General features: G+C 58.5%; 58 protein-coding genes and 4 tRNA genes (1 of these 62 running past the window's edge). 16 read left to right on the forward strand and 46 right to left on the reverse strand.

Annotated features, from left to right (window positions below):
• Nucleotide 1: 1 nt before the first annotated feature.
• The 4 genes from AC3WRD_RS18700 to AC3WRD_RS18715 form a co-directional block, all read right to left on the reverse strand.
• Nucleotides 2-74: transfer RNA gene (locus AC3WRD_RS18700), tRNA-His, on the reverse strand.
• 76 nt (nt 75-150) lie between these two features.
• Nucleotides 151-235: transfer RNA gene (locus tag AC3WRD_RS18705), tRNA-Leu, on the reverse strand.
• 58 nt (nt 236-293) lie between these two features.
• A tRNA-His gene (locus AC3WRD_RS18710) sits at nt 294-369 on the reverse strand.
• 32 nt (nt 370-401) lie between these two features.
• Nucleotides 402-478, reverse strand: a tRNA-Arg gene (locus AC3WRD_RS18715).
• Between the two features lie 274 nt (nt 479-752).
• Between AC3WRD_RS18715 and folD the strand changes: the two genes are divergently transcribed.
• Together folD and pbpG are read left to right on the forward strand one after the other, a co-directional pair.
• Nucleotides 753-1,607, forward strand: coding sequence for a bifunctional methylenetetrahydrofolate dehydrogenase/methenyltetrahydrofolate cyclohydrolase FolD (gene folD, locus AC3WRD_RS18720; RefSeq protein ID WP_085712473.1), 855 nt, complete (start codon nt 753-755; stop codon nt 1,605-1,607).
• Nucleotides 1,608-1,835: 228 nt separating this feature from the next.
• Nucleotides 1,836-2,774: a D-alanyl-D-alanine endopeptidase gene (pbpG, locus tag AC3WRD_RS18725; protein ID WP_096822336.1), complete on the forward strand. Its 939-nt coding sequence runs from the start codon at nt 1,836-1,838 to the stop codon at nt 2,772-2,774.
• Between the two features lie 54 nt (nt 2,775-2,828).
• Here the strand turns inward: pbpG and AC3WRD_RS18730 are convergent, their stop codons facing one another.
• Together AC3WRD_RS18730 and AC3WRD_RS18735 are read right to left on the reverse strand one after the other, a co-directional pair.
• A complete protein-coding gene (locus AC3WRD_RS18730; protein WP_102621718.1) occupies nt 2,829-3,035 on the reverse strand; it encodes a hypothetical protein in 207 nt (68 codons plus the stop codon).
• 96 nt (nt 3,036-3,131) lie between these two features.
• Nucleotides 3,132-3,803 carry a peptidase C39 family protein gene (locus tag AC3WRD_RS18735; RefSeq protein ID WP_102621717.1) on the reverse strand — a complete coding sequence of 224 codons (672 nt, stop codon included), beginning with the start codon at nt 3,801-3,803 and terminating at the stop codon, nt 3,132-3,134.
• A 231-nt stretch (nt 3,804-4,034) separates the two neighbouring features.
• On the opposite strand from AC3WRD_RS18735, the gene AC3WRD_RS18740 reads away from it, so the two are divergent.
• A complete protein-coding gene (locus AC3WRD_RS18740) occupies nt 4,035-4,205 on the forward strand; it encodes a hypothetical protein (protein WP_173861387.1) in 171 nt (56 codons plus the stop codon).
• Between the two features lie 74 nt (nt 4,206-4,279).
• Here AC3WRD_RS18740 and AC3WRD_RS18745 read toward each other — a convergent pair whose 3' ends face one another.
• Both AC3WRD_RS18745 and AC3WRD_RS18750 read right to left on the reverse strand, forming a co-directional pair.
• Nucleotides 4,280-5,029 (reverse strand): TerC family protein, encoded by a 750-nt coding sequence (locus AC3WRD_RS18745; RefSeq protein WP_096822339.1) that lies wholly within the window; start codon nt 5,027-5,029, stop codon nt 4,280-4,282.
• Nucleotides 5,030-5,057: 28 nt separating this feature from the next.
• Nucleotides 5,058-5,300, reverse strand: a complete 243-nt coding sequence (locus AC3WRD_RS18750) for a hypothetical protein (RefSeq protein ID WP_096822340.1) — start codon at nt 5,298-5,300, stop codon at nt 5,058-5,060.
• A gap of 144 nt (nt 5,301-5,444) precedes the next feature.
• On the opposite strand from AC3WRD_RS18750, the gene nhaR reads away from it, so the two are divergent.
• Entirely contained in the window at nt 5,445-6,344 is a 900-nt protein-coding gene (nhaR, locus tag AC3WRD_RS18755) for a transcriptional activator NhaR (RefSeq protein ID WP_096822341.1), read from the forward strand.
• On the opposite strand, the gene AC3WRD_RS18760 is transcribed toward nhaR, so the two are convergent.
• Nucleotides 6,341-7,501 carry an MFS transporter gene (locus tag AC3WRD_RS18760; protein WP_102621716.1) on the reverse strand — a complete coding sequence of 387 codons (1,161 nt, stop codon included), beginning with the start codon at nt 7,499-7,501 and terminating at the stop codon, nt 6,341-6,343. The genes nhaR and AC3WRD_RS18760 overlap by 4 nt on opposite strands.
• Nucleotides 7,502-7,838: 337 nt before the next feature.
• Between AC3WRD_RS18760 and sstT the strand changes: the two genes are divergently transcribed.
• Nucleotides 7,839-9,071, forward strand: coding sequence for a serine/threonine transporter SstT (gene sstT, locus AC3WRD_RS18765; RefSeq protein WP_102621715.1), 1,233 nt, complete (start codon nt 7,839-7,841; stop codon nt 9,069-9,071).
• Between the two features lie 66 nt (nt 9,072-9,137).
• Here the strand turns inward: sstT and AC3WRD_RS18770 are convergent, their stop codons facing one another.
• A complete protein-coding gene (locus AC3WRD_RS18770; RefSeq protein WP_102621714.1) occupies nt 9,138-9,647 on the reverse strand; it encodes a DUF1993 domain-containing protein in 510 nt (169 codons plus the stop codon).
• Nucleotides 9,648-9,771: 124 nt separating this feature from the next.
• Between AC3WRD_RS18770 and AC3WRD_RS18775 the strand changes: the two genes are divergently transcribed.
• Entirely contained in the window at nt 9,772-10,419 is a 648-nt protein-coding gene (locus AC3WRD_RS18775; protein WP_102621713.1) for a YceH family protein, read from the forward strand.
• Between the two features lie 17 nt (nt 10,420-10,436).
• Here the strand turns inward: AC3WRD_RS18775 and AC3WRD_RS18780 are convergent, their stop codons facing one another.
• The gene (locus AC3WRD_RS18780) at nt 10,437-10,955 is read right to left on the reverse strand and encodes a cupin domain-containing protein (protein ID WP_102621712.1); all 519 of its coding nucleotides are present in this window, start codon (nt 10,953-10,955) and stop codon (nt 10,437-10,439) included.
• 97 nt (nt 10,956-11,052) lie between these two features.
• A complete protein-coding gene (locus AC3WRD_RS18785; RefSeq protein ID WP_102621711.1) occupies nt 11,053-11,871 on the reverse strand; it encodes a shikimate 5-dehydrogenase in 819 nt (272 codons plus the stop codon).
• A gap of 254 nt (nt 11,872-12,125) precedes the next feature.
• On the opposite strand from AC3WRD_RS18785, the gene AC3WRD_RS18790 reads away from it, so the two are divergent.
• The 3 genes from AC3WRD_RS18790 to AC3WRD_RS18800 all read left to right on the forward strand — a co-directional run bounded on the left by AC3WRD_RS18790 (nt 12,126) and on the right by AC3WRD_RS18800 (nt 13,201).
• Nucleotides 12,126-12,476, forward strand: a complete 351-nt coding sequence (locus AC3WRD_RS18790) for a hypothetical protein (RefSeq protein ID WP_096822348.1) — start codon at nt 12,126-12,128, stop codon at nt 12,474-12,476.
• Nucleotides 12,477-12,721: 245 nt separating this feature from the next.
• Entirely contained in the window at nt 12,722-12,916 is a 195-nt protein-coding gene (locus AC3WRD_RS18795; RefSeq protein WP_085712486.1) for a hypothetical protein, read from the forward strand.
• A 102-nt stretch (nt 12,917-13,018) separates the two neighbouring features.
• Entirely contained in the window at nt 13,019-13,201 is a 183-nt protein-coding gene (locus AC3WRD_RS18800) for a hypothetical protein (RefSeq protein WP_096822349.1), read from the forward strand.
• Here the strand turns inward: AC3WRD_RS18800 and AC3WRD_RS18805 are convergent.
• Nucleotides 13,198-14,259 carry an AI-2E family transporter gene (locus tag AC3WRD_RS18805; RefSeq protein WP_102621710.1) on the reverse strand — a complete coding sequence of 354 codons (1,062 nt, stop codon included), beginning with the start codon at nt 14,257-14,259 and terminating at the stop codon, nt 13,198-13,200. The two genes, AC3WRD_RS18800 and AC3WRD_RS18805, sit on opposite strands and share 4 nt — an antisense overlap.
• 156 nt (nt 14,260-14,415) lie before the next feature.
• Here AC3WRD_RS18805 and trhP point away from each other — a divergent pair, with 156 nt between their 5' ends.
• Nucleotides 14,416-15,744 carry a prephenate-dependent tRNA uridine(34) hydroxylase TrhP gene (trhP, locus tag AC3WRD_RS18810; protein WP_102621709.1) on the forward strand — a complete coding sequence of 443 codons (1,329 nt, stop codon included), beginning with the start codon at nt 14,416-14,418 and terminating at the stop codon, nt 15,742-15,744.
• Between the two features lie 6 nt (nt 15,745-15,750).
• Here the strand turns inward: trhP and AC3WRD_RS18815 are convergent, their stop codons facing one another.
• A complete protein-coding gene (locus AC3WRD_RS18815) occupies nt 15,751-16,614 on the reverse strand; it encodes a LysR family transcriptional regulator (RefSeq protein ID WP_096822355.1) in 864 nt (287 codons plus the stop codon).
• A gap of 102 nt (nt 16,615-16,716) precedes the next feature.
• Here AC3WRD_RS18815 and AC3WRD_RS18820 point away from each other — a divergent pair, with 102 nt between their 5' ends.
• Nucleotides 16,717-17,610, forward strand: a complete 894-nt coding sequence (locus tag AC3WRD_RS18820; RefSeq protein WP_173861388.1) for a DMT family transporter — start codon at nt 16,717-16,719, stop codon at nt 17,608-17,610.
• Nucleotides 17,611-17,619: 9 nt separating this feature from the next.
• On the opposite strand, the gene AC3WRD_RS18825 is transcribed toward AC3WRD_RS18820, so the two are convergent.
• The gene (locus AC3WRD_RS18825) at nt 17,620-18,336 is read right to left on the reverse strand and encodes a FadR/GntR family transcriptional regulator (RefSeq protein WP_102621708.1); all 717 of its coding nucleotides are present in this window, start codon (nt 18,334-18,336) and stop codon (nt 17,620-17,622) included.
• Nucleotides 18,337-18,701: 365 nt separating this feature from the next.
• Here AC3WRD_RS18825 and AC3WRD_RS18830 point away from each other — a divergent pair, with 365 nt between their 5' ends.
• Nucleotides 18,702-20,048, forward strand: coding sequence for an MFS transporter (locus tag AC3WRD_RS18830; RefSeq protein ID WP_102621707.1), 1,347 nt, complete (start codon nt 18,702-18,704; stop codon nt 20,046-20,048).
• 14 nt (nt 20,049-20,062) lie between these two features.
• Nucleotides 20,063-21,406: a glucarate dehydratase gene (gene gudD, locus AC3WRD_RS18835; RefSeq protein ID WP_102621706.1), complete on the forward strand. Its 1,344-nt coding sequence runs from the start codon at nt 20,063-20,065 to the stop codon at nt 21,404-21,406.
• On the opposite strand, the gene AC3WRD_RS18840 is transcribed toward gudD, so the two are convergent.
• Nucleotides 21,403-22,278, reverse strand: a complete 876-nt coding sequence (locus AC3WRD_RS18840) for a LysR family transcriptional regulator (protein ID WP_102621705.1) — start codon at nt 22,276-22,278, stop codon at nt 21,403-21,405. The two genes, gudD and AC3WRD_RS18840, sit on opposite strands and share 4 nt — an antisense overlap.
• Nucleotides 22,279-22,438: 160 nt before the next feature.
• Between AC3WRD_RS18840 and ampC the strand changes: the two genes are divergently transcribed.
• Nucleotides 22,439-23,605 carry a class C beta-lactamase gene (ampC, locus tag AC3WRD_RS18845; protein ID WP_096822361.1) on the forward strand — a complete coding sequence of 389 codons (1,167 nt, stop codon included), beginning with the start codon at nt 22,439-22,441 and terminating at the stop codon, nt 23,603-23,605.
• A 71-nt stretch (nt 23,606-23,676) separates the two neighbouring features.
• On the opposite strand, the gene AC3WRD_RS18850 is transcribed toward ampC, so the two are convergent.
• Nucleotides 23,677-24,240, reverse strand: a complete 564-nt coding sequence (locus AC3WRD_RS18850; RefSeq protein WP_096822362.1) for a DUF4174 domain-containing protein — start codon at nt 24,238-24,240, stop codon at nt 23,677-23,679.
• A gap of 209 nt (nt 24,241-24,449) precedes the next feature.
• Here AC3WRD_RS18850 and AC3WRD_RS18855 point away from each other — a divergent pair, with 209 nt between their 5' ends.
• Nucleotides 24,450-24,914 carry a GNAT family N-acetyltransferase gene (locus AC3WRD_RS18855; RefSeq protein ID WP_102621704.1) on the forward strand — a complete coding sequence of 155 codons (465 nt, stop codon included), beginning with the start codon at nt 24,450-24,452 and terminating at the stop codon, nt 24,912-24,914.
• Here AC3WRD_RS18855 and AC3WRD_RS18860 read toward each other — a convergent pair.
• The 4 genes from AC3WRD_RS18860 to AC3WRD_RS18875 all read right to left on the reverse strand — a co-directional run bounded on the left by AC3WRD_RS18860 (nt 24,904) and on the right by AC3WRD_RS18875 (nt 28,183).
• Nucleotides 24,904-25,233 carry a hypothetical protein gene (locus tag AC3WRD_RS18860; RefSeq protein ID WP_102621703.1) on the reverse strand — a complete coding sequence of 110 codons (330 nt, stop codon included), beginning with the start codon at nt 25,231-25,233 and terminating at the stop codon, nt 24,904-24,906. The two genes, AC3WRD_RS18855 and AC3WRD_RS18860, sit on opposite strands and share 11 nt — an antisense overlap.
• Nucleotides 25,234-25,247: 14 nt before the next feature.
• Nucleotides 25,248-26,033, reverse strand: a complete 786-nt coding sequence (locus AC3WRD_RS18865) for a sulfite exporter TauE/SafE family protein (protein WP_011335062.1) — start codon at nt 26,031-26,033, stop codon at nt 25,248-25,250.
• A gap of 104 nt (nt 26,034-26,137) precedes the next feature.
• Nucleotides 26,138-27,352 carry an MFS transporter gene (locus tag AC3WRD_RS18870; RefSeq protein WP_102621702.1) on the reverse strand — a complete coding sequence of 405 codons (1,215 nt, stop codon included), beginning with the start codon at nt 27,350-27,352 and terminating at the stop codon, nt 26,138-26,140.
• An 81-nt stretch (nt 27,353-27,433) separates the two neighbouring features.
• Entirely contained in the window at nt 27,434-28,183 is a 750-nt protein-coding gene (locus AC3WRD_RS18875) for a hypothetical protein (RefSeq protein ID WP_102621755.1), read from the reverse strand.
• A 246-nt stretch (nt 28,184-28,429) separates the two neighbouring features.
• Between AC3WRD_RS18875 and AC3WRD_RS18880 the strand changes: the two genes are divergently transcribed.
• A complete protein-coding gene (locus tag AC3WRD_RS18880) occupies nt 28,430-29,578 on the forward strand; it encodes an aldose epimerase family protein (RefSeq protein WP_102621701.1) in 1,149 nt (382 codons plus the stop codon).
• Between the two features lie 184 nt (nt 29,579-29,762).
• On the opposite strand, the gene AC3WRD_RS18885 is transcribed toward AC3WRD_RS18880, so the two are convergent.
• From AC3WRD_RS18885 to AC3WRD_RS19005, 25 genes are all read right to left on the reverse strand, one after another.
• Nucleotides 29,763-30,200 (reverse strand): SUKH-3 domain-containing protein, encoded by a 438-nt coding sequence (locus AC3WRD_RS18885; protein WP_102621754.1) that lies wholly within the window; start codon nt 30,198-30,200, stop codon nt 29,763-29,765.
• 71 nt (nt 30,201-30,271) lie between these two features.
• A complete protein-coding gene (locus AC3WRD_RS18890; protein ID WP_146013099.1) occupies nt 30,272-30,742 on the reverse strand; it encodes a hypothetical protein in 471 nt (156 codons plus the stop codon).
• A 73-nt stretch (nt 30,743-30,815) separates the two neighbouring features.
• Nucleotides 30,816-31,280, reverse strand: a complete 465-nt coding sequence (locus AC3WRD_RS18895) for a hypothetical protein (protein ID WP_102621699.1) — start codon at nt 31,278-31,280, stop codon at nt 30,816-30,818.
• A gap of 226 nt (nt 31,281-31,506) precedes the next feature.
• Nucleotides 31,507-32,040: an Imm15 family immunity protein gene (locus AC3WRD_RS18900; protein WP_102621698.1), complete on the reverse strand. Its 534-nt coding sequence runs from the start codon at nt 32,038-32,040 to the stop codon at nt 31,507-31,509.
• Nucleotides 32,041-32,169: 129 nt separating this feature from the next.
• A complete protein-coding gene (locus AC3WRD_RS18905) occupies nt 32,170-32,562 on the reverse strand; it encodes a hypothetical protein (protein WP_102621697.1) in 393 nt (130 codons plus the stop codon).
• 182 nt (nt 32,563-32,744) lie between these two features.
• Nucleotides 32,745-33,008 carry a PAAR domain-containing protein gene (locus tag AC3WRD_RS18910; RefSeq protein ID WP_007951599.1) on the reverse strand — a complete coding sequence of 88 codons (264 nt, stop codon included), beginning with the start codon at nt 33,006-33,008 and terminating at the stop codon, nt 32,745-32,747.
• A 27-nt stretch (nt 33,009-33,035) separates the two neighbouring features.
• Nucleotides 33,036-33,371, reverse strand: coding sequence for a hypothetical protein (locus AC3WRD_RS18915; protein WP_102621696.1), 336 nt, complete (start codon nt 33,369-33,371; stop codon nt 33,036-33,038).
• 37 nt (nt 33,372-33,408) lie between these two features.
• The gene (locus AC3WRD_RS18920) at nt 33,409-34,146 is read right to left on the reverse strand and encodes a hypothetical protein (protein ID WP_102621695.1); all 738 of its coding nucleotides are present in this window, start codon (nt 34,144-34,146) and stop codon (nt 33,409-33,411) included.
• A gap of 230 nt (nt 34,147-34,376) precedes the next feature.
• Nucleotides 34,377-35,372, reverse strand: a complete 996-nt coding sequence (locus AC3WRD_RS18925; protein ID WP_102621694.1) for an ankyrin repeat domain-containing protein — start codon at nt 35,370-35,372, stop codon at nt 34,377-34,379.
• Nucleotides 35,373-35,511: 139 nt separating this feature from the next.
• The gene (locus tag AC3WRD_RS18930; protein ID WP_102621693.1) at nt 35,512-35,775 is read right to left on the reverse strand and encodes a PAAR domain-containing protein; all 264 of its coding nucleotides are present in this window, start codon (nt 35,773-35,775) and stop codon (nt 35,512-35,514) included.
• A gap of 21 nt (nt 35,776-35,796) precedes the next feature.
• Nucleotides 35,797-36,138 (reverse strand): immunity protein Imm33 domain-containing protein, encoded by a 342-nt coding sequence (locus tag AC3WRD_RS18935; protein ID WP_371858324.1) that lies wholly within the window; start codon nt 36,136-36,138, stop codon nt 35,797-35,799.
• 224 nt (nt 36,139-36,362) lie between these two features.
• Nucleotides 36,363-36,836 (reverse strand): hypothetical protein, encoded by a 474-nt coding sequence (locus tag AC3WRD_RS18940; RefSeq protein WP_102621692.1) that lies wholly within the window; start codon nt 36,834-36,836, stop codon nt 36,363-36,365.
• Nucleotides 36,836-41,524 carry an RHS repeat-associated core domain-containing protein gene (locus AC3WRD_RS18945; RefSeq protein ID WP_102621691.1) on the reverse strand — a complete coding sequence of 1,563 codons (4,689 nt, stop codon included), beginning with the start codon at nt 41,522-41,524 and terminating at the stop codon, nt 36,836-36,838. The genes AC3WRD_RS18940 and AC3WRD_RS18945 overlap by 1 nt, the downstream gene beginning before the upstream one ends.
• Complete coding sequence (locus AC3WRD_RS18950) at nt 41,521-44,406, reverse strand: type VI secretion system Vgr family protein (RefSeq protein WP_492574050.1); 2,886 nt, start codon at nt 44,404-44,406, stop codon at nt 41,521-41,523. Before AC3WRD_RS18950 ends, AC3WRD_RS18945 begins: the two co-directional genes overlap by 4 nt.
• Before the next feature lie 128 nt (nt 44,407-44,534).
• Complete coding sequence (locus AC3WRD_RS18955) at nt 44,535-45,050, reverse strand: Hcp family type VI secretion system effector (RefSeq protein WP_007949952.1); 516 nt, start codon at nt 45,048-45,050, stop codon at nt 44,535-44,537.
• A 321-nt stretch (nt 45,051-45,371) separates the two neighbouring features.
• Nucleotides 45,372-46,286, reverse strand: a complete 915-nt coding sequence (catA, locus tag AC3WRD_RS18960; protein ID WP_102622471.1) for a catechol 1,2-dioxygenase — start codon at nt 46,284-46,286, stop codon at nt 45,372-45,374.
• A gap of 41 nt (nt 46,287-46,327) precedes the next feature.
• Nucleotides 46,328-46,618: a muconolactone Delta-isomerase gene (catC, locus tag AC3WRD_RS18965; protein ID WP_102622470.1), complete on the reverse strand. Its 291-nt coding sequence runs from the start codon at nt 46,616-46,618 to the stop codon at nt 46,328-46,330.
• A gap of 18 nt (nt 46,619-46,636) precedes the next feature.
• Complete coding sequence (locus AC3WRD_RS18970; RefSeq protein WP_102622469.1) at nt 46,637-47,758, reverse strand: muconate cycloisomerase family protein; 1,122 nt, start codon at nt 47,756-47,758, stop codon at nt 46,637-46,639.
• Between the two features lie 22 nt (nt 47,759-47,780).
• The gene (locus AC3WRD_RS18975) at nt 47,781-48,542 is read right to left on the reverse strand and encodes a 1,6-dihydroxycyclohexa-2,4-diene-1-carboxylate dehydrogenase (RefSeq protein WP_102622468.1); all 762 of its coding nucleotides are present in this window, start codon (nt 48,540-48,542) and stop codon (nt 47,781-47,783) included.
• A 27-nt stretch (nt 48,543-48,569) separates the two neighbouring features.
• Nucleotides 48,570-49,577, reverse strand: coding sequence for a benzoate 1,2-dioxygenase electron transfer component BenC (benC, locus tag AC3WRD_RS18980; RefSeq protein ID WP_102622467.1), 1,008 nt, complete (start codon nt 49,575-49,577; stop codon nt 48,570-48,572).
• A 46-nt stretch (nt 49,578-49,623) separates the two neighbouring features.
• Nucleotides 49,624-50,112 carry a benzoate 1,2-dioxygenase small subunit gene (gene benB / locus AC3WRD_RS18985; protein ID WP_102622466.1) on the reverse strand — a complete coding sequence of 163 codons (489 nt, stop codon included), beginning with the start codon at nt 50,110-50,112 and terminating at the stop codon, nt 49,624-49,626.
• Nucleotides 50,109-51,467, reverse strand: a complete 1,359-nt coding sequence (benA, locus tag AC3WRD_RS18990; protein WP_102622465.1) for a benzoate 1,2-dioxygenase large subunit — start codon at nt 51,465-51,467, stop codon at nt 50,109-50,111. The genes benB and benA overlap by 4 nt, the downstream gene beginning before the upstream one ends.
• 142 nt (nt 51,468-51,609) lie before the next feature.
• Entirely contained in the window at nt 51,610-52,566 is a 957-nt protein-coding gene (locus tag AC3WRD_RS18995; RefSeq protein ID WP_102622464.1) for an AraC family transcriptional regulator, read from the reverse strand.
• A gap of 202 nt (nt 52,567-52,768) precedes the next feature.
• The gene (locus AC3WRD_RS19000) at nt 52,769-53,146 is read right to left on the reverse strand and encodes a fe2+ zn2+ uptake regulation protein (RefSeq protein ID WP_255261920.1); all 378 of its coding nucleotides are present in this window, start codon (nt 53,144-53,146) and stop codon (nt 52,769-52,771) included.
• A gap of 77 nt (nt 53,147-53,223) precedes the next feature.
• Nucleotides 53,224-55,181: the 3' portion of a TonB-dependent receptor gene (locus tag AC3WRD_RS19005; RefSeq protein WP_102622463.1), read on the reverse strand. 247 nt of this gene lie beyond the right edge of the window; 1,958 of the gene's 2,205 nt are visible here — the last part of the coding sequence; the start codon falls outside the window, past its right edge; its stop codon occupies nt 53,224-53,226.

Genomic DNA, 55,181 nt, shown 5'->3' on the forward strand with positions numbered 1-55,181 from the left:
GGGTGGACGATGGGGATCGAACCCACGACAACGGGAGTCACAATCCCGTGCTCTACCAACTGAGCTACGCCCACCATATTGCGTGCCAAAGAAGCCAAACAACTTCTTTGTAGAACTTCACCCTACCAACGGCATGAATGAAGCTTTGATTGGTGCGGATGAAGAGACTCGAACTCTTACGCCTCGCGGCGCTGGAACCTAAATCCAGTGTGTCTACCAATTCCACCACATCCGCGGATGAAGCTTTTTAAAGCAAAGGCGCCAGACTGTTACATCTGGCGCCTTTCGAAATATGGGGTGGACGATGGGGATCGAACCCACGACAACGGGAGTCACAATCCCGTGCTCTACCAACTGAGCTACGCCCACCATATCGCGTTACTTGTGCCAAAGCTGCCTAATGGCGCACCCGGCAGGACTCGAACCTGCGACCATCCGCTTAGAAGGCGGATGCTCTATCCAGCTGAGCTACGGGCGCCTTGTTAGCTGTACCCTTGGAGGACTACAAACTAAGTGCTTTCCAGTCTCGCAGAACCTTGATTCCGCTCAACCTTCTTAACCAGTGCTAGGCTGTGCCCGACAAGTGCGACGAATAGTATAGAGCGACCTGCAGGTCGTCAAATCCTTTTTAAAAAAAATTCATTTAATTAAAGGGCTTAGGGGAATTTGCTGACCAAGCGCCTTTGCCCTCACCGTCTGACATGCGAGAATGCGTTCTCTTTTTTTCCCCTCTCGATGGTTAATCACGCGCAATGACTGCACAACTAATCGACGGCAAATCAATCGCCGCCAGCCTGCGCCAGCAGATCGCCCAACGGGTAGCCGAACGTCGCGAGCAAGGCTTGCGCACTCCCGGCCTCGCGGTGATCCTGGTCGGCAGCGATCCTGCCTCTCAGGTTTATGTCTCGCACAAGCGTAAAGACTGTGAAGAGGTCGGCTTCCTCTCTCAAGCCTACGACCTGCCTTCTGAAACCACTCAAGAAGCGCTGACCGATCTGATCGATCGACTGAACGACGACCCGGCAATCGACGGCGTTCTGCTTCAACTTCCGCTGCCTGAGCACCTGGACGCCTCCAAACTGCTGGAACGCATCCGCCCGGACAAGGACGTCGATGGTTTCCATCCTTATAACGTCGGCCGCCTGGCCCAGCGCATTCCGCTGCTGCGCCCCTGCACCCCGAAAGGCATCATGACCTTGCTGGAAAGCACCGGTGTCGATCTGTACGGGATGGACGCCGTGGTTGTCGGCGCTTCCAACATCGTCGGTCGCCCGATGGCCATGGAGCTGCTGCTGGCCGGCTGCACCGTGACCGTGACCCACCGCTTCACCAAGGACCTGGCCGGTCACGTCGGCCGCGCCGATCTGGTGGTGGTGGCTGCCGGCAAGCCGGGCCTGGTCAAGGGCGAGTGGATCAAGGAAGGCGCGATCGTGATCGACGTCGGCATCAACCGTCAGGACGACGGCAAACTGGTCGGTGACGTCGTGTACGAAACCGCCCTGCCCCGCGCTGGCTGGATCACTCCAGTACCAGGCGGCGTCGGCCCGATGACCCGTGCCTGCCTGCTGGAAAACACGCTGTACGCGGCAGAAACCCTGCACGCCTGAGGCGCTTTTCCCGCACTCCCGAAACCCCGCCTCGTGCGGGGTTTTTCATATCCTCGAAAAAACCTTTACCGTTCGCCGGAAACCCCTATTTTCACAGGGCTTTTCACGACTTTTTCATGCCCCACAAACAACCATCGACAGATCTTCAGCCATACTCCTAGAATGCGTCGTTTTACGACACAGTCCGTTACAAATAACGGCATTTCCAACCTTCATGAGTTCGCCCGCGTGAATATTCGTCTGTCCATCCTGAGCCTGGTTTTTGCATTTTCAGGCACGCTCCTCACGCCAACGGTCAACGCCGCCGAAACCACCGCTGCCCCCCGAGACGCTTCGCAACTGAAAATCGCCTCTGGCAGCGCCCTGCTGATGGATCTGCAGACCAATAAAGTCATCTACTCCAGCAATCCGGACGTGATCGTACCGATCGCCTCCGTCAGCAAGTTGATGACCGGTCTGGTCGTGGTTGAAGCTCACCAGAACATGGACGAATGGATTGACGTCGACATCAGCCATACCCCGGAAATGAAGGGCGTGTTTTCCCGGGTCAAACTGCGCAGCGAATTGCCGCGCCGAGAGATGCTGCTGATTGCCCTGATGTCCTCGGAAAACCGCGCGGCAGCCAGCCTGGCCCACCACTACCCAGGCGGCTATGTGGCATTCATCGCGGCGATGAACGCCAAGGCCAAGGCGCTGGGCATGACCAGCACCCACTTCGTCGAGCCGACCGGCCTGTCGGAACGCAACGTTTCCACCGCCCGCGATCTGAGCAAGTTGCTGATGGCCGCGCAAAAACATCCGATCCTCAGCGAGCTCACCACCACCAAGGAAAAAACCGTGTCGTTCCGCAAACCCAACTACACCTTGGGTTTCCGCAACACCGACCACTTGGTCAACAAAGCCGACTGGGACATCAAGATCACCAAAACCGGCTTCACCAATCCGGCCGGCCACTGCCTGGTGCTTGTGACCAGGATGAGCAACCGTCCGGTCGCCCTGGTGATTCTCGACGCCTTCGGCAAGTACACCCACTTTGCCGATGCGAGCCGCATCCGCAGCTGGATGGAAACCGGCAGAAGCACCAACGTTCCGGCGGTGGCTCAGCAATACAAGGCCGAGAAGAACCTCAAGGGTCGCCACAGCGGCGTCGTCGAAGCCTCCAAGTAATCCGCGACACAAGAAAAAGCCCCGAACATTCGGGGCTTTTTTTCGTCTGCTGGATCAGTCGTTGGGCAGCGGCATCTGGTCATCATCGGGAATGCCGTCACCGGCACTTGGATCGCGCCGATGCTCCGGCGTCACGACGGCGGGACGAGCCAGCGGATCACGCAGCGGGCTGTCCGGGTCCAGCACCGGATCAACGTCCGGTTCCGGCGTCGTCGGCACACTGTCCGGTTTATGGTCGTCGAAGCTCGAATCGGTACTCATACGCACCTCTCATTCGGGTCATCACCCGAAAAATCGGGCGTTACCTTTAAGAGCTTAGCCCCGCGCCATCGTGCCCGTCAGAAGACGGACGGAACCTCATTTCGCTTCCAGCGCCTTGCGAGCTTGTGCCGCTTCGCGCTCCTGACCGGCCTGCGCCAGCTCGTCGGCGGCTTTCAGCCAACGCTGGCGATCGACCGCTGCGGGGATCTGCGAAGGCTTCTGAATCAATACCGCCCAGCCACCCGACTTCTCGAGCGCCGACTCAAAAGAGCTGAAACTCATCAGTTCGCGGCGGTTCATCCCGGCGCGCAGCAGCACCTTCTGCTTTTTGCGGTCGTAGCCAGAGAGGATCGCGTAACGCGGCTCGGCCCAGAACGCCGATCCTTCGCTGAAACGCACCATCACCGGGTAACCGGCCGCCACCTGGGTCAGCAGCGCGGGCAACTGGCTGTCCAACGGATAGACCACCATGCCGTACTCGCGGGCCAGGTTCTGCATGTTCTGCTGCAACTTGTCTTCGGCGCCCGGCAAATGCAGCGGTTTTTCCAACAGGCCCGGCGTGATCATGACGCCCTGTTGCGACAGCAGACTGGCCAGCACCTGCGGCCCGCTCTGATTGGCTTCGCCACGATAGAAGGTGCCGCTGAGCTCGACGCGCTCCGGCAGGCGCTGGACCTCGGGTGCCACACTGCCCGCACAACCCACCAATGCTGTCACGCAACCGGCTACCAGCAACGCCATGCGAATCCGGGAAAATAGCTGCACCATCGTCACTCTCTTGATCAGTTACCGGTCATCGTGTTCCGGCTTGGTCGAGGATCATAGGACGGCGTAACGCTGCGGTATAGCCCAAAGGGGCAGATGCATCGTCTGCATAGAGCGAAGTGATTGGTCACCACCGACCTTTGGTCAATAGCCTGAAACACGCCAGCGACTAGACTGTCATCCAGACAAGCGCAAAAGAGCGAGCGCCCGACGCAGGGCAAAGAGGAGGCACAGATGAGCCTGACCATGACCATCGTAATGCTGATTGCCGGCTGGCTGGCCGTCGCCGCCGCCATGCTGTGGGGCGTGCTGCGGATTTCCCGGCGCCACCATCACCACCCCGTACAACCTGCACCGATCAAGAAAATCGAGAAACACAGCGCCCGTCACGCCACTGCGCACTGACTTCTTTCAATCGACCCAAACAAAAAGGCCGCCTGGACTCTCGCGAGTTCAGGCGGCCTTTGGTTTTTCAGCGATTACGCTTCGGCAGTCAGTTTCTTCTGTTTGGCGCGGCGCGACATCATGTTCAGCACTTCAATCGAAGCCGAGAACGCCATGGCGGCATACACATAACCTTTCGGTACGTGGGCGCCGAAGCCTTCGGCGATCAGCGTCATGCCGATCATGATCAGGAAGCCCAGGGCCAACATCACCACCGTCGGGTTGTCGTTGATGAACTTGGCCAGCGGATCAGCCGCAAACAGCATCACCAGCACCGAAACCACCACCGCGATCACCATGATCGGCAAGTGTTCGGTCATGCCGACCGCGGTAATGATGCTGTCGATCGAGAACACCATGTCCAGCATCAGGATCTGTCCGATGGCGGCGGCAAAGCCCAGGGTCACTGTCGACGTCGCGGACTTCGGATCTTCCGGTGCCGGGTCCATGCTGTGATGGATCTCGGTCGTCGCTTTCCACACCAGGAACAAGCCACCGGCGATCAGGATCATGTCCTTCCAGGAGAACGCCTGGCCGAGGATCTCGATGACCGGCGCGGTCAACTGAACGATGAACGCGATGGTGCTCAGCAAGGCCAGACGCATGATCAGCGCCATGCCGATGCCCAGGCGACGGGCCTTCTGCCGGTACTGCTCGGGCAGTTTGTTGGTCAGGATCGAGATGAAGATCAGGTTATCGATGCCCAGCACGATTTCCATCACCACCAGTGTGGCCAAGGCAATCCAGGCGGTCGGGCTGGAAGCGAGTTCTAACAGATATTCCATGGGTCAGTCCTGACTCTTGTAAGACGATTTAGATGGTCTTGGAGGAAGATTCGGATTTTTCCGCGTCTTTTTCCGGGTCTTCTTTTTTCTCGACCAGGCCGCCAGTGGCCTCGCTGAGCGCTTGTTCAGCGGCTTTGTGCGTGTCGTCGATCGCCTGCTTGGCGCTCTCGGCCGCCTTGCCCATCAATTGCTGGGCGCTTTTTTCAGCCTGGTCGCAACCCGCCATAAGCAGTAAAGACGTAAACATCAGTGCCGGGATCGTGTATTTCATGAGGTTTCCTTCCAATGAACAGACAGGGTCACAGACCACTCGTCGATGGCTGGGCATTCTAGGGAGACAAACACTTCAGGAAAATTCGTATTTTTAGCGGCTATACTTCGATTTATACGAACTGTATTTCATGGACGGATCGCCATGCTCAACTACCGACAACTGCACTACTTCTGGGTGGTCGCCAAGACCGGCAGCATCGTGCGCGCGTGCGAGCAACTGAACCTGACGCCACAAACCATCAGCGGACAGATTTCCCTGCTCGAACAGACCTACGGCATCGAATTGTTTCAACGAGTCGGCCGGCAATTGGAGCTCACCGAAGCCGGGCGCCAGGCCCTGCCCTATGCCGAACAGATGTTTCAGCTCGGCGGCGAGCTGGAGTTGATGCTGCGGGCCCAGCCCAATGAACAGCAGATCCTGTTTCGGGTTGGCGTGGCGGACGTCGTGCCCAAATCCATCGTCTATCGCCTGATCGCGCCGACCATGGAGCTGAGCGAGCCACTGCGCATCACCTGCCGCGAGGACAAACTCGAGCGATTACTGGCGGATCTGGCGATCCAGCGCCTGGACCTGGTGATCTCCGACAGCCCGATGCCCTCGCACCTGGACATCAAGGGCTATAGCCAGAAACTCGGGGAATGCGGGATCAGTTTCTTCGCCACCGCCGAACTGGCGGCGCAGTACGGTCAGGATTTCCCACGCAGCCTGCACGGTGCGCCGCTGTTGATCCCCGGCGCAGAAACCGTAGTGCGCAGCCGTTTACAGCGCTGGTTCGCCGAGCAACAGATTCAGCCAAGAATTGTCGGGGAGTTCGATGACAGCGCCTTGATGCAGGCGTTCGGCCAGTCCGGCAGCGGGATCTTCATCGGCCCGAGCGTGATTGCCGAGGAAGTGAAGCGCCAGTACGGCGTCGAATTGATCGGCCAGACCGATGCGGTGAGCGAATCGTTCTACGCGATTTCGGTGGAGCGCAAGGTCAAGCACCCCGGCATCAAAGCGATTACCGAAGGTGCCCGACGCGAGCTGTTTACAGAGTTTTAAGCCGGCGCGCAGACGTCGCGCGGCTTGAGCACCATCAGCACCATGGCGAGGAAAATCGACAGCAGAATGAACCCGGCTGCGGCGAAACCCACGAAGCCGAGGCCAGCGCTGTCGATTACCCGACCGCCAATGATCGCGCCCAGACCAATCCCGAGGTTGGCCCCGGCAATGTTCAGCGACGCGGCGAAGGCCGGCGCCTCAGGTGCGGCTTTCATCAAGCGCACGTGACTGACCAGGAACAGCGCGGCCTGCGTCACGCCCCAGATGCCCATCGCCGCCGCCAGACCCAGCGACGAATTGATGTTCGGCACCAGCGCCACCATCCCGGGGATCATGAACGCACAGAACATCACCGACGCCATCAACGGATGACGATCCACCGCGCGTCCACCCAGCGAGTTGCCGATCAGGCCGACCGCGCCAAAGCCCATCAGGCACCAGCCGACCACGGTGCCATTGAAGCCGGCCAGACGTTCGAGGATATCCGCCAGATAGGTGTAGGCGGTGAACATGCCGCTGAACACCAGGATCGACAGCAGCACATGGCCAAGCATCAGCGGGCTGCGCAGGATCTTGAACTGCGAAGCGAAGCTGACCTGATGCTGGTGCAGGCTGGTTTTCGGCAGATAGACAAACAGCAGCAACGCCTTGGCAAACGCGATCACCGCCAGAATGCCGAACGCACTGCGCCAGCCGAACGCATCGGAAATCAGCGTGCCGACCGGAATGCCGAATACCGTGGCGCAGACGATGCCAAAGCCGATCTTGGCGATGGCACGACCGGCGAAGTCCGGGCCGACGATATCCACGGCGGTTTCACTGGCCAGTGCCCAGAACACCGGCAGCCCCAGCGCCGGAATCAGTCGGGCAATTGCCATGACCCAGATGTTCGGTGCGAATGCCGCCACGGTATTGGCCAGGCCGAACATGATCAGGATGGTGATGAACAGTTTGCGTCGTTCGAAACGGGCGAAATATGCCGTCAAGAATGGGCCGAACATGGCCACGGTGAAAGCGAATAGAGTCACCAGCAACCCGGCTTGCGGGATGGTGACGGCCAGGTCGCGGGCAATCGCCGGCAACAAGCCGACGATGACGAACTCCGTAGTCAGCACCGTGAACCCGGCGGCAGACAACAGAAGGATGGGCAACAGCATGAGGAACTCCAGCAAAACGACGACACCAGCGCTGACCCGAAGGCCCGCCGGCAGAACTTGAAAATAAGGATGCGCAATCTTAACAGAGTGTTTCCAGAGTGACTTGCCCAAACCTGTCTAAGTTGCCGAACAATCCGGTGGCAGATCGTCACAGGTCTGAAGGATCCGGACGACCCTGTGATAAAGTCCGCGCCCTGCAAAACGTACACCCTGTTCAGCCGCCCGTTTAACGGCGTGGCTGTCGCGTCATTCCTTTCGGTTCGTGTCTGTGGCCTGCCCCCGATTCATCGCCCGGATCACGCAACCTTGCACCCTATAAAAAAGCAGAGATGCCGTTATGACCGCTTCATCCCCTTCTCTATTGCAACGCCTTAAAAGCCTCAGCCTGGTCACGCAGATCCTGATCGGCCTGATTGCCGGCATCGCCCTGGCGCTGCTCGCGCCGGAAGCGGCCAAAGGCACCGCATTCATCGGCAAGGTGTTCGTATCCGCGCTGAAAGCCGTGGCGCCGATCCTGGTGTTCGTGCTGGTCATGGCCTCGATCGCCAACCACAAGCACGGCCAGGAAACCCACATCCGGCCGATTCTGTTCCTTTATCTGCTGGGCACTTTCGCCGCTGCCGTGGTCGCGGTAATCGCCAGCACAATGTTCCCGTCGCATCTGGTGCTGTCCACCGACAACATCGCCGTGAGCGCGCCGGGCGGCATCGGTGAAGTGCAGCAAAGCCTGCTGCTGAGCGTGGTGGAAAACCCGATCACCGCGCTGATGAACGCCAACTTCATCGGCATTCTGGCCTGGGCCATCGGCATGGGCGTAGCCATCCGCCATGCGGGCGACACCACCCGGGAAGTGGTCAGCGACCTGTCCAACGGCGTGACCCTGATCGTGCGCGTGGTGATCCGCTTCGCGCCACTGGGGATTTTCGGCCTGGTGGCGTCGACCCTGGCCACTTCGGGTTTTGGTGCACTGGTCGGTTACGCACACCTGCTGGCGGTGCTGCTCGGCTGCATGCTGTTCGTCGCACTGGTGATGAACCCACTGATCGTGTTCTGGAAACTGCGTCGCAACCCGTACCCGCTGACGCTGAAATGCCTGCGTGAAAGCGGCATCACCGCGTTCTTCACCCGCAGCTCGGCAGCGAACATTCCGGTCAACCTGGAACTGAGCAAGCGTCTGGGCCTGCACGAAGACACCTACTCGGTGTCGATTCCGCTCGGCGCCACCATCAACATGGCCGGCGCGTCGATCACCATCACCGTGTTGACCCTCGCGGCCGTGCACACGCTAGGCATCGCCGTGGACATCCCGACTGCGATCCTGCTCAGCGTCGTCGCGGCGATCTGCGCGTGCGGTGCATCGGGTGTGGCCGGTGGTTCGCTGCTGCTGATTCCGCTGGCGTGCAGCCTGTTCGGCATCCCGAGCGAGATTGCCATGCAAGTGGTCGCAGTCGGTTTCATCATCGGCGTGTTGCAGGATTCGGCCGAGACGGCGCTCAACTCCTCCACCGACGTGCTGTTCACCGCCGCCGCTTGCCTGGGCGAAGAGCAGAAAACCCAGCGTCCGGCGTAAAAACCGAGCGCAATAAAAAGCCCGCCAAGGTTTGCACCTTGGCGGGCTTTTTCGTTGCTGGGCGGTTTAGAACGCGCCCATGTAATCGCGCTTGCCCACTTCCACACCGTTGTGACGCAGCAGTGCGTAGGTGGTGGTGACGTGGAAGAAGAACTGCGGCAGACCGTAGCTCAGCAGGTAAGCCTGGCCGGAGAAGCGCTTCTCTTTCGGCGTGCCCGGACGGGTAACGATTTCGATGCCTTCCTTGCCATTGATCTGCTCAGGCTTGATCTCGCCGATGAAGGCCAGAACCTTGGCGATCAGCGCTTGCAGCTCGGCGAAGGTGGTTTCTGTGTCGTCGTATTTCGGAATCTCGACTTCAGCCAGACGCGAAGAAACGCCTTTGGCGAAGTCCACGGCGATCTGTACCTGACGCACCAGCGGGAACATGTCCGGGTACAGACGCGCCTGCAGGAAGGCGTTCGGGTCGATGTTTTTCTCGGTGGCGTGGGCTTCAGCCTTTTTCAGCACATCGCTCAGGGCGTTGAGCATTTGTTGGAAAACCGGGACGGATGCAGCGTACAGGGAAATGGTCATGGCAGTCTCACGTGGTGGCTGGGTGAATCGTGGGGCGATTATAGCCATGCTCGCGCGCCGCGCGGCTTGTCTTTTATCCAGCAAGGATTAGGCTAGGCGCCTTCGACTGCAGAGGGAACGCGCGATGACCACAGAACTTGATACCAACGCCAACGAACCACGGCTCAACGCCACGGAAATCCGCATTCTGGGTTCGCTGATCGAGAAACAGGCCACCAGCCCGGAAACCTATCCGCTGACCCTCAACGCCCTCGTACTGGCCTGCAATCAGAAAACCAGCCGGGAACCGGTGATGAACCTGACCCAGGGCCAGGTCGGCCAGAGCCTGCGCGCCCTCGAAGGTCGCGGTTTCGCCAAACTGGTCATGGGCAGTCGCGCCGACCGCTGGGAGCACAAGGTCGACAAGGCGCTGGAGCTGGTGCCTGCACAGATGATTCTGACCGGGCTGATGTTCCTGCGCGGCCCGCAGACCGTCAACGAACTGCTGACCCGCAGCGGTCGCATGCATGAATTCGAAGACGCCGAACAGGTGGTGCATCAGCTGGAACGCCTGATCGCTCGGGATCTGGCGGTGCTGATTCCACGTCAGGCCGGCCAGCGCGAAGATCGTTACACCCACGCACTGGGTGATCCGGCGGACATCGAGGCGATTATCGCCGCGCGGCAGAACCCGAGTGATCGCGGCGCGGCCAGCGGTGTTTCAGTCGAACGCATCGAAGAACTGGAAGCGCGGATTGCAGCGCTGGAAGAGCGTCTGGCCCGACTCGAATAAGTGCAATCGGGGCGGCGTCACTCGCCGTCCCAGTAATCCACCCCGTCCGCCTGCCGCGCCACCGCCACGAAGCCCGAGGCCTTGCCTTCGGCATCGACGCTGAAATTATCCATCACCGCGTATTTGTTCGAATCCGGGTACTCGCAGATTTCCGGTTGCTGCTGAGTGCTGACCGCCAGATAGCGCAGTTCTTCGCAGCTAGTGTTGATGATCTGATGAGCGGCTTCCGGGCCACCCGGCGGGCAGGCGATCACGTCGCCGGCGCGGATCGGGAAACGCTCGGCACCGAGGCGCACCTCCCCTTCCCCGGCCACCACGTAAAACATTTCCTCATTGACCCGATGGCTGTGAAACGGGCTGCCACGCATGCCCGGTGGCAGCGCGTACAGGCGATAACCAAGTTTCTGGGAGCCCAATTGCTGGCCGACCCGGGCGAACCGTTGTTGATAACGCCCGGCGGTTTCACCTTCGGGGGCCAAGCCTTCGGGGAGTGGTTCGAGTTCGACGTCATTCAGGTTGAGAATGGGCGGGTGCATGCAGACCTCGGTTTTTGTGATGGGCAAGTCTGTGCTTGCTGGTCCGACAGTATAGGCAACGGCAAGTCCGGACGGATTTGCCGATGCTCAGGATCCATCAACTACGGGCAAACGCCACCGCCGCGTCAAACTGCTCGACCGTCGGCCGCACGCCGGTATACAGCACGAACTGCTCCAGCGCCTGAATCGCGATCACTTCCAGCCCGGTGATCACTTTTTTACCTTCGGCGCGGCCACGCACGATCAGCGGAGTTTCCGACGGGATCGCCACCACATCGAACACAGTCTCGGCAGATTTGATCACATCCACATCAAAAGAAAGCTGACCCGCTTCCGGGCCGCCGTCCATCCCCACCGGGGTGACGTTGATCAACATCTGCGGGCGTTCGTCGCCCAGTTCCGCCTGCCAGCGATAGCCCAGGGAATCGGCTAATGCACGGCCGGCGCGCTCGTTACGGGCCACGATCAAACCATTCTTGTAACCGCCATCGCGCAAGGCGCTGGCCACCGCTTTGGCCATGCCGCCGCTGCCGCGCAGGGCGAAGGTCGAGTCCTTCGGCACCGCATGGGTTTCCAGCAATTGGGCGATGGCAATGTAATCGGTGTTGTAGGCCTTGAGATGGCCGTTGGTGTTGACGATGGTGTTGATCGACTGGATCGCTGCCGCCGACGCATCCAGCTCATCGACCAGCGCAATGCTGGCCTCCTTGAACGGCATCGACACCCCGCAACCACGAATCCCCAGCGCACGAATCCCACCGACGGCCCCCGGCAGATCCTGGCTGCTGAAGGCTTTGTAGTAGAAATTCAGACCCAGTTGCTCGTACAAATGGTTATGAAAACGCAGACCGAAATTCCCGGGACGCCCAGACAGGGACATACACAGTTGGGTGTCTTTGTTGGGGTTCATCTGCATGGGAGTCTCCTTCTAATGCACTTTCGGATGGACGGGATTAGCCAGACCATCGGCTTCTGAACGATCATAAGGCGGTCTGTTCCGGGCATCACAGCCGTTGCATGAAACCCGGTAAGCAAACCGGTACAGACCTTACACAAAATTTACCCAGCCGCCGTGCTGTTTTTCCAAATGTTGCTGTCTTAGAAGTATCCCCGCGCCATCCCGAGCCTGTTGCAGGCCTCGACGCCGGGTCGAAGAACCGAGGATTTATCATGATTCGTAAACTCCCCATCGTGGCCTTGTTGATCGGTGCATGCGCTATCACAGGTCAGGCAGAAGCCCATGGCGGTGGCTGGCAGGGCCCGGCGGTATTTGGTGCGATCGTCGGCTCGGCCATCATCGGCTCGGCGCTCATCAACCAGGATCGTCCGGTGTATGTTCAACAGCCTGTTTACGCTCAACCGGCACCGGTGTACGTGCAACAACCGCCACCACCGGTCTACTATCAGCCGGCCCCGGTTTACGTACAGCAACCGGTCTACGTGCAACCGGCCCCGGTGTATTACGGCCCTCCGCACGGCTATTACGGTCGTCCGCACTACTACGGCGGCCCGCGCTGGTAACCAAAACACAAAGCCCCGCTGTTTAGCGGGGCTTTTTATTGCCCTCGATAAAGGGCGCCGTCTGTCGGACAAAGTCTGAAAAAATCTCGCCAAGGTCGCTGTGGGGACAGTTTGAACCGTTAAAGTCGGCATGATGGACTCGACCGTCGGGGGCAAAACACAAAACGGTCATCTATTTGTCATGACGGAACCGCAATCTGAATCCGTCCGCATACAACAGGTTGATAACAACAAGGACGACTTGAATGCCTACACAGAATCCGCACCGCATCGTCGGTTTATGCACCTCGAGCAAGGTGTACAACGCACTGACCGAGCTCAAGCACCTGGAAGGCCATCGCACGGCGAAGTTTGTGTCGCTGCTGGCGGAAAACCTGGTGCGCAAGGGATTGCTCAATGAGCACGAGATCGTGCACATGCTCGATCAAGTGGTGGATTGAGCCAGCCCTCACTGGCATCAATGTCCACTATCGAAAGCGTTGATTGTCCCTGAAACGGACGAGTCCTTAAGGTAGCTCCATAGATTGATGGAGGTACTTCTCATGGCTCAGGTTCAAATCATGTCCGTTATCGGCAGCGCGGTTCCCGCATCGCTCAGAGAAATGGGACTGCTCGCCTGCTGGTATCTGGTGCGCGACGGCGAGCCGGTCAGCGGCCCGCTCACTTCACTGCCAGCCGCCCAGGCATTGTCGCAACGGCTGATCAACGGCCCGTTCAAGGCTTAAGGCAGCTGCACCTTCGGCCTGGTTTCGATGAACAGCGCCCAGCTCGACATGAACAATGCAGCGATCAGCGGCCCGATCACGAAACCATTGAGGCCGAACACGGCCATCCCGCCCAGCGTCGAAATCAAAATCATATAGTCGGGCATGCGGGTGTCCTTGCCGACCAGCACCGGACGCAGCACGTTGTCCACCAGGCCGATCACGAATATCCCGAACAACCCCAGCACCACGCCCTGCCAGATCATCCCGCTGAGCAGGAAATAAACCGCCACCGGCGCCCAGACAATCCCCGCCCCCACCGCCGGCAACAGCGACAGAAACGCCATCAACACCGCCCAGAGCAACGCGCTGGGAATGTCGAGAAACCAGAAAATCGCCCCGCCCAATGCGCCCTGAGTAATGGCCACCAGCAGGTTGCCTTTGACCGTGGCGCGCACCACCCGGTTGAACTTCAGTTGCAGCCGACGCTTGTGATGCTCCTCCAGCGGCACCGCCGTGCGCACCTTGCGCGCCAGTTCGGCGCCATCGCGCAGAAAGAAAAACAGCAAGTACAACATGATGAAAAAACTCACCACGAAATCGAACGTGCCCTGGCCGAAACTGAAGGCCTGGGTCGCCAGCACCTGACTGCCCTGCATCGCAGCCTTGACGATTTTCTCGCGCAAGGCATTGAGTTCACCCACGCCAAAACGGTCTAGCAAATGCTGAAAGTACGGCGGCAGGCTGTGCTTGAACTGCGCCAGATACGCGCCGATGTCGAGCTTGCCGCTTTCGATGTTGTCGTAGAGCACCGCCCCTTCCTGCACCAGCAAGACGCTGATGACGATCACCGGCAGGATCGCGATCACCACGCAGACACTCAGGGTGCACAGTGACGTCAGGTTGCGTTGCCAGCCGAATTTCTGCTGCATCCGGCGCTGCATCGGCGCAAACAGAATGCCGAGGATCACCGCCCAGAACACCGCGCCGTAGAACGGCAGCAGGATCCAGATGAAGGCGATGGTCACCAGAAACAGCAGCACGGTGAGGGATTTGAATTGCAGACTCTTTTGGTTCATGTCCGGTCCATGTCAGTCAGGCGCCACGCGCACCCGCCCAACTTAGTCAGCCCACGCCCGCGCGAGTGCCATCTTTGTTCATGGAGCATAGATCCAGATCAACAAACCCTCGCCGCACCTCGTTTACCCTCCCGCGCTTTTGCGACCGACACCACCATGACGCCCTCCTTCACCCCGGAATTGCTCGCCCCCGCCGGCACCCTGAAAAACATGCGCTACGCCTTCGCTTACGGCGCCGATGCGGTCTACGCCGGCCAGCCGCGCTACAGCCTGCGGGTGCGCAACAACGAGTTCGACCACGCCAACCTCGCCCTCGGGATTCGCGAAGCCCAGGCCCAGGGCAAGCGCTTTTACGTAGTGGTCAACATCGCGCCGCACAACGCCAAACTCAAGACCTTCCTCAAGGATCTGGCGCCAGTGATCGAGATGGCGCCGGACGCTCTGATCATGTCCGACCCCGGCCTGATCATGCTGGTGCGCCGGCACTTTCCGCAGATGCCGATTCACTTGTCGGTGCAGGCCAACACGGTGAACTGGGCGAGTGTCGAGTTCTGGCAGCAACAGGGTCTGAGCCGGATCATCCTGTCCCGTGAATTATCGCTGGAAGAAATCGGCGAAATCCGCGAACAGGTACCGGGCATGGAACTGGAAGTGTTCGTTCACGGCGCGCTGTGCATGGCCTATTCCGGCCGCTGCCTGCTCTCGGGTTACATGAACAAGCGTGACGCCAATCAGGGCACCTGCACCAACGCCTGCCGCTGGAAATATTCGGCGCAGGAAGCCACCGAAAACCAGCTCGGCGAGATCGTGCAGACCTTCGAACCGCAACCGACTCTCGGCCTCGGTGCCCCCACCGATCAGGTGTTTCTGTTGCAGGAAGCCAATCGTCCCGGCGAACTGATGCCGGCATTCGAAGACGAGCACGGCACCTACATCATGAACGCCAAGGATCTGCGCGCCGTGCAGCACGTCGAGCGCCTGACCCGCATGGGCGTGCACTCACTGAAGATCGAAGGCCGGACCAAATCGCACTTCTATTGCGCACGCACCACCCAGGTCTATCGCCGCGCCATCGACGATGCAGTCGCCGGCCGCGAATTCGACCGCAGCCTGATGACCGACCTGGAATCCCTCGCCCAGCGCGGGTACACCGAAGGTTTCCTGCGCCGTCACGTGCATGACGAATATCAGAACTACCAGAACGGCAGCTCGGTGTCGGAACGTCAGCAGTTTGTAGGTGAACTGACCGGCGAACGCCGGGATCGGTTGGCCGAGGTGAAAGTGAAGAACCGCTTTGCACTGGGCGATCATCTGGAACTGATGACACCCAAGGGCAACTTCCATTTTGATCTGCATGAATTGCAGAGCCTCAAGGGCGACGCCATCGACGTGGCGCCGGGGGATGGGCACACGGTGTACCTGCCGATTCCGGATGCCGTGGATTTGCGCTTCGGCTTGTTGATGCGCGACTTGACCGGAGCCTGATCCAGCTCAGACAAACTCCTCGCGCAACATCGCCACAAACGCCTCACGCGCCGGGTGCACCCCGGCGTTTTCATGCCAGTAGAACAAGTTGTCGATGGCCGTCAGTTCCGGGAATTCGTAACCCGCACACCCCGCGCCTTTGGCGTATTGCTCGAACACACCCTTGGGCACCAGCGCCACACCCGCCCCGGCACTCACACAACCAACAATCGCCCCGTAACTGGCCAGGCTGACAATCGGCAACGCCAGGCCCTGACGCAACAGCCAGTGCTCCAGCGCGGCGCGATACGGACAGCCCTGCGGCCACATGAACACGGTCTTGTCCTGCAAATCATCGAGGTCGCGCACCGGCCCGAATGAGGTCGATGCGATCAGCAGCAATTCTTCGCGATACATCGGGGTGCGTTTGAGCTGGGAGCGCTCGACATCCACCGCGACGATGGCGCCGTCCAGACGATGGCTGGCGGTATCGTCGAGCAGCTGCCCCCAGGTGCCGGTGGTCAACTCCAGCGCCACGTTCGGATAGCGCTTGTGAAATTTCGCCAGCAAGCGCGGCAAACGCCCGGTTGCCGAGGATTCGATGGCGCCGATGCGCAGCGGCCCGGACGGCTCGGCGGCAGGATCGACCGCGCGCTTGGCCTCGGCTGTCAGCGCCAGAATCTTCTCTGCATAAGCGAGAAAGGTCTGCCCGGCAGGACTGATCCGCAGCCCGCGCCCTTCGCGCAGAAACAACGCCACCCCCAGTTCCGCTTCCAGGGATTTGATCCGCGCCGTGATATTCGACGGCACGCAAAACAGCTTTTCAGCCGCTTTGGCGATGCTGCCGACCTCGGCCACGGTCTTGAACATGCGGATCTGCGCCAGCTCCATAACTCGTCACTCATAGTGAATGGTTGACGCAGTATAAGTCAGTTGTGGCGAATAATTGGCCGCCCGGATACTCGGCGCATCAACCCTCTTGGTGCCTCTCTCATGCCTTCCACTTCGCCTTTGAATATCCTGTTGGCCATGGCCTTCGTCGTCGGCTGCTGGGCCTATTCGCCGACCGGCATTCACATCGGCCTGCAAGCCTACGAGCCCGGTCATCTGGCGTTGCTGCGGTTTCTGCTGGCGTCGTTGTTCATGGCGGTGATTGCGGGTTTCAAGGGTATTCACCTGCCGCGTCTGCAGGATTTGCCGCTGTTGTTTGCGTTGGGCTTCTTTGCCGTCAGCCTGCATCACGTCGTGCTGAACATCGGCCAGCAAAGCGTCAGCGCCGGCGCGTCGAGCGTGCTGGCGCAATCGACGCCGCTGTTCAGCACGCTGCTTGCGCGGTTTCTGTTCAAGGATCGGGTCAGCGTCTGGCGTTGGGGTTGTGTGTTGCTGGGATTCGTCGGCGTGGTGATTGTGGTCAGCGGCGATCGCGGCCTCGGCAGCATCGACGCCCACGGTTTGCTGATCCTGCTGGCGGCGGTGTCGTGGAGCGTTTACTTCGCCCTGCAAAAACACCACGCCCGGCGCTACGACGGACTCACGCTGGTTTGCTACACGGTGTGGTCCGGCACGCTGTTGCTGTTGATCTACTTGCCGGGGCTGGCCGACAGCGTGGCCAGTGCGCCGCTGCGGGTGCAATGGGCGGTGCTCGGTCTGGGCGTGTTTCCCAGCGCCCTCGCCTATCTGGCGTGGGCATTCGTGCTCAAGCATGTAGACCTGAGCCGGGCGACGATGACGCTCTATCTGATTCCGCCGACCGCGATGGGGATTGCTTCCGTTGGATTGGGCGAACGACCGACGCTGTTGGTGCTGGTGGGTTCGGCGGTGGTGTTGATCAGCGTGCTGGCGTTGAATCTGGAACGGCCGGCGGTGGTCCGGGCCATCGAGACTTGAGTCGCAGCGTCAGGCGCCGCCCGCCGAAAACCGGTCGCGGCTGTTACTCAGGTGCAGCCACATCGCTGCCCGCGCCGCTTCCGGATCCTGACGCTTGATCGCGTTGAAAATCGCCTCATGCTCCAGGTTCGCCAGTTGCCCGAGTTTGCTCAAATCCACCGCCCCGCGCTCGGCCGCATTGACCCGGGTACGCGGGATCATCGCACTGCCCAGGTGCTGCATGATCTCGGTGAAGCAGACATTGCCGGTGGCTTCGGCAATCAGCAGGTGAAAGCGCCGGTCGGCCTCGACGCAACTGTCGTTGTTGGCCAGTAGACGCTGATAGTCGTCCAGCGACTGACGCATCTGCACCAGTTGCTGTTCGGTGCGGCGCTGCGCGGCCAGTGCCGCCGCTTGCGTCTCCAGTCCCATGCGCAATTCGAGAATGCTGCGCACCCCCAGCGCGGTGTCGACATTCAGCCGCAGCCCCTGCTCCGGTGCGCGCTCGATCACGAACGTGCCGATACCGTGCCGCGTCTCCACCAGCCCCGACGCCTGCAACTTGGAAATCGCCTCGCGCACCACGGTGCGGCTGACGCCGTGCTCCTGAACGATCGAATTCTCCGAGGGCAGCTTGTCACCGGGCAACATCTGGCCGAGCAGGATGCTCTGGGTGAGTTTTTCCACCAGGTCATGGGCCAGGTTGTGCGCGCGTTTACGGGCGGGAGCGTCGAGGTCTTCTTGCATGGTCGGTTCCGGTGATCGGGGCACACCGATCGTAGCACTGCGGGGGATGACTTGTATGAGCTCCTATGATTTCAGGCCCTTAACTTGTATGACAACAATCGATTTTAGCTAAAAAATCTTCCATTTCGCCGGGCAATTAGCCAACGATCACTGGCACAGAACGCTGTATCACGCTTGATGAAATCTCTCAAAACCCCAACAAATACGGCACCTAAAATCCGAAAAAGCATAAAAACCACTCCCCGTAGACAAATTTGATTGAGCATTCTCGCTTGTAGGACAAAAAAATCTAGTTGTATGATGTCTATCAACAACGCAGCACCCAGCCACACCCCGCATAAAAATAACGAGTGGGAGAAAACCAAGTGAAATCATCCATTGCCGGGATGAACGAGGGCGCCGATTCGGTGCTGTCCTCCGCCATTGCCAAAGTCAAACGCCACGTCCTGCCGCTGTTCGTGATCATGTTCATCGTCAATTACATTGACCGGGTGAACATCGGCTTCGTCCGCACTCACATGGAACATGACCTCGGTATCGGCGCCGCTGCCTATGGCTTCGGTGCGGGCCTGTTCTTCATCGGTTACGCGCTGTTCGAGGTCCCTTCCAACATGCTGCTGCAAAAGGTCGGCGCGCGAATCTGGCTGACCCGCATCATGTTCACCTGGGGTCTGGTGGCCGCCGGCATGGCGTTCATCCAGAACGAAACCCACTTTTACATCCTGCGTTTCCTGCTCGGCGTGGCCGAGGCCGGGTTCTTTCCCGGAGTGATCTACTACTTCACTCGTTGGCTGCCAGGGGCCGAGCGCGGCAAGGCGATTGCGATTTTCCTCAGCGGTTCGGCCGTCGCCTCGCTGATTTCCGGCCCGTTGTCCGGCCTGCTGTTGCAGATCGAAGGATTCGGCCTGCACGGCTGGCAATGGATGTATTTCATCGAAGGGATGTTCTCGGTCGGCCTGTGCGTATTCGTCTGGTTCTGGCTCGACGCCAAACCCCACGATGCCAAGTGGCTGACCCGCGCCGAGCAGGATGCACTGGTCAAGGCCATCGACGATGAACAGAAGGCCCGCGAAGCCGCGACCCCGATCAAGCCTTCGCTGGGCAAACTGCTCAAGGATCGCCAGATCATCCTGTTCTGCCTGATCTACTTCTTCATTCAACTGACGATCTACGCTGCAACGTTCTGGCTGCCGAGCATCATCAAGAAGATGGGCGAGATGAGCGACTTCCAGGTCGGCCTGTTCAACTCGATTCCGTGGTTGCTGTCGATCATCGGCATGTATGCGTTCGCCTCGTTCTCGGCGAAGTGGAAACACCAGCAGGCGTGGGTAGCCACGGCGCTGTTGATCGCCGCAGCGGGGATGTTCATGTCCACCACCGGCGGACCGATCTTCGCCTTCGTCGCGATCTGCTTTGCCGCACTGGGTTTCAAATCCGCGTCGTCGCTGTTCTGGCCGATCCCGCAGGCCTATCTCGATGCGCGGATCGCCGCTGCCGTGATCGCGCTGATCAACTCGGTGGGCAACCTCGGCGGCTTCGTCGCCCCGACCACTTTCGGCCTGCTGGAACAACACACCGGTTCGATCCAGGGCGGCCTCTATGGCCTGGCCGCGACCTCGATCATCGCCGCGATCATCGTGTTCGCCGCCCGCATGACACCCAAATCCGCACCTGACGTCGCCGTGGCCGATGCCGCGCCGAAACACGCTTGAAAGGACAACGCCAAATGACCGCACACGACATCGCCAAAGCCCCGATCATCACCGAGATGCAAGTCATCCCGGTGGCCGGCCACGACGGCATGCTGCTCAACCTGAGCGGCGCCCACGGGCCGTTTTTCACCCGCAACATCGTCATCCTCAAGGACAACGCCGGGCACACCGGCGTCGGTGAAGTGCCCGGCGGCGAACGCATCCGCCAGACCCTCGAAGACGCCCGCAGCCTGGTGGTCGGCAGCCCGATCGGCACGTATCAGAAGATCCTCAACCAGGTGCGCCAGACCTTCGCCGACCGCGATGCCGGCGGCCGCGGCCTGCAAACCTTCGACCTGCGTATCACCATTCACGCGGTCACCGGGCTGGAAGCCGCCCTGCTCGACCTGCTCGGCCAGCACCTCGACGTGCCGGTGGCGGCATTGCTCGGCGAAGGCCAGCAGCGTGATGAAGTGAAGATGCTTGGCTACCTGTTCTACGTGGGGGATCGCCGGGAAACCGACCTCGCCTACCGCAGCGAACCGGATGCCGACAACGACTGGTTCCGCGTGCGTCACGAGAAAGCCATGACTGCCGACGCCGTAGTGCGTCTGGCCGAGGCTGCCCACGTGCGTTACGGCTTCAAGGACTTCAAGCTCAAGGGTGGCGTGCTCAGCGGCGACGCCGAAATCGAAGCGGTGACCGCACTGGCCGAGCGCTTCCCGGACGCACGCATCACTCTTGATCCGAACGGCGCGTGGTCATTGAAAGAAGCCATCCGTTTGTGCCGTGACCAGCATCATGTGCTGGCTTACGCCGAAGATCCGTGCGGTGCGGAAAACGGTTATTCGGGCCGTGAAGTGATGGCCGAATTCCGTCGCGCCACCGGCCTGAAAACCGCCACCAATATGATCGCCACCGACTGGCGCGAAATGGGTCACGCGATTCAGTTGCAGTCAGTCGATATCCCGCTGGCCGACCCGCATTTCTGGACCATGCAGGGCTCGGTGCGGGTGGCGCAGATGTGTCATGAATGGGGCCTGACCTGGGGCTCGCACTCCAACAACCATTTCGACATTTCCCTGGCGATGTTCACCCACGTGGCCGCCGCCGCGCCGGGCGACATCACCGCCATCGACACCCACTGGATCTGGCAGGACGGCCAGCGCCTGACCAAGGCGCCGCTGCGAATCGTCGACGGTTGCGTGCAGGTGCCGAAGAAACCGGGGCTGGGCATCGAGCTGGACATGGATCAGGTGGCCAAGGCCCACGAACTCTATAAAGGCATGGGGCTGGGTGCGCGGGATGACAGCGTGGCGATGCAGTTTCTGATTCCGGGCTGGACGTTCGATAACAAGAAGCCGTGCCTGGTGCGTTAAACCTGCGCAGCCTCCAGCAACCAGTGCTTGAATGCCGCCATCGCCGATGTCTCCGGCCGTGACTGCAACCGCGTCAGCCAATAGCTGCCGGTGGTGATTTCGATGGCAAAGGGTTGGCGGATCAGGTCCGCCGCCAGTTGCCGGGCAAACATCAACGGCGGCGCCAGTGCCACCCCGCCGCCCTGCAACGCCGCCTCCATCATCGCCAGCGACGAGTCGAACACGATGCTCTGGGGCGGCGCGGCATGGGTCGCCAGACCGGCCGCATGAAACCATTCCGGCCACTCATCGGTGCGATAGGAACGCAGCAAACGCTGCTGCAGAAGATCCCCCGGCGCGTGCAGTTGCCGGGCGATTTCCGGCACGCAGAGCACCGACAACGGTGCCTCCAGCAAACGGGTCGCCTCGATACCGTGCCACGCCCCGGCGCCAAACCGGATCGCGTAATCCAGCCCTTCAGCGGCGACGTCCACCCGATTGTTGTTGGTCGACAGTCGCAAATCTATGAGCGGATGTTTCGCCTGGAAGTCCGCCAGCCTCGGCAACAACCAGCCCACGGCGAAAGTGCCCACCGCGCCGACCGTCAGCATTTCCCGATATTGCCCGCCTGCCAGACGCTCGAGCATCTGCGCGATATGATCGAACGACGTGGTCAGCACCGGCAGCAAAGTTTCACCCTCGCCGGTCAGCATCAGCCCACGGGGCAGGCGTTTGAACAGGATCACGCCGAGTTGCGCCTCCAGGCTTTTGACCTGATGGCTGACCGCGGCTTGAGTCACGCACAACTCCACAGCAGCACGAGTGAAACTCAGGTGGCGCGCAGAAGCTTCAAAGGCGCGTAATGCATTCAAGGGCAATTGAGGTCGAATCATGCCAAGTCCCAAATTTTTCTAATGGCTCATCCGAGTTTTCATCGTTTGTCGAAAGACGCCGGACTGCCTAGATTTGGCGGCGCCGATCAGCCGGCCCGACGGAAAACGCTCGCAGTGTAGCGGGATAACACCATCAACACTCATGGAGAGTGGTTCAAGCATGTTTTCGATCAACCTGAACAAACTCAAGCCCCTGTGCGCTTTCGGACTTTTCTTCAGCGCCGCCACCTGCCTGGCCGCCCCGCAAACCGACGATCAGTTGCAGGCGCTGGTCAAGGCCACCGTGACACCGGTCATGCAGCAACAGGACATCGCGGGTCTGGCTGTAGCCGTGACCGTCGATGGCAAGGCGCATTACTTTAACTACGGTGTTGCCGACAAAAGCACCGGGCAAGCGGTGAGTGAAAACACCCTGTTCGAAATCGGCTCGGTCAGCAAAACCTTCACCGCGACCCTCGGCGCCTACGCCCAGGCCAGCGGCAAACTGGCGTTTTCCGACAAGGCCAGCCAGCACTGGCCCGAGCTGAAAGGCAGCGCGTTCGACCGTATCAGCCTGCTGCAACTGGGCACCTACAGCGCCGGTGGCCTGCCACTGCAATTCCCGGACGCCGCGGACTCTTCCGACAAGATGCTCGGCTATTACCAACAGTGGAAACCGACGTATCCTGCTGGCAGCCATCGCCTGTATTCCAACCCGAGCATCGGCCTGTTCGGTTATCTGGCCGCAAAAAGCCTCGGCCAGCCGTTCGATCAGATCATGACCGAAACCCTGCTGCCGAAACTCGGGCTCAAGCACACCTTCCTGTCGGTGCCCGCGTCTGAAGAGAAGCTCTACGCCCAGGGCTATGACAAGAACAACCAACCGGTGCGAGTCAGCCCCGGCGCACTGGATTCCGAAGCCTACGGCGTGAAAACCAGCGCTGCGGACCTGCTGCAATTCGTCGAAGCCAACCTCGACACCGCCAAACTCGAAACACCGCTGCAAAAAGCCATCGCCCTCACCCACACCGGCTACTACACCGTCGGCGACATGACCCAGGGCCTGGGCTGGGAACGCTACGCCTACCCGATCAGCCTCGAGCGCCTGCTGGACGGCAACTCCACGCCGATGGCGATGGAAGCGCACAAGGTCAAATGGCTCAACCCGCCACAGCCGGAACCGGCGAACGTGCTGCTCAACAAGACCGGCGCCACGGGTGGCTTCGGTGCGTATGTCGCGTTCGTGCCGTCGAAGAAAGTCGGGATCGTGATTCTGGCGAACCGTAATTATCCGAATGGAGAGCGGGTGAAGATTGCGCACAAGATTCTGGGTGAGTTGACCCGGTAATCACGCTATAAAAAATGGGCGACCTGAGAAGGTCGCCCATTTTTGTTTCAGCTCATTCCACGATCACGCCATCAGTCATCCGGCATTTCCGCAGGTTTGGCCGGCTTCGCGGGTTTCGCCGGTTTGCCGCCCTTCGTCCCTTTGGTCGGTGCCGCTTCAGCAGCCACCGGTGGTGGAGGCGGCGCGGCAAGCTCTTTCTCGGCGGCTGGCAGTGCATCGATGGTGTCGAAGACTTTTTTCAAATCGACTGACTTGGCCTCATCACCCGAAACGGCAAGCTTGGTCTCGCCGTCCTTGCCCACCAGAAAAATTTTCGGATAAGCCCCGGCACCCAGCTTCAACGAGCGCAACAGCCCCATGGTGTCCTGCTGGCCGAGGTCCTTGCCGTCGAGTTGGCCGAACATGTTGAGGATGGTGTAGACCTTGAGCTTGCGGTCGGCGATGCCTTGCTTGTTGGCCGGATCTTCCAGCGACTTTTTCAGGCCGACCCAGACGGGGTCGACCGTGCTGCTGGCGATGACGATCAAGGGGCGGTAGTTGCCTTTGTCGACGTCCAGCGGGGAATCGTTGTCGCCGGCGAACAGGGGGCCGGCAATCGCCAGCAAGAGTGTCAGGGTCAGTGACCTGATGAGCATGCGCATCTCCTTTTGATATCCACGCTCTAATGATTGCGCATCGTGGCGATTGTTCCGGGGTTACCCGGCAAATATGTTTCGCCTTGTTCAAAGCGTAGGTCAGCAACGATTTTGCGCAACCGCATGCGCTCGATCATGTCGCGCATTTGATTACCTTTCATGACCGCATTAGGGTGGTTGTTCTGCTGATGAAACGGAGTTCAAGCCCCATGCACATCGACTACCTGTGCGATCACCCCGAACTGATTGAAGAACTGGCCGAGCTCAACTTCAAGGAATGGGGCCAGTACAACCCCGAAGACACCCTCGCCGCCCGCACCGAACGCATGCGCGCCGCCTGCGGCAAAGGCGCGATTCCCAGCGTGGTGGTGGCGCTCGAAGACGGCCGGTTGCTCGGCGGTGCGCTGCTGATCGACAGTGACATGGACGCCCGTCCGCAACTGACGCCGTGGCTGGCCGGGGTCTACGTGAAGGCCGAACAACGCGGACGTGGCATCGCTTCGCAGCTGGTCAACCGCATCGTCGAGGAAGCCGCCGCGCTGGGCCTGCCGCAGTTGTACCTGTACACCGATGCGGCGCAGTCGCTGTATGCGCGACTGGGTTGGGAGGTGGTGGAAGAGATGGAGTATGACGGCTTGCCGGTGACGGTGATGAAACGTTCTATCAGCCAGTGATCGCTTGGCTCAGCGCAGCTTCCAGCCCGGATGAATCGACACATCGGCCGTCAAGCCGAAGCATTCCGTCATCGAGGTTGACGCTCAGGGACACCGCAGGTTTGTCACCCGGATACCTGCGCAGCAACAGTTTGATGCCGTTGTCGCTTTCCTCGCTGGTGGAGATCAGATCCCACTGGCTGTCGCTCAAGTCCAGCAGCGTCTGTTGGCGCTGCTGATCGACAACGAGCGGCGCGTAGAGCCAGTGGCTCATGCGCATCTCCCGGGGCTCGACCGTGATGGCGAGGCGGCCATTGCAATGGAACGTGGTTTCGCTCATGGCTTGCCTGCCGATCAGAACGCCAGTTTGTAGCCGATCAGCACCAGCATGGTCGCCAGGCACGGGCGCAGCAGTTCATCGGAGACGCGACCGGTCAGGTGGCTGCCGAGCCAGATGCCCGGCAGCGACCCCACTAGCAGAAAGCCCAGCACACCCCAATCCATATTGCCCATGCTCGCGTGGCCGAGGCCCGCGACCAGGGTCAGCGGTACGGCGTGGGCGATTTCGGTGCCGACCAGACGGCGGGTCGGCAGCAGCGGATAGAGGATGAACAGTGCGACGGTGCCGAGGGCGCCGGCGCCGATGGAAGTCAGGGCGACCATGGTGCCGAGGATCAGACCGGTGATCACGGTCATGACATTCAGGCGCGCACCGCTCGGGTTGTAGTTGCCGCCGGCACGTTTGTGGGCGAACTCCAGCAGGCGTTTCTTGAACAAAATTGCCAGCGCCGTGGCGAACAGCACAAAACCCAACGCCTGCTTGATGATTGCGTTCATCGCGTCCGGCGCGGTGTGCAGAGTGCTGAGAAACCACAAGGTCATCGCCACCGCCGGGACACTGCCCAGGGTCAGCCAGCCGGTGATGGCCCAGTCGATGTTCTTGTTCTTCCTGTGCACCAGCACGCCGCTGGATTTGGTGATGGCGGCGTACAGCAGATCCGTGCCCACCGCCGTGGCCGGATTGATGCCGAACCACAGCAGGATCGGCGTCATCAACGAACCGCCGCCGACACCGGTCATGCCGACGATGAACCCCACGACCAGCCCGGCAATCACCAGGCCGAAATTTGCCAATTCCATTAAGACGTCCAGACGAACCACAGGAAAATCCGGCCCGCAGCATAACCAGTTTTCTTATAACGCCCTATATCGATCGGATCTATCGTTATGCCATTTCTTGAACATCAGTGCTGCCGCCGTCCCGGTTTAAAACTGTGGGTGCTGTTGATCCAGACCGTGGCCAACGCGATCAGCGAAAGAATCAGCAACGCCCACGGAAACGACATCGCCCCTGCACGGTCCAGTAGCAATCCGCCAAACAATCCGCCGCCGGCAATTGCCACGTTCCATGAAGTGGTGAGCATCGCCTGCACCACATCGACGTGCTCCCCGGCGGAGTCCGCTGCGGCGGTAAGCAGTAACGTCGCCGAGCCGCCGAACGACAGGCCCCACACCGCCATGCAGGCATAAATCAGCCAGGGCGACGGCGCGACCAGTGCCAGCACCAACGCAGTCACGGCAAACACCGCGAGGCTGATCAGCGCCAACCCGCGCAACCAGCGATCCACCAACAGGCCGATGATCCAGATCCCCAGCAGCGAGCACAGACCGAAGACCAGCAGCACTAGGTCGACCCGCTCGCCAAGACCGGCCTGCATCAGGAACGGCGCGATGTAGGTGTAGAGAATGTTGTGGCCGAGCATCCAGGTCAGCACCACGAACAGCACCGGGCGCACGCCGGGCAAGCGCAGCGACTGCATCAACGGCAAACGTTCGGCGCGGGCCTGGCCCGGCCGATCCGGCACCGCGATGACGATCCACGCCGCTAACACCAAAGCCAGCGCCGACATGATCCCGAACGAGGCGCGCCAGCCGATCACATTGCCCAGCCAGGTGCCGGCCGGTGTACCCAGCGACAACGCCACCGGAGTGCCGAGCATGGCAATCGCCAGCGCCCGGCCCTGCTGATGCACCGGCACGATCCCCCGCGCGTAACCGGCCATGATCCCCCACGACAGCCCTGCCGCCATCCCGGCCAGGAACCGCGACGCCAGGGTCACACCGTAATGAGTGGAAAACGTGGTGACGGTGTTGAACAGCAGAAATCCACCGACCGTCATCAACAGCACCCGCTTGCGCCCCCAGCCACGGGTGGCGACCGTCAGCGGTATTGCCGCGACAATCGAGCCCAGCGCATACAGCGTCACCAGTTGACCGGCCAGCACTTCGCTGACGTTGAGGCCGGCGCCGATCTGCGGCAACAGACCGGCCGGCAGGGTTTCGGTGAGGATCGCGATGAAGCCGGTCATGGCAAACGCCAGCAGCGCGGCGTAAGGCAGTTTGTCCGTGCGGGTGGCACGTTCCAGGCTCGTGAATTCGGCGCTTGCGGGGTCGGTCATGACGGGTGCAGCTCCCTTTGAGTCAAATCGAACGACAGATTGTATACAAACACGATCGTCCGTCACTCTAACCGACTTGGCTCACTGCACCGGCAAAAAATTCAAAAACAGCAGGCTCTGGGCGTAATTCAGCCCGATGCGCCGGTAGCGCTCGTCGAGCATCTGGGTCAGCAAGTCCAGACGCGCCACGACTTTGCCGAACTCCGTGGCGAAGCTCAGATTGCTGCCCTCCTCGGAAATCTCGTTGGAAAACAGCAACGGCTGACCCTCCTTGTTCTGCCGCTGGGCGAGGATCCACGTGGCTTTCTCAATGTTGCGCGCAGCGTTGTTGACGAAGGTCGGGTTGATCTCGTCGGTCATGTAGAACTCGGTGCGGTTGCCGTGGGCGGTGACCAGCATGCTGCCGATCGCATAGATAAAGGCGCCGACCCGGTCACCGAGAAACTCCGGGCTCATGGCGTAGCTCAGCGCTGCCAGATCCTTCTTGCCGCCCAGCGTCGGCAACGGTTGCTGCTGTTCGATCGCCAGCCGCACCTGCTTGACCGCGGTGCGAATGTCGAGGAAGCCGGATTTGCGCAGCTCGTCCGGGTTGCGCAGGTACAACTTGCCCATCAAACGATAAAGGCTGTCGAGGTTGTCACGCATCGCCAGCGTGGCCATGCGGTCGACGCTGGTCTGGAGAAATTCCTGAGGCCTGCCCTCGCGCATCTGGTTGATGAAATTGTTGCCGTCCTGATGGCTGCAACCGCCGAGCAACAGCGTCGACAGGCAGGCCAGTAACAGGCACGGGCGATGAATGAAAGCAGCGATTGGGCGAAAAACTCTCGGCATGAATTCTTTGAAGGACACATTCCTGTGCGGCGGGAGTCACCGCAACCTGGCCATGGATAGAGCCGGGGATTTCGCAAAAGTGCAGTGCCGCAGAGATTTCCCGACCTTCGGCGCAGGACACCCACTCAATTTAGTCCGACTTTATTTTTGCAATAAACGTTGAATCCGCTATAAATTTTCATTCACACGATAATTAGCATGACTATTTAGCGATTTTCAAAACAACAACAAAATGGAAGGTCAACCATGCTTCAATCCCGACACTCACTCTGCGGCCTCGGACTGTCCCTGATGATCGCCACCCTCTCCGCCCAGGCCGCCGGCCTGACCAGCGAACACAAAGCGTTCGGCAAAACCAATGACGGCACGCCCGTCGAGCAATACATCCTGCGCAACAGCCACGGCATGCAAGCCACGGTCATCACCTACGGCGCAACCTTGCAGGCGCTGCTGGTGCCGGACAAACACGGCAAGCTCGACGACATCGTCCTAGGCTTCGACGATGTGCAGGGTTACCAGAAAGGCACCGCGTACTTCGGCGCGACCATCGGCCGCTTCGGCAATCGTCTGGCCGATGGCGCGTTCGAGCTCGATGGCAAACGCTACCAGGTGCCGCAGAACGACAAGACCAATGCCTTGCACGGCGGCACTCAGGGCTTCGACAAAAAAGTCTGGAAGGCGAAGGAAACCAAGGACCAGGATTCGGTCGGCGTGACCCTGACCTACCTGTCGGAGGACGGAGAAATGGGCTTCCCCGGCAACCTCACCACCGAAGTCACCTACCGCCTCACCGACACCAACGAACTGCGCATCGACTACAAGGCCAGCACCGACAAACCGACAGTGCTCAACCTGACCAACCACAGCTATTTCAACCTCGCCGGCGCCGGCAATGGCGACATCCTCAAGCAAGTCGCCACCCTGCACGCCAGCCATTACACCCCGGTCACCGCCAAACTGATCCCGACCGGCGAAGTGGCGCCCGTGGCCGGCACGCCGATGGACTTCACCAAACCCACCGCCATCGGCCAGCACATCAAGGCCGATCACCCGCAACTGAAATTCGCCGAACCAAAACACGGCGGCTTCGACTTCAACTGGGCGCTGGACACCAAAGGGGACGCAAGCAAACTCGCCGCCGAAGTCAGCGACCCGCAATCCGGTCGCCACTTGCAGCTGTTCACCAACGAACCGGGCGTGCAGTTCTACACCAGCAACTTCCTCGACGGCACGGTCAAGGGCAAGAGTGGCAAGGTCTATCCGCACTGGGGCGCGTTCACTCTGGAGACCCAGCACTATCCGGACTCGCCGAACCAGCCGAACTTTCCGAGCACCCGTCTGGATCCGGGACAGACCTACACGCAGAGCGTGGTGTTGAAGTTTTCTGCGAAGTAAAAGCAAAAGATCGCAGGCTGCAGCAGCGTCTACAGGGGAAAATTAATCCGGATGTAGAGCTGTTGCAGGCTGCGATCTTTTTGCTTTTTGAACCCCTGGGCTAGCCTGCTGCCCACTCAAAATCGTATCAGCACGAATAGACAGACGAACTCTTTACACTCAACAAGTCCGGGGGGGTCAGGAATCACTCGCTCCACTCACCGGCCTTGCGCCCGAAAATCAGGGTTTCCAAGGCCTGAATGAAGTCACGTCCCTGCATCCAAAGTTCGTCATGGATAAGGCTCAAGACGTAGCAGCGACCCCGCTCGTCCATCAACAGCGCGCCGTGGCCGTGCTGGACTTCGGCGATGCTCACCAAGGTACTGCCCAGGCGTTGCTGCCACTCAAGGAACTCTTCGCTCCCATGCAGATGTTCAAAGGTGCCGAATTCGACATCACTGGTAGCGCATTCCTCACCTGCGCCGCAGGTGCCCACCCGCAGTCCGGCAAGTTGCCCGAGCAAGGCCGCGGCCGGGTGTTCAGGTGGGACGAAAACCGGCAGCGGTTCGGTGCTGGTAGTGGGCCAGCCTGCGGCGAGAAACAGTGGACGCAGGCTTTCGGGGAGTTCGATCAGCGGGGGCATGTTCAGCATCCGGTCACAATCAGTGTTGGTAACAACAACGTGCGTTTTAAAAAGACGCCCGTTTGGCTATTTCAGCGCTTCGGCCCTCTTGAGTTCGACTCTCCATCAAGAGCTGCTTTTGTGGCTAGCTGTTCGAACGCCCGACTGAAATGGCCAATCCTGTTGATCATCTCGAAAAACCATTGAAAAGACTCCTGCACGAAATCTTCATCGGAAACTCTGTCAGGATACATGACACAAAATAAGGCTCTTATGGCAGCATCTTCGTTATCTTCAATGTCGACATCGCGCCCTTTCGCCTCCAGAAAATCCCAACATTTGACCCTGGCAGCATTCAACTCTTTTTCATTTTCTCCCCCCTCAAACCAGTATATGTGCGCAGCTGTAAACGCGCCATTGACAACAGGGGACACTTCTTCGTCCTGAAGAACCATACCGACGCCCGCGCACATAAACTTCATTATGTTCCGAGTTGCATCAGCCTCAGCTTTACCTTTACTCAACAGATCTGAAAAATTAATCATTTGCTCATGACTAATCATGGTGGACTCCAAGTGTTTCGAAATCATTAACTCCACGACCCTCTTGATTCGCCAGCCGACTAGCTCTTTAAAATTACTGATATACTTTTACACAGCATTCAAAAACTTTCTCGCCGCAAGTCTCACTGTAATCAATAGAGATTTGCGTGGAAAGATCAGTACTAATCAATCTAATCTCGTCGCTTGTGGTTTCGTCAAAATCGAAACTCGCGCATAGAGAAGCAGCGCTTTCGGCCATATATGCCCCGCAGCATTTCCAATCTTCATCTATCAGTAAGTAGTATTTTTTATCTTCGACTACCGACAGGACAAAATTAAATGCATCAGCAGACAACAAATACTCTTTGCGCACGCAAGAGACTTCATGCATCGCCATCAGCCCTGCAATTATATTATCTGTTTCCGCCAAACTTAAAAGCAACAACTCATCAAAAGACCGCCTTAAAAGAGACTCAATCTTTATTTGATATTGGCTCAGCTTTCTTTTTCCTTGAGACTTTCTATAAAGAATTTCTCTTTTATAATGATCTATATTCATTTACAGCACCCTTTTGTGTAAAAGTCCTTTCCTTTACCGTTGCACAACTGGGGGCGACTACGCTTACTCATTCTCGATTTCAAAGGGGAGGTTTTTATTCTTCCACCCAACAACAACAACAACAACAACAACAACAACAACAACACACCAATACCACGCATCAAAGCTAACACACTTATACACTTATGAGGCAATGCATTAAAAAACACGCGCCACCAGCAAAGCATTAAAATGACTCTTTAACTATCAACGAGTCTTTAAAAACAGCAAAGACCCTTACAACAGCCTCACCGCAAGCCGCGTCATGAAACCTACTCTCATAAAAATCAAAAGCAGCTTCCAATCCGCAGTTAGAAAAATGTCTTTTAACTTCTTTAATCTCCTGCGAAGCAAGTCCGCTATGGTTTTTTCTTATCTTCTCCAAAAAACCTACTGCGGCTGGTTTTGGATAAATAAATATATTAGGCACGAGAACACCCTGCTCCCCGTACCCTTCAAAATCTGTAAAAGTAACTGCAAAAAAAATGTCACTGCCTCTCGACGCATCTAACAATCTCAAAGCACTCAAAAGAAACGCAGCAAACCCAGTCAGAAAATCAGAAACCTCGTTGCAGCCCATCTCCTCTTTCAAGCATTTTAAGCGGCTATATCTTGATACAAGCGGAATCTCTTCAAAGCTCTCATAGTTCGCAAAGAAAACACCCATATCATCATACGGCTCTTTGCTAATTATTTTATTATAAAGATCTCTAAATTTCATTCTTAACGCCGCTAACGATTACAGCCTTATGAAATACAAAACCATGCAAAACACTCCAACTATTCCACAGAGAAGCTCTCTTGAAATACTCATCTTCGCCAGTTGGAAACACAACAAAAAAAACTCGACTTATAGTCTTTTTCTTGCTGCCTCGGCAACCATTTCATCTTCATCTTCATCTTCAGCAAGTAGAACCAATAGATCTCTCGGCACCTTCGGATTGCATGCAATTCTATGTCTAACCATTACAGACTTATCAGTAGCCAGTCTCTCGAAAGTGCTTCTATTGATACGTCTCTTCATTGCAACATCCCAACGAACATCAACGTCGTCGCTTAGTGACAGCCTCTCGAGCACATCAATAGATACCGACCCATTCGCAACAACCAACCGTGAAAGATCAGGATACTTTGAGATAACCTCTAGCCAAACTTCCTCTGCCGCAGTCTCATTTATCTTTGCATTTTCTACCTCATCTTTACTTTCCGCATAACACTTAAAATCATCAGCACTGCTAATCATCAGCTAAAACCTCAAGCCTTTCGGCACGTCATGTTTTTCATTGATTTCAAAGGGGACAGACTACTTTTAATCATTGGGCAGGGACTCGTACTCAGAAAGCCTGTTCGTTGGTGTGAGCCTGGTTAAAAATCTCAAACGTAAAACACGCGACGTTGAAGTGAACCTAAACGAAATTCAAAGACTCAGCTGATTACGGCCCCTTTCGGGCCACTGGCAATCAGCGCCGCCCCACAGGCGGTTTTCATACCGTCGAGCGCGATGGGCACGCCATCGACGGTGTAGGTGCTGCTGCCCTCGGCAATCGGGAAAACCCCTTTGCACAACGGGCAACTGACCTTGTGACCGACTCCGGCAATCGGTTTGCCGTTGAGGTCTGTCCGGGAGAAAGCTTCGAGTACCTTGCCACCGTGAGTGGTGGAGTCGCCCAAGCGAATGGCGTCTTTCATGGTGTCACTCCTTTGACCACGGCCTGTCTATTTGCACTGACGCACGATGCAAAACGCTTCCTTGAGCGGCACCTCTTCATCGTCATCACCATCCTCAAGACATCTATAGTTGCTGTCGCCCAACGCCGGAAGCATGGCTTGGTACAGGCTCAATGACTTGAAATTGACCTGAAGCCATAGAACGCTCTCACTTTCATAGATCAATCGAGCGTCATAATCAGCGCTGCTGTTGAGCGACTGATCTTTCAGGTAGAGGTCACCAGGCTGTTGCACGCGAACGCATGCGCCGCTGCCCCCTACTTTCTTCATTACGTTGCTGGCTGATGTGGTGTCGTCGAACACCAGCTTGCATTCATAACTCATTGCAAAAATAAATCCGCCCCCTTTATTTGATTGTTATTTACATCTCAAACATACGCCTTCTCGCGAAAGGGGTTTTTATTGTGAAATTTCGTGTTAACGGTATTGGAGTCCGATTGGATTCGGTTCGAACCAAAGTGTTTGCGAGCTCTGAAAATTCGATTATCTGTTCCGGATGGCCTGAGATTAGTATTGCTCGAGTATCAGAGAGATCTTCACCTAGCATGACGACAGTGCACTTTTTTGAAAATAGCATTGCCGTTATTTTATGAAATAATTTTAATGAGGAGGCCTCAGAGAAATCTGTTCCTGAGGCTCTATACATCTCAGAGATTACACCGAGGATTTCTTTTTTATCACTTTCATTCAGCTCTATCTCTGATAAAAATATTAATGCATTCCACCCTTTGTATGTGGCAGTCAAAAGGGTTTTTATTTCTTCGCTGCTAGAGAGGGCAGAGAGGTCACAGAAATGATGTATCCCCTCAATGTCTAAGTCTAATTCCAAGTGTCTTCTTTTGTTTGCTGCGGCCAAGCCAAGCTTCCCAAACGCTCTTTTATGCTGGCCTAGTTTCTTCGCGATACTGCTACTGGAATCGAGCTCGGCAGCAAGCACCGCATATATATTATGCCGAAAAAAAATGGGAGCCAAGCAATCAAAAATCAATCCATAAGCATAGCCTGTAGCCAGATACCATATCGAGTCGCATGAATTATCAAAGCGAAATCCTGCAGATTTCGAAGCAAGAACGGACCCGGCATCAACTATAGCTTTCATTGTGGACATCCTTTAGACTTTTGATTCTCATATGAATAATGCTCCCCGTTGACGCCGTGCTTGTTAAGGACGACAGATTTATTTAGTGTAAAAGTGATGTAAAAATAAATCCGTCACCTTTATTAATGTAAAAATAAATCCGTCACCTTTATTAAGAATTAAAGAAGCGATCTTCATATTTATTCCTTTAATTTTCAGAGAGCATTGAGCTCTGTTTGGCTCGATTGTTTTTACTGGAACAACTTAATAATGGATTCGGAATACAAATCCGGTACATCTTTTACTGATTTGAGTATGTTTTGACGGACGGTCTGACCTTTAACACTCGGGTCTTGTGCCACATATTCCGGGGGGAAAGCCGGTGCATCTTTATCAGCGCCGGCAGCCAGCAAAGCCTTCGTGCAATCCGGGTTGCTACGAATTGCACTTTCCAGCAATGGAGTGCCAACAGGCCATGCCTGCTGTTGAGGTGCGAAAGTATCAACGGAAGTGCCAGCCTTGTGTAGCAGGGCAATCCGCTGTTCAGCTTGTGGATCCGGTTGATCGTTCAATGCATAGGCGCGCTCGCAAACGTAATGCAGCGGTGTAGAACCCACCTTGCTGACGCCATAGGGATCGGTACCAGCAGCGATCAACAGCTTGATCAATTCCAGATTGTTCGCACCTTTGCCGATCAATGGAGAAAATCCCTGAGGCGTCAGCATCCGGGCATCGGCACCGGCCTGCAGCAGTAACTTTGTCACTTCGACCGACGACAGATTTTCTATGCTCACAGCTGCAATAAGTGGGGTATTGGTTCCGCCTTGAGCAATCACATTGGTGTCGGCGCCCGCTTTGATAAGGCTCTGCACTATGGGCATTGAGTCCTTCATGTCTTCTGGATCACCCATATGCCCCAATATGGATAACAGTATCGTTTCACCATTCTCGCTAATTGGCCGATTGACATCGATAGGAAACTCGAGAAGCCGATCCACCAGAACTGGACTCCTATAATAAGCTGCATGCCATAGAATAATAGCGTCAGGTTTCGCGCCTTCCGCAAGAAGTTTGTTTACGCTATCCAGGTCTTTCTGTTCTTTTGAATAGGCGTATTGAAGCACAGCGGTATCCAATTGCTTATAGGCGTCAACTGACTGCGCTAGCGCTACGTTCGTGCTACAGAAGCAAGCACCTGCGACACATGCAACCCACAGGCGGTTAAAAACAGAATTTAAATTCAGCATATAAAACTCATGATTGGGTAGTTAGCATCTACATTCAGACAATGCTAAAAGAACGACTTCATTCACGCTTCAATTGCCTTAGAACGGACGACGGGAGTCCGTGCCATGGAGATAGGCAATCCATTCACAAAATGTGGACTCAGCTGACAACCGCACCTTTTGGGCCGCTGGCAATCAGCGCGGCACCACAGGCGGTTTTCATGCCTTCGAGCGCGATGGGCGTGCCATCGACGGTGTAGGTGCTACTACCCTCTGCAATCGGGAAAATCCCCTTGCACAACGGGCAGCTAACCTTGTGACCGACCCCGGCAATCGGCTTACCGTTGAGGTCGGTTCGGGAGAAAGCTTCGAGCACCTTGCCACCGTGTGTAGTGGAGTCGCCGAGACGAATTGCGTCTTTCATGTTGTCACTCCTTTGACCAAGTTACTCAGCCATCCAGACGTCTTCGTACCCTTGGGTATCGATGATGAATTTTGCGCCCGTGGGCAAGCACAGATACTTCATAACCAGCGGTAGCACTTCGGGTAAATGTTCAATACAAATCGGCTGGTAAAAATCTATCGCCGTCGAATGCGTGCCGCAGTGAATGAACCAGCTGACATTCCCCCCATTCGGCAATCGAATGCGTGTGCCGTAAATGGGGGCATGTCCTAGCGACCCGGTGGCGATAGCGACCACGTCCTCTGGCGGAAGCACTGACATCCCGTATTTTTCGCATACCGCGTTCTGGACAGCGCTGGGATACCTCTGCTCTTGTTCGCTCACAGCCACTCGTTGCTTATCGATCCGATACCCTTCGATGGTGAATCGGGATCGTCAGTTTTCGAGCCACCGGCTCAACAACCTTTTATCATCATCGTCATCGAGATTTTTGTAGATAGCCTCGCATTCGAACTCATCGAAAAAAGAACAGCGTTGACCGGTCATCAGATACCTCTATTTGGCCAGAATTCTCGCCTAAATGGTGTCCGGTTTCATCAAGCCACTCCTCAATCGATTTTCCTTCGGTCTGCTATAAAGTCTTTGAAGACTTTAATAAAGCCTTGCCTTATATCAGGCAGAATTTTTTTAAGACCCAGAAAATAAAGATAGATTGGTGTTGTATCGCCCGTTCCCTCCTCAATCCAACGATCTTCTGTTCCAAAACAAAAAATTACACAACGTATGAGATTTGCAAAGTTCTCATCTGATTTACGGTGCTGCGCCTCTATCTCCCAGAGTTCTATCGCAAGCTTTTTTCGGAGATCACCATCGTTCTCTATACGCTCTCGCAGAATACCTTCTTCGATATATGGGATCAGCGTCTTTAACTTAGAGTCCGAAATGGTAGCTAGCACACCACCATCAATCAGACTCAGTAAATAACGAGCGTACTGGCGTGTCATTTCGCCGAAAGATACGTTCGCTTCGATTAACGCACCCTCAAGACGATCAAACTCTTTAACTTCAAGGCTATCAATCATCATACTGCTCCATCTTTTACTTTAAGCCTGCTCATAACCCCTGAGCACGAGGGACAAAACGGCATCATTTTACCATCATTTCTTGTAGTGGTTGATGTAGAGCCCTCCATAAGGTCTTTTAACTCATCAACCGTTTGAACATTGTGTTTCTTCGCAATGTTGCTGAGTGCGTCAGCCTCTCCACATTGTCCATGATAGATAGAACGTGGTTCTTTATGATCCTCGTAAAGCTCAGCTACGACGTGGTGGTGAACACCACCTCCTCCTGCGGTTGTGCTTAAACCTACAGCTGGATCCGGAAGCTTCCCCCCTCCAATATCAGTACGAGTTCCTTTATTGTTCGGAGTTATTCCTTTAACTCGAGCCAGCCCGAGGGGATCGACCCACTGTATTGGATTTGGAGCATATGAATAAAAATTCAAACCACCTGCGTAGCGGATAGGATCCTTACTGACAAAACGCCCTATGTTCGGATCATAGTATCGATGTCTGTTGTAATACAGATGTGTCTCATGGTCATGGTATTGCCCTTGGAACCGAATAGGGTTGGTCAATCCTTGCTGCTGCGCTAATACGGAACGCTGCTCCCGAATACCCCCCCAAGCCTTGTACTGGGCACTCCACGCAACCTCACCCTTCTGATCCGTCAGTTCCTGAGGCGTGCCTAGGTGGTCGCACTGATACCACGTCAGCATATCAATCGGCGAGGGCACCGGTGAGTGACTCCACAGCGGATCATCATCCAGGCTGTAGTCGTCGTCAGAGCTCGGCACTCCCATCAAGTTGATAGTGCTGTGCGTCAATGCCTGAGCCACAGGAACAAAGGTGCCTGGTTCGAAGATATAGTGAACAGTGCGCCCAGGCTCGCCATCGGCCTGCGCGGGACTGCTTTCCCACGCAAGGTTGTCGCCATCCCAACCGTAGAGCGTGAAGCCGCAGCCCAGCTCTCGTTGCTTGCGTGCGTGTTCGTTGCGGTTCCACAGGGAGCCGGCTTCAGGACGCTGTTTGTAGTGAGCGCGAGAGTTTTTGTGCAGGCGTCGCCCCAGTGCGTCATAAGCGAAATCGACCGCAAGGCGTGGATCTTCGAAATGCACGAGCCGGTCAAACAAGTCCCACTTCAGATCGCTACGCTGACCGTTGTGCCAGCGCTGGATCTGGTTGCCACGTTCGTCATAGTCGTAGTGAGTGCCGGCATACTCACGAAGCAGGTTATCGAGCAGTTTGCTGCGCGGTGGTGTCAGCTCCAGCGGGCGGCGAACTTCTGTCGCTTTGTCGTCGAGCAGGTTACTCGCCGGGTCGAAGGCGAAGGTTTCTACCCCTTGGCGTGTCACCGCGCTGAGCAGTCGGCCGACGGGATCGTAGCGATAGGCCAGGGGGCCGCGACGGCTGTCGTTGATGTCGGTCAGTTGGCCGGCAGCATCGTATTTGTACTCGCGCCTCAGCAGTGTCGATTTGTCATCGCGACGCCTTAGTAGCTGCTCCTGCAAACGTCCAGCCGGATCCCAGCTTTGGGTTTGCATCAGACGATTGCCTTGATGACGGGCGACTTCGCGGTGCAAGTCGTCGCGCTCGTAGCCGATCAGCTCATGCTCGTCCAGACGCATGCCGAGCAGGTGGCCACTACCATAGGTCAACCAACTGACGCGGTGACCATCTGGGCGAATAGTGGCAACACGCTGATTGAGCACGTCGTACTCGTGCTGCCAGATCGCGACCTTAGATTTTTCCAGACCGAGGTAGTGTTGGTGTTCGCGCAGAAGGTTGCCAGCCGGGTCGTGGAACCATTGCAGGCGGCTGTCGGCGTTGCTGGCCAGCAGCATGTTACCGTTGCCATCGTAGGCGAAGGTCTCGCTTTGTGACTGATCGCCTAAGGTCGCGCGACGCTCGGTCAATCGTCCCATCGGGTCGAAGCTCACCGAGATGACGCGTTTGCCATTGATCGATTGGGCAAGGCGACCCGTTTGAGCATCGTATTGATAGCGCGTGGCGCGGCCGTCGAAGCCGCGTTCCTCCAACAGGCGTCCGACCGGGTCGTAGTGGAAGTGTGCGCGTTGTTCGTTTTCGTTTTCCAGGGCGGTTAACCGTCCGAGGCGGTCCCAGCGATAGCGCAGGGTTTGCTCGGCAGCATCGACACGTTCGGCGATAAAACCGGCCGCGCTGTAGCTCCAGGTGGTACAGCGATCGAGACCGTCGACATGCGTCAACAACCGACCCTCTGCGTCACGATCAAAGCGCTCTTCGGTTTTATCCGGGTGCTTGATCAGTACCAGTTGGCCAGCCTTGTATTCGTATTCGGTGGCGTTACCGGCGGCGTCAGTGAAGCAGATCATCTGCCCCAGTTCGTTGTATTCCCAGGCGCTGGTCTTGCCTGAGCAGTCGACGTACTCGACCAGTTGCCCGGCATCGTTGTAATCCAACGTCTTTTCGTTGCCGTTGGCGTCCTTGATCGCGGTGGGCTGACCGGATTTGTTGTAGGCGTATTCAGTTTTGTTGCCCAGCGGATCGAGCGCTTCGACCAGGTTGCCTTGGTCGTCATAGGCGCGTTGCCACTGACCACCCTCGGCATCACTGATTTTGATCAGCATGTCTTGGTCGTCGTAGGCGTAATGCATCACCGTGTGATCGGCTCGGATGTGTTCGAGCAAGTTGCTGCGTTCATCGTAGCTGTAGCGATCGGTGCTGCCGTCGGCATTGACGCGGCGCACGATGTTCTTGGCCTCGTCGCGGAAGAACCATTCCGAACGCTCATCCGCATAACGGATGCGGTAGGTGTAGCCAAGGATGTCGTAGTAGTGCCAGGTCTCGTTGCCGAGCGCATCGGTGACGTAGGTGAGACGGATGTTTTCGTCCCACTCCAGGCGCGAGTCGAAGCTGCCGTCGTCCGCCCATTCGCGGATGGCTTTGGCCTTGGCGCCCGGACCGTCCCACTGCAGGTTCATGCCACGCCCGGTGCGGTCGGTGTAACGGGTGATCAGGTGATGCTGGAACTGATACGACCATGCTGCGCCGTTCTCGTCCTGCGCCTGAACCAGGTCGCCATAGGCGTCGTATTGGTACGCACAAAGTTGTCGCAACGGTTCGCCGTCAACGATCTGCCAGAGGCCGATGAACCGGCCGTGGTCGTCGATCATTGTGCCGAGGTGAAGGTGGACCTTGCTGGTGTCGTTTTCCTGATAGGTGATCAGGTCGGAGAGCACCGAGTGTTCGCCGTGCCGATGCTCGTAATGCAACATGATCCCGGCGCCGTTGCGCAGCGAAATGTTGCTCAGCACAAAACGCTGGCCACGGCGGACGTAGGTTTCCTTGCGTTCGAAACCACGGCACAGCAATAGCTGATCTTCGCTGGCACGAACCAGGGTGATGTTTTCGATGGCGTCGTAGTGGAACAGGCCGACCTTGGGTAGTGGATAGCTGTGGTCGCGGCCATCGGCGCCGTAGAAGGTCAGGCCATCATCCACGCAGTCGAAACGAGTGGTGAACTCGCTGATCCAGCGAGCGCCGAGTTCGCTCTGATCGTAGGCGTCGAGGCGAGAGTTGTAAGTGCGTGTCCATTCGATCGGGAATGGGCCGGGCAAGCTGAAATCGGTATGTCTGAGGCTTTCCGAACCCAAGGCGAAATTGATGCTGAATGGCGTGGCGCATTCACAGGGGCCTTTCTCTGGATTGGGCGCGCTTTTCGCTGGAGCCTGTTGGCCATTGGAAGCCAACTGCCCGTCAGGTGCCATACGCTTCGCCTGACCGGTTTTCTCCGGGTGGACGGCGGCGTTCTGGCCATGGGCATTGCGCTTGCGCCACAACGTCACGGCGCTGGAAAGAATCAGCAGCAACCAGCCGATGGAGTTCTGAACGGACTCATCGTCCAGCTTGCTCAATTGGGTGCGTAGTTCCGGGCCCATCGCCCGCAGTTTTTTGGTTTCGTCGGAAACGGTTTTTTTGAAGTCATCAGGGACGAGGTTTTGCGCCACGCTGTTGGCCAGGCCTTTGCCTGCTGACTTCAGCGCACTGTTGGCAGCCCCAAAAACATTGCTGAAAGACGCCAGCGGATCATTCTTGAATTGGTCGGCCGCAGCGCTTGCCTGGGCGCTGGCTGCATTCAGATCACCTTTGGCATCCAGATTGCCAAACGCCACCGCTTCGATGCCTTTGGCAATCTCGTTGATAACGTCTTCACCCAGCTTGCCAGCGTCCGCCAAAATACCGGGTAACTTGCCTTTGGCCTGTTCAACAAAGTCATCGAGCGTGCCGATAATCGAGGCGTTCAGGTGACCGACCAGCACCTCGATCACGGAAGTGCTGAGCAACAACTTGCTGCTGGCCCTCATCTCCTGACGCACCAGAAACAGGGTCGGGCGCAGGGTCATGCGCGCCGCTGCCATCGACGGTGGTAAAGGCAATACGCCGATCAGGTTGATGCCAAGGCTGGCCCACGCGAGCAAGTCGCGCTGCTTGGCGTTCGACAGCGTGACGATGTCCCCCAGCGCATCGACCAGCGCCATGATGTTGCCCACCACGGGCAAGAAGCCCGCGTAATTCTTGATTCGATCAAGAGTGACCACGCCATCAGTGGCGGATTGAAGCCAGGCATCAAAGGTAGCCGCACTGCTGGCGACATCCTGAATATCGATGGCATTCAGGGGAACAATGGCAACCTGAGGTTCCCGTTTTACTACAGCAGTTTCAGTGGTCATGACAGCATCTCACCCGCCAGCAGGCCCGGGGTTTTCAAGGAAGTTTTTGGAAGCGTCGGCGCCGGCAGACTCGGCAACTTGCCCGCCTTGCTCGCCGCCCCGAGAAGTCCGGAAGCACTCGGCATTGCCGCACTCGCCAGTTTCGGCAGCCCGGCCGCTCCGCCCTGCATCACGCCCTTCACCTGCTGCGCCGTTTGCACCGCGCCCATCCCTGTCTGTGCCAATTCCTTGCCCTTCTCCAACAGATCCCAGTTCTTGCTCGGCAACGCCTGCGCCACCATGGCCTGCACCTGGCTCGGAATGTCTTCCGCGCCCGGCGGATTCAACGGCCATTCCGGTTTGCCGATGTAGCTGCCTTCACTCCAGGTATCCGCCGGATCCTTGCCGAACAGCACGCGCGCCGGCCCCGGTGCCGCGCCGGCGACGCTGGCGAAACCCTTGCCGTCGAGCTTGCCTTTGATGCTTTTACCCAGCGCATCGATGACTTCGTAATCGCCTTCCTTGATGCCCTGACGCCCGGCGTACTGGTTGAATAATTCCAGATTGCCCTTGCCCGGTTTCGGCGGTTCCGGGAACACGCCCGCCAAGGATTTCGCCCCGGTGTAGGCGAAGTTCGCCGCATGCGCGGTGTACGGGCCGCTGGTGGCGTGGGTGATGCCGCCGGCGTTGTAGGTGGTGGCGCTGCCGCCGCCCTGGATCACCAGTTCGGTCTTGGCGGTGATGGTGATGCGGTCGGCGTTGGCGGTGATGTTGAGTTTGGCCAGCAGGTTGATGCTGTCCTTCAGTGCCTTGACGTCGATGTCGCCGGACGCCGCCACCAGCCGCCAGCCCATGCTCTGCACGAACAGGCGCATGCCGCGACTGGCGCTGGCCAGCAGGCGTTTGCCGATGGAAAAACTGGTGTGCCCGGTGCTGCTCAGCGCCAGGTGTTCGCCGGTGGCGATGTGGCTGGAGCGCGGTGTGGTCAGGGCGATGCCGGCGGGACTGGCGAGTACCAGATGCGGCTCTGTGAATTCGGGGAATTCGTTGGCGGTGAGGTTCGCCGGACCCGAGCCGAGCACGCCTTGGTGCTGCGCGTGCAAGGCCTTGGCCACATCGTCCTGGTCGCCCGCTTCCTGGGCTTGCAGCTCTTTGGCCTGCGTGGCGAAACCGTCCTGCTGATCGCTGGCGGTGGCAAGGCGTTCGGCGGTTTCCGGCAGGTCCTTGTGGTGCTTGGATTCGTTCGGGCGCGGCTCAGTGGTGATCAACAGACCGGCACCGGCACGCACGGCGCCGTGGCGGTCGGTGCGCAGTTCAAAACCTTCGCCGCGTGGCTGCCCACCTGAAGGACGTGGATGGGTCAGGTAACCAAGGTTGATCGCACTGGCGCCGTGGTCACTGCGCAACGCAATGCTGATTTCGCTGGTGGTGTCGTCGATGCGCAGTTCGTTGGCGCGGCTGCCCTTGTATTCCTTGCTCTTGACCGTGGCCAGGGTCTTGAAATCCGGCAGTTTGTACGGCGGCAGGTTGGCGCCGTGGTACAGGCAACCGGTGATCAGCGGCTGGTCGGGATCACCTTCGAGGAAGGTGATCAGCACTTCCATGCCGACCCGCGGAATGTTGATCGAGCCAAAGGTTTCAGCCGCCCAGCTGGAGGCCACGCGCATCCAGCAGGTGGTCTTGTCATCGTGCTGGCCTTCGCGGTCCCAGAAGAACTGCACCTTCACCCGGCCGTACTGGTCGCAGAAGATCTCTTCGCCTTCCGGCCCAGTGACCACGGCGCTTTGCGAACCGAGAACCTTGGGTTTCGGGTGATCCAGCGGCGGACGGTACGGCACGTCCCAGGGGATGGCGCTGAAGCGGTTGCGATAGCCCTGATGGAAATCGTCTTTGTTGTCGGTGGTGTCGCTGGTCACCGACTCTTCCAGCACCTGCGGCTGTTTGCCTTCGTGGAAGATCTCGGTGAGCAGCCAGAGGTCGTTCCACGTCGGGTTGGCGTGGTCGGTCAGGGCCAGAAAGTGCCCGGTGACCAGAATCGGTTGGTCGCTGTTGCCCTCGGCCAGCCGATAGTCGCTGCGGTGGCGTTCGAGGTTGCGGTTGGCCAGGTGCTTGCCGCGCTCGCGATCCACGAATCGGCCCGGGTAATCGTAGTCTTCCAGGTCCGGTTGGGCACTGCTCTTGGCGTCACTTTCCAGTTCGATCTTCGGTTTGACGAAGTCGTAATCGCGCCGCGTGGTGCGGCTGGTGCGGGTGGCCAGACGCAGACCGAAACGCTTGACCACCGGCTTGTCCGCCACCAGCCCGGAGTCCTGCTGATAGGCCACGGGCGCGAGTTTCGGGAACACCGTCTGGTCATCGCCGAAGGTCAGTTTGTGGCCGCTGGACGTGTGCTGGAAGTGGTAGTGAATCCCCTCCTCCTCACACAGGCGCTGGACGAAGTGCAGGTCCGACTCGTCGTACTGCGTGCAGTAGATCCGCTCCGGGTAGATCGCGCTGAGCTGGAAGTGGTAGTCGCTGGCAAGAATGCCGTGTTCTTCCAGCACCTGGCTGATGATTTGCTGCACGGTCATCTGCTGGAAAATGCGCTGGTTGAAACGGTGCGCGAGGTACGAAAGCTGCGGGCGCAGCGAGATCTTGTAACGGGTCAGGCGCTTGCCCGCCTCGCCCTGAGCGATGCTGTAGATCAGCCCGTGAATGCCGGTGCCGCTCGGCGACAGCTGAAGAAACGCCAGTTTGTGCAGCAGACTTTCGAGGTTGATCGAGGCCTTTTCGCTGACCAGCTCCAGCTCGAATTCGAAGGGCGTGTTGAGGGCCTCCCGACCGGTGAACGACAGCACCTGGAAATCGCTGTCCGCGCCATCGATGGTCAGGTTGAAATGAGCCTGGTTGGCCGGTGAGAACATTCCCTTGTCCCTCGTGCTGTGCTGCAGCGCACGCCAGATCGATAAGGATCTGACGCTGAAAATTCTTTGAGTAGTGAAGGTGCCTCGACCGGCGAAACCGGCCGAGACGGTACAACCATCAGCCGCGATTAAACGACTGGAGCACGCCAGTCATCGGAACCCGAAGTACCGGATACTTCGTGGGTCCAGGTGATTTTGCGGTAGGTGAACTGCACTTCTTCCAGGTGGGTGAAGTGCGCGTTGCCTGGATCCTGGCAGTTGTGCATTTTGTTGTTGATGGCGACGATGATCGCGTCTTCCAGTTTGGTGGTGTAGTAGTGCTCTTGGGTGCCTTGCGCCGAAGTGCGGTACCACTGGATAACGATTTCGCTCATGCGCTCGCCGGAGGTCAGTGCTGCTTGCAGCAGAGGCGAAGCCTTGTCGTAGACCTTGGTGATCACAACGGGCTTGTGCACGCGCTGACCGGTTGGCTGACCGGATTGTGGGTCACGCGGGATGATCACGTCGTGGGTGAAAGCCTGAACCATGACCTGGTCTTCGTGGCCTTCCTGGTAGGTGTTGCCAACGGAGTCGGCGGTGAAGGCGCCGGCAGTGATCAGGCCTTGTTTTTCGCCGGTAACCGACATGTACGCTGGTGTTGCCATGGGGTGTGCTCCTTGCTGAATCGTTGGGTGCGCCGATAGGTGATATCACCCAAGAGGCGGCCAATGGCCATCAATTAGCATGCCAACTTTTTCAAACCCTTATAAACCGGGGGCTTGGTAAGTTTTCTTCGCAGATGCGGCGAAAACTCCCACTGAATTCGTCTAAAAGTGCGCAAGAAGTTGCGCAGTACTGCGCAACTTCTTGCGCACTTGGCTGTAGGCCTTGATCGGCAAGGCCTGTAGCGGTTTTTAACCTGGTTTTATTACGAACAACTGCGCAACTTCTTGCGCAGTTCAACCAATCCGGTCAGAGCTCTGGAATCAGGATTCCTGCAACGCCCGTGGCCGTTGACTGCGCTGTTCGGCTGCCGAATCCGGCGCCTGTTGCAACTGGAAGTCGAACTTCAATTCGGCACGACGCCCCGCGGCATCCTCACGAAACTCGACTTCCCCGACCAACCCCTCACGGGTCGCATAGGCGAAGTCATCCCACAGGTATTTGTCCCCCGACAGATTGATCTGCGTCGTCAGGTGTCGATGCCCAGGCGCGGAAATGAAGAAGTGAATATGAGCCGGGCGCTGGCCGTGGCGGCCGAGCAGGTTCAGGCATTCCTGAGTCGGGCCCTGGGGATCGCAGCCATAACCGGAAGGCACGATGCTGCGGGCACGGTAGCGGCCTTCGGCGTCGGTGATGATCCGGCGGCGCAGGTTGTAGTCAGACTGGCTCTGATCGAAGAACGAATAAGTACCCTTGGTGTTGGCATGCCACAGGTCGACCGTGGCGCCGGCCAGCGGCTGGCCCTGCGGATCGAACACCTGGCCTTCGATAAACATCACCGTGGCGACACCCTCTTCGCTGCCGTCGTCCATCCGGCATTCACCTTCGGACAGCGGCGCCCCGGCTACGTACAACGGGCCTTCGATGGTGCGCGGTGTGCCGCCGGTCAAACCGATCTGCGCGTCCTTGGCGTCCTGCAACAGGTCGAGGAAATGCTCAAGCCCGAGGCCGGCCACCAACAGCCCGGCTTCGGAGCGGCCACCCAGACGGTTGAGGTAATCGACGGCTTTCCAGAATTCGTCTTCGCTGATGTCGAGGTCTTCGATGATCCGGGCGGTGTCCTGCAACACCCGCAGGACGATGGTTTTCAAGCGCGAACTGCCGCCATCGTTGGCAAAACCGGCGGCTTCTTCGAAGAACTTCTGCAATTGGGCAGTGTGGGCAATGTTCACGGTCATGATGTTCACCTCATCTTGTTGTTGTGGGGTTGAGTCCGGGCTCAGCGGTCGTCGGTGTGGATCGACGAGGGGTGGCGGCAGAGGCCGTCGATCTCGATCTGCATGTAGGGAAACAGCGGCAACAGCATCAGGGTGTCGTGCAGCGCTTCGACGCTGGGCACGTCGAACACGCTGTAATTGGCGTAGTGCCCGGCGATGCGCCAGAGGTGGCGCCACTGGCCTTCGCGTTGCAGGCGCTGGGCGAGTTCCTTCTCGTCGGCCTTGAGCTTTGTGGCAACGGCCGGGTCCAGGTCGGCGGGCAATTTCACGGTCATTTTTACGTGGAACAGCATGGCGTTCTCCTTGGGGAATCAGTGCCGGCGAAAACGCGCCAGACGCTCTTCATCCAGCGTCAGGCCCAGGCCTGGGGTGCGTGGAATATGCAGGTGAAAGTCGCGGTACTGCGGGCGCTCGGTGACGATGTCTTCGGTCAGCAGCAACGGGCCGAACAGCTCGGTGTCCCACGTCAGTTGCCTGAGTGTGAGGAACGCGTGGGCCGAGGCCAGCGTGCCGATGGAGCCTTCGAGCATGGTGCCGCCGTACAGGGCGATGCCGGCGGCTTCGGCAATTTGCGCGGTGCGTAACACGGCGCGCGGACCGCCGTTCTTGGCGATTTTCAAGGCGAAGACGCTGGCGGCGCCGTCGGCGGCGAGGCTGAACGCGTCTTCCACGCTTTCGATGGATTCGTCGGCCATGATCGGCGCCGGGCTGCGCTGGTTCAGACGAATCTGCCCGGAACGATTGACTCGCGAGATCGGCTGCTCGATCAGGTCGATACCGTTATCGCCCAACACCTGACAGCCACGAATCGCCTGGGACTCGTCCCAGTACTGGTTGACGTCGACCCGCACACTGGCGCGATCACCCAAGGCTTTCTTGATCGCCACCACATGCTTGAGATCCTGCTCCAGCGGGTTGGCGCCGATCTTCAGTTTGAAGATCCGATGCCGTCGCAGATCAAGCATCTGCTCGGCCTCGGCGATGTCGCGGGCGGTGTCGCCACTGGCCAGTGTCCAGGCGACTTCGAGGCTGTCGCGGACCCGTCCGCCGAGCAGTTCGCTCACGGGCAGGCCAAGGCGTTTGCCTTGGGCGTCGAGCAATGCGCTCTCGATCCCGGACTTGGCGAAGGTGTTGCCCTTGGCGATTTTGTCGAGCTTCTGCATGGCGGCGTTGATGTTGCTCGCGTCCATGCCAATCAGCGCCGGCACCAGATGCGCGTCGATGTTGGCCTTGATGCTTTCCGGACTTTCGTAGCCATAGGCCAGGCCGCCGATGGTGGTGGCTTCGCCGATGCCTTCGATGCCGTCGCTGCAGCGCAGGCGCAGGATCACCAGCGTCTGGTTCTGCATCGTGTGCATCGCCAGTTTGTGCGGGCGGAGGGTCGGCAAGTCGACGACGATCGTCGACAGGTTTTCAATCAGGATTCGGTTCATTGAGATGTCCATTCAATAGGTGTCAGCCGAGATCGCCGCCACCGACCGGCAGCGTCACGCCGGTGATGTAGGAGGCATCGTCCGAGGCCAGAAACAGGATCGCGCCGACCTGTTCGTCGAGGGTTCCGTAGCGTTTCATCAGGCTGCTATCGAGGGTTTGCGCGACGATTTCCTGATACCAGGCTTGCTCCTGCGCGGACTGTTCGGCGGTGTTGCGCGGGATGCGCCGGGGAGGTGCTTCAGTGCCGCCGGGCGCGGTGGCGTTGACCCGGATCCCGCGCTCGGCATTCTCAAAAGCCAGGCACGCGGTCAGTGCGTTGATGCCGCCCTTGGCTGCGCCGTACGGAACACGGTTCAGGCTGCGGGTTGCAATCGACGACACGTTGACGATCGCGCCGCGCCCCTGCTTGAGCATGTACGGCAATGCGGCGTGGCAGCACCACAACGTCGGGAACAGCGAGCGGCGCACTTCGGCCTCGATCTGCTCGACGTCGTAGTGCTCGAACGGTTTGGCCCAAATGGTGCCGCCGACGTTGTTGACCAGCACATCCAGGCGCCCGAAAGCATCGATGGCGGCGCTCATCACCCGAGCGCAATCGGCGTATTGCTCAAGGTCGGCGGTCAGCGACAAAACGCCCTCGCCTTGCAGTTCGTGAACCAGTGCGGAGCGGTCGACGGCGACGACGTGTGCGCCCTCTTCCAGCAATCGCTCGCACACCCGGCGACCGATGCCTTGCGCCGCGCCGGTGACCAGCGCGACCTTGTTGGCGAATCTGTTGTTCATGACAACCTCGACATTCAGAAAAAAGACTCAGGCCGCCGCGAACTTCTCGTAGTAGAAATTCGCCGGCGTAATGCCCTGCTCACGGATGTACTGGCTGACCGCCTCGACCATCGGCGGCGGGCCGCACAGGTACACGTCGACATCGCCTTCGTTGAGGTGGCGCGGTTCGATGTGCTGGGTGACATAGCCCTTGAGCGGGTGCTGGCTCTGCGGATTGGCCACGCAGGCGCCGAAGCTGAAATTCGGGATGCGCGCGGCGAAGGCTTCGAGGCGGTCAAGTTCAACCAGATCGAAATCGTTGGTCACGCCGTAGATCAGGTGAACCGGATACTCGCTGCCCTGCTCGACGATTTTCTCCAGCATCGCCGTGAACGGGGCGAGCCCGGTGCCGCCCGCCAACAGCAGCAGCGGCCGCTTGATTTGCCGCAGGTAAAAACTGCCCAGCGGCCCGGCGAGATTCAGGCTGTCGCCGGCCTTGGCCAGCCCGGTCAGGAAGCTGCTCATCAGGCCGCCAGGGACATTGCGGATCAGGAAACTGACCTCCCCGTTCTTCTGCAACGAGCTGAAGGAATAGGCACGGGATTGCTCGCTGCCCGGCACTTGCAGGTTGACGTATTGTCCCGGCAGGAACGCCAGCTTGCTCAGGGACTCACCCTTGATCGACAGCGCGATGGTGCTCTCGGAGAGCTGCCGGACATCGCTGATCGACGCCTGATAACTCGCCTGTTCGGTCTTGCACACCTGCGAGCCGACCGGCACCCGCACCACGCAATCGCTTTCGGCGCGCATCTGGCAGGTCAGCACATAACCCTGGGCCAGTTCGTCTTCACTCAAGGCGTCTTCGATGAAGTTGTCGCCCATGTCGTATCGCCCGGCCTCGGCGAAACATTTGCAGGTGCCGCAGGCGCCGTCGCGGCAGTCCAGCGGGATGTTGATGCCTTGGCGATACGCCGCGTCGGCGACGGTTTCGTGGCCCGAGGCCTCGATGAAACGGGTGACCCCGTCTTCGAAATTCAGTGCGATCTGGTAACTCATGGTGCACCTCGCTCACAGCGTCGAGCCCGGCTCGCCGCCGTCTCGATCAGATGTGATAGATGTCGATGACCTGACGGACGTAATCGTTCTTCAGCACGACTTTCTTGGCCTTGATCAGCGGCTGTTCGCCGCGCAGGTCGAGGGTGTAGAAACTGCTGCCGAAGTAGCTGTCGGTGACCTGATAGCGAAAGCTCAGGGTGTGCCAGTTGAAGCGCACCTGGCATTGCCCTTCGCCTTGCTCGACGATCTCGATGTTGCTCAGGTTGTGCGAGGTGCGCGTATCGGGGATGGTCGCGCTGGAGCGCTCGGTCTTGATCCGGAATACCCGGTCTTCGAGGCCGCCACGGTTGCCGTACCAGATCAGCGAGATTTCGCTTTGCGGGTCTTCGGTCAGGGTGTCGTGATCGTCCCAGGCCGGCATCCAGAAACTGGCGTCGGCAGCGTAGAGCTCCAGCCACTGATCCCACTGGGCGTCGTCCAGATAACGTGCTTCGCGGTAGAGAAAATCGCGCACGGTGTCGTAGAGGTTGCTCATTGCACGGCCTCCACGGGGATCAGGTTTTTATCGCTGGCAACGGCCTTGAGCATGGTTTCCTGCCAGTACTTGTGTTGCAGCACGAACAGGCCTTCGTCTTCGGTACGCATGCCGGACAGCAATGGCTTGAGGTCGATTTCCTCGGCCGCCGCGTCCGCGCCTTCGACCCAATGGGTCGCGCCACGGGACATGTCGTTCCAGCCGCGCCCGGCGCCGTAGCCGGTCTGGCACGAGCGGAATTCTTCGAGGTCATCCGGGGTGGCCATGCCGCTGACGTTGAAGAAGTCTTCGTATTGGCGAATGCGTTTGGCCCGAGCCTCGGCGCTCTCGCCTTTGGGCGCGATGCAATAAATGGTGATCTCGGTCTTGTCGATGGAGATCGGCCGGGCGATGCGGATCTGCGAACTGAACTGATCCATCAGGTACACGTTGGGGTACAGGCACAGGTTGCGCGAGTTCTCGATCATCCAGTCGGCGCGAGCCTGGCCAAAGTCCCGGACCAGTTCATCGCGACGCTCGTACGCCGGACGGTCCTCGGGGTTGGCCCAGCGGGTCCAGAGCAGCAGATGGCCGTGCTCGAACGAGTAGAAACCACCCCCCTTCTTCGCCCAGCTGCCGGCGCTCATGGTCTTGATTTCTTCACCGGCGTCGCGCTGCTGACGCTGGTTCTGAGTGGCGGCGTAGTTCCAGTGCACGGAGCTGACGTGATAGCCGTCGGCGCCATTTTCGGCGGTGAGTTTCCAGTTGCCTTCATAGATGTAAGAGCTGGAACCACGCAGCACTTCAAGGCCTTCGGGGGACTGATCGACGATCATGTCGATGATCCTGGCCGACTCGCCCAGGTGCTCGACGAGAGACTTCACGTCGGCATTCAGGCTGCCGAACAGGAAGCCGCGATAGGATTCGAAACGCGCGACTTTGGTCAGGTCGTGGGAGCCTTCGCAGTTGAAGCCTTCGGGGTAGCCGGCCTCGCTCGGGTCTTTGACCTTGAGCAGTTTGCCGCTGTTGTTGAACGTCCAGCCGTGGAACGGACAGGTGTAGCTGGAACGGTTGCCGGACTTGTGCCGGCACAGCATGGCACCGCGATGGCTGCACGCATTGAGAAAGGCATTGAGTTCACCAGCCTTGTTGCGGGCGATGAAGACGGGTTGGCGGCCCATGGTGGTGGTCAGAAAGTCATTGACGTTGGGGATCTGGCTTTCATGGGCGAGGTAGATCCAGTTGCCTTCGAAGATGTGCGCCATCTCCAGTTCGAACAGCCGCGGATCGGTGAACATCTCCCGCTTGCAGCGGTAGGCACCCTTCTCGGGGTCCTCTTCAAGCATGGCATTGAGGTAGTCGATTCCCAGGGACATGGCCGGGGCCTCCATTGTTATTGTTCAGGCCAGGTCAGATTAGGGAGGCAACGCGGGAGGCAATATCCGAATCCTGCAGAGCGTTATCCGTTTTGTGCAGGACGGTGCGGCAGGTGCTTCAGGTTGTTTCGGGGCGGGAATTTCAGTGACGGCGTTTGAAGGTCACGGACGGCAGTTCGCCGAACTGCTGGCGATAGCTTTCGGAGAAACGCCCGAGGTGCAGGAAGCCGTAGTCCAGTGCCAGCTCGGTGAGGTTGCGCACCGGGCAACTCGGATCGCTGAGGCAGGTATGAATACGTTCCAGCTTGCGCTGGCGGATGTATTGCATCGGGGTCACGCCGAGCTGGCGTTCGAACAGGGCGTACAGGGAACGCGGGCTCAAGTTCGCCTGTGTGGCCAGGTGTTCGGCAGGCAGATCCTGTTTCAGGTTGCGCTCTATATAGTCGAGGATGCGTTCAAAACTGACACTCGGTGAACTCAGGCACTCGCGACTGACGTTGGTGTTCATCAGCGAGATCAGTTTGCTGCCGACGATCTGCGCGTAATGCTCCTGCACCCGCAGCAACGGATCGCTGGCTTCGGCTTCCTGGCAGATCATGCCGAGCAGGTTGGTAAAACCTTCCAGCTCATCGAGCCGGTAATGATTGCGCAGAAACCGGATGCCACCGGCAGGATGCAACCAGCGCTGCTCGTCGCACACCGACTCCAGCACGCTGACCGGCACCTTGAGGATGAATTTCTCGCAATCGTCGGAATAGGTCAGATCGACCGGATCGTCCGGGTTGATCAACAACAATTCGCCCGGCACCAGATGATGCTCGCGCTTGGGCCCGCGCCACAGACAGTTGCCTTGCAGCAGGACTTGCAGGTGATAGACCGTTTCCAGCGCCACCGAAGTGACGCGAACGCTGCCGCCATAGCTGATACGACACAGATCGAGGTCGGCGAGTTTGCGGTGGTTGAGGCTGGCTTGGGGATGGGTAGTCCGGGACAGGCCGATGAAATGCTGGCCGACGTGCTGGTTCACATAGTCGGAGACGGCATACGGGTCAGCGTGGCGAAACACGCTGCTGCGGTCGCTCAGCAGGCGGTTGTCCATGGGCAAGGCACTCGATCTTCTATTTATTGTGTGATCACGGGTGGTTCACCGGTCACAGTACGCCGGAGTGTCGGGGTGGGCAATTGGACGAAGGTTTGGCTGTCCGGTGATCGAACGCTTTCATCGAATCGGGATTGACGGCCCCAAACGAAAAAACCACCCGCGAGCAGGTGGTTTTGATCAGGACAGCAAACGCAGTCATTCAGCGGTCGGCATGCTGCTCCAGCAAGGTGTAGGCTTCGCCGGTAAACCGGTAGCTCTTGTCAGGCTGAAACACGATGACGCCCTCCTCGCACAAACGCTTGAGCACTTCCCTGACGCTGATGAACTGAATGCCGCTGACAAACGCCTGCAGATACCCATGCACCCCGCGCCCGCCAACGGCGCGTCCTTCGCGTGCTGCAACCAGCAAGGCATCGATCACTTTGATCCGGATCAGACTGGTGCGCAGCCCGTAATAATGCAGCAGCTCACGGATATGCTCATTGGTGCTGCGCTCGAAATCGAAGGCCCGCTGCCCCTTCGCCAACGAAAACTGCGATTGCTTGCCAGAGGACGTCGATGCCGGGCTGGTTAACATGCAAATGCTCCTTTTTATGATCAGCCGCTGTGCGTAGCTCTATATAGAAGAAGGCGCACTCAGCAGTGCGCCTCCGATCAGAAGTCGACGGTCGCCGACAACTGCAACGTGCGTGGATAGCCCGGGGAGAACGCGCCGTAGGACGCCACACCCGACCAGTACTCACGATCAAACACGTTCTGTACCGTGGCGCGGAACGTCGTCGGCCGACCTTCGATCTTGGTGGCGTAGCGAGCGCCGGCGTCGATGCGGGTCCAGGATGGAAGCTCCTGGGTGTTGGCCTGATTGACGTATTGGCTGTCGGTGTAGATCGCGCCGCCAGTCAGGGTGAAACCTTCGACCCACGGTGTGTCCCACTCGGCCCAAAGGTTGGCCTGGACATCCGGCACGCCCACCGGTTTGTTGCCACGGTTGGCGGCGGTGGCCGAATCCGTCAGTTCGCCGTCCAGCAAGGTCACGCCACCCATCAGGCGAGTGCCCGGCGCGACTTCACCGAACATGCTCAACTCGACGCCACGGTTACGTTGTTCGGCCTGCACCGAGAACACATTGCCGGCGCCGATTTCGCCGCTCGGTTTCTCGATCTGGAACAGGGCCAGGGTGGTCATGAACGTGCCGTGTTCGTACTTCACGCCGATTTCATGTTGCTTGGACTTGTAGGGGGCGAACGTTTCGCCGGAGTTGGCTGCGGTGCCTGGAGCGATATCACCTTTGCTCAGGCCTTCGACGTAATTGTAGTACAGCGAAACGTCTTCCCATGGTTTGACCACTACGCCTGCTAGCGGTGTGGTCGCACTGTCGTCGTAGCGGGAGCTGACCGAACCCGACGCGTTGTAGTTACGCGACTCGATGTCCTGTCGGCGTACACCGAGGGTCAACTGAATCCGGTCATCCAGAAAGCCGAGGGTATCGGTCAGTGCGACGCCAGACAGTTCCGATTCGGAAATGCGCAGCACTTTCGGCGAGCTGATGTACTGCTTGGGCACGTCTACCGGGTGATAGATGTTCGAGCGGATTTCCGTGCCGTTGTTGATGCCACGGGACAATTCGTCCTGATAACGGGTCGCCATGACCGTGGTCGTGTGGGTGACCGGGCCGGTGGCGAACAGTGCACGCATCCCCACGTCAGCCGTCGAACGGTCGACGTTGAATTTGTAGTAACCGGGGATGTTGCTGGTGTCGCCGGCGTCGTTGAGGATTCTCGGCACCTGGTCGGACATGCGCTTGACGTCGGAGCGACCGCCACCGGCGTGGGCGAACACGGTCAGGTTATCGTTGAGGTCATACTCGCCGCCGAGCAATGCCGACTGTTCCTTGGTGTCCGACCAGCCCCAGTCCTGCGGCAGGTTGGTGCGGCCGTTCGGCGCCGATGGAACCTTCACACCCGGTGCAATGGTGAACGGTCGCGAGGCCGCGTCGAAGCTCTCTTTCTGGCTGATGTAATCCAGGTTCAGGCGCAACCGCTCGCCCTTGTAATCGAGTGCGATGGCGCCGATGTTCAGCGCGCGTTCCTGATCGTTGATCGCGGTGTCGCCGCCCTGGGTACTGCCGTTGAAGCGGATGCCAAACTGGTTCTCGCTGCCGAAACGCCGACTGACGTCCAGATGCCCGCCCACTTGCGAGTCGGAAGCATAAGTGCCGGTGAAGCGGGTCAGGTCTTCGTCCAGTGGCCGCTTGGGCACGATGTTGATCACACCGCCAACGCCGCTGTTGGGGGAAATGCCGTACATCAGCGCGCCCGGCCCTTTGAGCACTTCAACGCGTTCGGCGTATTCGGTGAACACCCGATAGTTGGGCGCGACGCCGTACACACCGTCGTAGGCCAGCTCGCCGAGGTTGCCCTCGCCTATTGCAAATCCGCGAATGAAAAACGAATCGACGATGCCGCCAGTCTGCCCGGTGGAGCGTACCGAAGGGTCGCGTTCCAGCGCATCGGCCACGGTCACCGTTTGCAGATCCGCGAGGGTCTTGGCGGTGTAGCTGGTCACACTGAACGGCGTGTCCATCACGTCCTTGTTGCCCATCATCCCCAGCC

The sequence above is a fragment of the Pseudomonas sp. FW215-R2 genome (assembly GCF_058789255.1).

Bases quoted from the DNA above. Each gene is read 5' to 3' on its own strand.
- AC3WRD_RS18880 (WP_102621701.1), top strand. From the start codon at position 28,430: ATGCTTCAATCCCGACACTCACTCTGCGGCCTCGGACTGTCCCTGATG.
- AC3WRD_RS18800 (WP_096822349.1), top strand. From the start codon at position 13,019: ATGGCTCAGGTTCAAATCATGTCCGTTATCGGCAGCGCGGTTCCCGCA.
- AC3WRD_RS18950 (WP_492574050.1), bottom strand. From the start codon at position 44,406: ATGTTCTCACCGGCCAACCAGGCTCATTTCAACCTGACCATCGATGGC.
- AC3WRD_RS18975 (WP_102622468.1), bottom strand. From the start codon at position 48,542: ATGAACAACAGATTCGCCAACAAGGTCGCGCTGGTCACCGGCGCGGCG.
- AC3WRD_RS18940 (WP_102621692.1), bottom strand. From the start codon at position 36,836: ATGATTGATAGCCTTGAAGTTAAAGAGTTTGATCGTCTTGAGGGTGCG.
- gudD (WP_102621706.1), top strand. From the start codon at position 20,063: ATGACCGCACACGACATCGCCAAAGCCCCGATCATCACCGAGATGCAA.
- AC3WRD_RS18930 (WP_102621693.1), bottom strand. From the start codon at position 35,775: ATGAAAGACGCAATTCGTCTCGGCGACTCCACTACACACGGTGGCAAG.
- AC3WRD_RS19000 (WP_255261920.1), bottom strand. From the start codon at position 53,146: ATGTTAACCAGCCCGGCATCGACGTCCTCTGGCAAGCAATCGCAGTTT.
- AC3WRD_RS18860 (WP_102621703.1), bottom strand. From the start codon at position 25,233: ATGAGCGAAACCACGTTCCATTGCAATGGCCGCCTCGCCATCACGGTC.
- sstT (WP_102621715.1), top strand. From the start codon at position 7,839: ATGACCGCTTCATCCCCTTCTCTATTGCAACGCCTTAAAAGCCTCAGC.
- ampC (WP_096822361.1), top strand. From the start codon at position 22,439: ATGTTTTCGATCAACCTGAACAAACTCAAGCCCCTGTGCGCTTTCGGA.
- AC3WRD_RS18840 (WP_102621705.1), bottom strand. From the start codon at position 22,278: ATGATTCGACCTCAATTGCCCTTGAATGCATTACGCGCCTTTGAAGCT.
- AC3WRD_RS18775 (WP_102621713.1), top strand. From the start codon at position 9,772: ATGACCACAGAACTTGATACCAACGCCAACGAACCACGGCTCAACGCC.
- AC3WRD_RS18905 (WP_102621697.1), bottom strand. From the start codon at position 32,562: ATGATTAGCAGTGCTGATGATTTTAAGTGTTATGCGGAAAGTAAAGAT.
- benB (WP_102622466.1), bottom strand. From the start codon at position 50,112: ATGAGCAACCTCTACGACACCGTGCGCGATTTTCTCTACCGCGAAGCA.
- AC3WRD_RS18750 (WP_096822340.1), bottom strand. From the start codon at position 5,300: ATGAAATACACGATCCCGGCACTGATGTTTACGTCTTTACTGCTTATG.
- AC3WRD_RS18875 (WP_102621755.1), bottom strand. From the start codon at position 28,183: ATGCCGAGAGTTTTTCGCCCAATCGCTGCTTTCATTCATCGCCCGTGC.
- AC3WRD_RS18890 (WP_146013099.1), bottom strand. From the start codon at position 30,742: ATGATTAGTCATGAGCAAATGATTAATTTTTCAGATCTGTTGAGTAAA.
- AC3WRD_RS18910 (WP_007951599.1), bottom strand. From the start codon at position 33,008: ATGAAAGACGCCATTCGCTTGGGCGACTCCACCACTCACGGTGGCAAG.
- benA (WP_102622465.1), bottom strand. From the start codon at position 51,467: ATGTCCCTGGGAATCGACTACCTCAATGCCATGCTTGAAGAGGACCCC.
- AC3WRD_RS18900 (WP_102621698.1), bottom strand. From the start codon at position 32,040: ATGAAATTTAGAGATCTTTATAATAAAATAATTAGCAAAGAGCCGTAT.
- AC3WRD_RS18825 (WP_102621708.1), bottom strand. From the start codon at position 18,336: ATGCAAGAAGACCTCGACGCTCCCGCCCGTAAACGCGCGCACAACCTG.
- AC3WRD_RS18870 (WP_102621702.1), bottom strand. From the start codon at position 27,352: ATGACCGACCCCGCAAGCGCCGAATTCACGAGCCTGGAACGTGCCACC.
- AC3WRD_RS18760 (WP_102621716.1), bottom strand. From the start codon at position 7,501: ATGCTGTTGCCCATCCTTCTGTTGTCTGCCGCCGGGTTCACGGTGCTG.
- AC3WRD_RS18785 (WP_102621711.1), bottom strand. From the start codon at position 11,871: ATGCAGATGAACCCCAACAAAGACACCCAACTGTGTATGTCCCTGTCT.
- AC3WRD_RS18850 (WP_096822362.1), bottom strand. From the start codon at position 24,240: ATGCTCATCAGGTCACTGACCCTGACACTCTTGCTGGCGATTGCCGGC.
- AC3WRD_RS18740 (WP_173861387.1), top strand. From the start codon at position 4,035: ATGAGCCTGACCATGACCATCGTAATGCTGATTGCCGGCTGGCTGGCC.
- benC (WP_102622467.1), bottom strand. From the start codon at position 49,577: ATGAGTTACCAGATCGCACTGAATTTCGAAGACGGGGTCACCCGTTTC.
- AC3WRD_RS18915 (WP_102621696.1), bottom strand. From the start codon at position 33,371: ATGAGTTATGAATGCAAGCTGGTGTTCGACGACACCACATCAGCCAGC.
- trhP (WP_102621709.1), top strand. From the start codon at position 14,416: ATGACGCCCTCCTTCACCCCGGAATTGCTCGCCCCCGCCGGCACCCTG.
- AC3WRD_RS18920 (WP_102621695.1), bottom strand. From the start codon at position 34,146: ATGAAAGCTATAGTTGATGCCGGGTCCGTTCTTGCTTCGAAATCTGCA.
- AC3WRD_RS18995 (WP_102622464.1), bottom strand. From the start codon at position 52,566: ATGGACAACCGCCTGCTGAGCGACCGCAGCAGCGTGTTTCGCCACGCT.
- AC3WRD_RS18805 (WP_102621710.1), bottom strand. From the start codon at position 14,259: ATGAACCAAAAGAGTCTGCAATTCAAATCCCTCACCGTGCTGCTGTTT.
- AC3WRD_RS18855 (WP_102621704.1), top strand. From the start codon at position 24,450: ATGCACATCGACTACCTGTGCGATCACCCCGAACTGATTGAAGAACTG.
- folD (WP_085712473.1), top strand. From the start codon at position 753: ATGACTGCACAACTAATCGACGGCAAATCAATCGCCGCCAGCCTGCGC.
- AC3WRD_RS18925 (WP_102621694.1), bottom strand. From the start codon at position 35,372: ATGCTGAATTTAAATTCTGTTTTTAACCGCCTGTGGGTTGCATGTGTC.
- AC3WRD_RS18895 (WP_102621699.1), bottom strand. From the start codon at position 31,280: ATGAATATAGATCATTATAAAAGAGAAATTCTTTATAGAAAGTCTCAA.
- AC3WRD_RS18820 (WP_173861388.1), top strand. From the start codon at position 16,717: ATGCCTTCCACTTCGCCTTTGAATATCCTGTTGGCCATGGCCTTCGTC.
- nhaR (WP_096822341.1), top strand. From the start codon at position 5,445: ATGCTCAACTACCGACAACTGCACTACTTCTGGGTGGTCGCCAAGACC.
- AC3WRD_RS18955 (WP_007949952.1), bottom strand. From the start codon at position 45,050: ATGGCAACACCAGCGTACATGTCGGTTACCGGCGAAAAACAAGGCCTG.
- AC3WRD_RS18865 (WP_011335062.1), bottom strand. From the start codon at position 26,033: ATGGAATTGGCAAATTTCGGCCTGGTGATTGCCGGGCTGGTCGTGGGG.
- catC (WP_102622470.1), bottom strand. From the start codon at position 46,618: ATGCTGTTCCACGTAAAAATGACCGTGAAATTGCCCGCCGACCTGGAC.
- AC3WRD_RS18745 (WP_096822339.1), bottom strand. From the start codon at position 5,029: ATGGAATATCTGTTAGAACTCGCTTCCAGCCCGACCGCCTGGATTGCC.
- AC3WRD_RS18970 (WP_102622469.1), bottom strand. From the start codon at position 47,758: ATGAACCGAATCCTGATTGAAAACCTGTCGACGATCGTCGTCGACTTG.
- AC3WRD_RS18790 (WP_096822348.1), top strand. From the start codon at position 12,126: ATGATTCGTAAACTCCCCATCGTGGCCTTGTTGATCGGTGCATGCGCT.
- AC3WRD_RS18885 (WP_102621754.1), bottom strand. From the start codon at position 30,200: ATGCCCCCGCTGATCGAACTCCCCGAAAGCCTGCGTCCACTGTTTCTC.
- AC3WRD_RS18730 (WP_102621718.1), bottom strand. From the start codon at position 3,035: ATGAGTACCGATTCGAGCTTCGACGACCATAAACCGGACAGTGTGCCG.
- AC3WRD_RS18780 (WP_102621712.1), bottom strand. From the start codon at position 10,955: ATGCACCCGCCCATTCTCAACCTGAATGACGTCGAACTCGAACCACTC.
- AC3WRD_RS18735 (WP_102621717.1), bottom strand. From the start codon at position 3,803: ATGGTGCAGCTATTTTCCCGGATTCGCATGGCGTTGCTGGTAGCCGGT.
- AC3WRD_RS18815 (WP_096822355.1), bottom strand. From the start codon at position 16,614: ATGGAGCTGGCGCAGATCCGCATGTTCAAGACCGTGGCCGAGGTCGGC.
- AC3WRD_RS18770 (WP_102621714.1), bottom strand. From the start codon at position 9,647: ATGACCATTTCCCTGTACGCTGCATCCGTCCCGGTTTTCCAACAAATG.
- catA (WP_102622471.1), bottom strand. From the start codon at position 46,286: ATGACCGTGAACATTGCCCACACTGCCCAATTGCAGAAGTTCTTCGAA.
- AC3WRD_RS18945 (WP_102621691.1), bottom strand. From the start codon at position 41,524: ATGACCACTGAAACTGCTGTAGTAAAACGGGAACCTCAGGTTGCCATT.
- AC3WRD_RS18795 (WP_085712486.1), top strand. From the start codon at position 12,722: ATGCCTACACAGAATCCGCACCGCATCGTCGGTTTATGCACCTCGAGC.